Origin of the sequence: Streptomyces sp. NPDC127108 (genome assembly GCF_042677545.1) — a bacterium.
Classification (GTDB): domain Bacteria; phylum Actinomycetota; class Actinomycetes; order Streptomycetales; family Streptomycetaceae; genus Streptomyces.
In genome coordinates this window covers 1-57,008 of record NZ_JBHXTE010000050.1, presented here as the reverse complement: position 1 = coordinate 57,008, position 57,008 = coordinate 1, and the positions used below count along the sequence as shown (strand labels likewise).

The 57,008-nt window shown below is 72.7% G+C and carries 46 protein-coding genes, 1 tRNA gene and 1 riboswitch (1 of these 48 running past the window's edge); of the genes, 20 read left to right on the top strand and 27 right to left on the bottom strand.

The features are described from left to right. The 14 genes from ACFVHO_RS33330 to ACFVHO_RS33265 all read right to left on the bottom strand — a co-directional run. On the bottom strand, window positions 1-209 hold the 5' portion of the coding sequence (locus ACFVHO_RS33330; protein WP_385722961.1) for an NAD(P)/FAD-dependent oxidoreductase. 1,189 nt of this gene lie to the left of the window's left edge; the window shows 209 of its 1,398 coding nt (coding positions 1-209); its start codon is at window positions 207-209; the stop codon falls past the left edge of the window. A gap of 466 nt (window positions 210-675) precedes the next feature. Beyond that, complete coding sequence (locus tag ACFVHO_RS33325; protein ID WP_385722958.1) at window positions 676-1,620, bottom strand: exopolyphosphatase; 945 nt, start codon at window positions 1,618-1,620, stop codon at window positions 676-678. A 273-nt stretch (window positions 1,621-1,893) separates the two neighbouring features. Further along, window positions 1,894-2,415: a DUF501 domain-containing protein gene (locus ACFVHO_RS33320; RefSeq protein ID WP_385722955.1), complete on the bottom strand. Its 522-nt coding sequence runs from the start codon at window positions 2,413-2,415 to the stop codon at window positions 1,894-1,896. 33 nt (window positions 2,416-2,448) lie between these two features. Continuing rightward, window positions 2,449-2,952 carry a septum formation initiator family protein gene (locus ACFVHO_RS33315; RefSeq protein ID WP_385722951.1) on the bottom strand — a complete coding sequence of 168 codons (504 nt, stop codon included), beginning with the start codon at window positions 2,950-2,952 and terminating at the stop codon, window positions 2,449-2,451. Between the two features lie 101 nt (window positions 2,953-3,053). Beyond that, entirely contained in the window at window positions 3,054-4,340 is a 1,287-nt protein-coding gene (gene eno, locus ACFVHO_RS33310; protein WP_190116369.1) for a phosphopyruvate hydratase, read from the bottom strand. A 387-nt stretch (window positions 4,341-4,727) separates the two neighbouring features. Then, the gene (locus ACFVHO_RS33305) at window positions 4,728-5,447 is read right to left on the bottom strand and encodes a transglycosylase family protein (protein WP_385722948.1); all 720 of its coding nucleotides are present in this window, start codon (window positions 5,445-5,447) and stop codon (window positions 4,728-4,730) included. A 4-nt stretch (window positions 5,448-5,451) separates the two neighbouring features. Next, window positions 5,452-5,635: riboswitch (cyclic di-AMP (ydaO/yuaA leader) on the bottom strand. 203 nt (window positions 5,636-5,838) lie between these two features. Further along, window positions 5,839-6,924, bottom strand: a complete 1,086-nt coding sequence (locus tag ACFVHO_RS33300; protein WP_385722946.1) for a transglycosylase family protein — start codon at window positions 6,922-6,924, stop codon at window positions 5,839-5,841. 167 nt (window positions 6,925-7,091) lie between these two features. Then, a complete protein-coding gene (locus tag ACFVHO_RS33295) occupies window positions 7,092-8,378 on the bottom strand; it encodes a cytochrome P450 (protein ID WP_385722943.1) in 1,287 nt (428 codons plus the stop codon). Between the two features lie 31 nt (window positions 8,379-8,409). Next, complete coding sequence (locus ACFVHO_RS33290) at window positions 8,410-10,434, bottom strand: sel1 repeat family protein (protein ID WP_385722941.1); 2,025 nt, start codon at window positions 10,432-10,434, stop codon at window positions 8,410-8,412. Between the two features lie 91 nt (window positions 10,435-10,525). Continuing rightward, complete coding sequence (locus ACFVHO_RS33285; protein WP_385722938.1) at window positions 10,526-11,497, bottom strand: nucleoside triphosphate pyrophosphohydrolase; 972 nt, start codon at window positions 11,495-11,497, stop codon at window positions 10,526-10,528. Window positions 11,498-11,592: 95 nt separating this feature from the next. Beyond that, window positions 11,593-12,264 carry a SurA N-terminal domain-containing protein gene (locus tag ACFVHO_RS33280; RefSeq protein WP_385722936.1) on the bottom strand — a complete coding sequence of 224 codons (672 nt, stop codon included), beginning with the start codon at window positions 12,262-12,264 and terminating at the stop codon, window positions 11,593-11,595. A 167-nt stretch (window positions 12,265-12,431) separates the two neighbouring features. Further along, entirely contained in the window at window positions 12,432-13,970 is a 1,539-nt protein-coding gene (locus ACFVHO_RS33275) for a protein kinase (protein ID WP_385723003.1), read from the bottom strand. After that, complete coding sequence (locus ACFVHO_RS33270; RefSeq protein WP_385722934.1) at window positions 13,967-14,563, bottom strand: hypothetical protein; 597 nt, start codon at window positions 14,561-14,563, stop codon at window positions 13,967-13,969. Before ACFVHO_RS33270 ends, ACFVHO_RS33275 begins: the two co-directional genes overlap by 4 nt. Before the next feature lie 222 nt (window positions 14,564-14,785). Beyond that, complete coding sequence (locus tag ACFVHO_RS33265; protein ID WP_385723000.1) at window positions 14,786-16,969, bottom strand: class I SAM-dependent DNA methyltransferase; 2,184 nt, start codon at window positions 16,967-16,969, stop codon at window positions 14,786-14,788. Between the two features lie 237 nt (window positions 16,970-17,206). Between ACFVHO_RS33265 and ACFVHO_RS33260 the strand changes: the two genes are divergently transcribed. Beyond that, window positions 17,207-18,070 carry a hypothetical protein gene (locus ACFVHO_RS33260; protein ID WP_385722933.1) on the top strand — a complete coding sequence of 288 codons (864 nt, stop codon included), beginning with the start codon at window positions 17,207-17,209 and terminating at the stop codon, window positions 18,068-18,070. A gap of 37 nt (window positions 18,071-18,107) precedes the next feature. Here ACFVHO_RS33260 and ACFVHO_RS33255 read toward each other — a convergent pair whose 3' ends face one another. Next, window positions 18,108-18,851 (bottom strand): N-acetyltransferase, encoded by a 744-nt coding sequence (locus ACFVHO_RS33255; protein WP_385722930.1) that lies wholly within the window; start codon window positions 18,849-18,851, stop codon window positions 18,108-18,110. A gap of 143 nt (window positions 18,852-18,994) precedes the next feature. Then, the gene (locus ACFVHO_RS33250; protein ID WP_385722927.1) at window positions 18,995-19,783 is read right to left on the bottom strand and encodes an HNH endonuclease family protein; all 789 of its coding nucleotides are present in this window, start codon (window positions 19,781-19,783) and stop codon (window positions 18,995-18,997) included. Between the two features lie 293 nt (window positions 19,784-20,076). Here ACFVHO_RS33250 and ACFVHO_RS33245 point away from each other — a divergent pair, with 293 nt between their 5' ends. Then, entirely contained in the window at window positions 20,077-20,529 is a 453-nt protein-coding gene (locus ACFVHO_RS33245) for a nuclear transport factor 2 family protein (protein ID WP_385722924.1), read from the top strand. A 107-nt stretch (window positions 20,530-20,636) separates the two neighbouring features. Next, on the top strand, window positions 20,637-21,986 hold the full coding sequence (locus ACFVHO_RS33240; protein WP_385722921.1) for an SGNH/GDSL hydrolase family protein: 1,350 nt from the start codon (window positions 20,637-20,639) through the stop codon (window positions 21,984-21,986). Window positions 21,987-22,072: 86 nt separating this feature from the next. On the opposite strand, the gene mfd is transcribed toward ACFVHO_RS33240, so the two are convergent. Then, window positions 22,073-25,636, bottom strand: coding sequence for a transcription-repair coupling factor (gene mfd / locus ACFVHO_RS33235; protein ID WP_385722918.1), 3,564 nt, complete (start codon window positions 25,634-25,636; stop codon window positions 22,073-22,075). Between the two features lie 155 nt (window positions 25,637-25,791). Between mfd and ACFVHO_RS33230 the strand changes: the two genes are divergently transcribed. Both ACFVHO_RS33230 and ACFVHO_RS33225 read left to right on the top strand, forming a co-directional pair. Continuing rightward, window positions 25,792-26,067 (top strand): type II toxin-antitoxin system Phd/YefM family antitoxin, encoded by a 276-nt coding sequence (locus ACFVHO_RS33230; RefSeq protein WP_385722915.1) that lies wholly within the window; start codon window positions 25,792-25,794, stop codon window positions 26,065-26,067. Beyond that, complete coding sequence (locus ACFVHO_RS33225; RefSeq protein ID WP_385722913.1) at window positions 26,064-26,315, top strand: type II toxin-antitoxin system RelE/ParE family toxin; 252 nt, start codon at window positions 26,064-26,066, stop codon at window positions 26,313-26,315. Before ACFVHO_RS33230 ends, ACFVHO_RS33225 begins: the two co-directional genes overlap by 4 nt. 77 nt (window positions 26,316-26,392) lie before the next feature. Here ACFVHO_RS33225 and ACFVHO_RS33220 read toward each other — a convergent pair whose 3' ends face one another. Together ACFVHO_RS33220 and ACFVHO_RS33215 are read right to left on the bottom strand one after the other, a co-directional pair. Further along, window positions 26,393-28,978: an ABC transporter permease gene (locus tag ACFVHO_RS33220; RefSeq protein ID WP_385722910.1), complete on the bottom strand. Its 2,586-nt coding sequence runs from the start codon at window positions 28,976-28,978 to the stop codon at window positions 26,393-26,395. Continuing rightward, window positions 28,975-29,763, bottom strand: coding sequence for an ABC transporter ATP-binding protein (locus ACFVHO_RS33215; protein WP_030360651.1), 789 nt, complete (start codon window positions 29,761-29,763; stop codon window positions 28,975-28,977). The genes ACFVHO_RS33220 and ACFVHO_RS33215 overlap by 4 nt, the downstream gene beginning before the upstream one ends. A 492-nt stretch (window positions 29,764-30,255) precedes the next feature. Here ACFVHO_RS33215 and ACFVHO_RS33210 point away from each other — a divergent pair, with 492 nt between their 5' ends. From ACFVHO_RS33210 to ACFVHO_RS33200, 3 genes are all read left to right on the top strand, one after another. After that, window positions 30,256-31,848, top strand: coding sequence for an MFS transporter (locus ACFVHO_RS33210; RefSeq protein WP_385722907.1), 1,593 nt, complete (start codon window positions 30,256-30,258; stop codon window positions 31,846-31,848). A 110-nt stretch (window positions 31,849-31,958) separates the two neighbouring features. After that, window positions 31,959-32,453: a DUF485 domain-containing protein gene (locus tag ACFVHO_RS33205; protein ID WP_385722905.1), complete on the top strand. Its 495-nt coding sequence runs from the start codon at window positions 31,959-31,961 to the stop codon at window positions 32,451-32,453. A gap of 13 nt (window positions 32,454-32,466) precedes the next feature. Continuing rightward, on the top strand, window positions 32,467-34,050 hold the full coding sequence (locus tag ACFVHO_RS33200; RefSeq protein ID WP_385722997.1) for a cation acetate symporter: 1,584 nt from the start codon (window positions 32,467-32,469) through the stop codon (window positions 34,048-34,050). 602 nt (window positions 34,051-34,652) lie between these two features. Here the strand turns inward: ACFVHO_RS33200 and ACFVHO_RS33195 are convergent. The 3 genes from ACFVHO_RS33195 to ACFVHO_RS33185 form a co-directional block, all read right to left on the bottom strand. Next, window positions 34,653-35,606, bottom strand: a complete 954-nt coding sequence (locus ACFVHO_RS33195; RefSeq protein WP_385722902.1) for a cellulose-binding protein — start codon at window positions 35,604-35,606, stop codon at window positions 34,653-34,655. A gap of 305 nt (window positions 35,607-35,911) precedes the next feature. Further along, complete coding sequence (locus tag ACFVHO_RS33190; protein ID WP_385722899.1) at window positions 35,912-39,055, bottom strand: SUKH-4 family immunity protein; 3,144 nt, start codon at window positions 39,053-39,055, stop codon at window positions 35,912-35,914. Between the two features lie 8 nt (window positions 39,056-39,063). After that, window positions 39,064-40,053, bottom strand: coding sequence for an SMI1/KNR4 family protein (locus tag ACFVHO_RS33185; protein WP_385722897.1), 990 nt, complete (start codon window positions 40,051-40,053; stop codon window positions 39,064-39,066). A 266-nt stretch (window positions 40,054-40,319) separates the two neighbouring features. Here ACFVHO_RS33185 and ACFVHO_RS33180 point away from each other — a divergent pair, with 266 nt between their 5' ends. Next, window positions 40,320-40,886 (top strand): YwqJ-related putative deaminase, encoded by a 567-nt coding sequence (locus ACFVHO_RS33180; RefSeq protein ID WP_385722994.1) that lies wholly within the window; start codon window positions 40,320-40,322, stop codon window positions 40,884-40,886. A gap of 83 nt (window positions 40,887-40,969) precedes the next feature. After that, on the top strand, window positions 40,970-41,458 hold the full coding sequence (locus tag ACFVHO_RS33175; protein ID WP_385722991.1) for an SUKH-3 domain-containing protein: 489 nt from the start codon (window positions 40,970-40,972) through the stop codon (window positions 41,456-41,458). Between the two features lie 48 nt (window positions 41,459-41,506). Here ACFVHO_RS33175 and ACFVHO_RS33170 read toward each other — a convergent pair whose 3' ends face one another. Further along, window positions 41,507-42,856, bottom strand: coding sequence for a sensor histidine kinase (locus ACFVHO_RS33170; protein ID WP_385722895.1), 1,350 nt, complete (start codon window positions 42,854-42,856; stop codon window positions 41,507-41,509). A 232-nt stretch (window positions 42,857-43,088) separates the two neighbouring features. Between ACFVHO_RS33170 and ACFVHO_RS33165 the strand changes: the two genes are divergently transcribed. The 6 genes from ACFVHO_RS33165 to ACFVHO_RS33140 all read left to right on the top strand — a co-directional run bounded on the left by ACFVHO_RS33165 (window position 43,089) and on the right by ACFVHO_RS33140 (window position 47,938). Beyond that, a tRNA-Gln gene (locus tag ACFVHO_RS33165) sits at window positions 43,089-43,159 on the top strand. Window positions 43,160-43,360: 201 nt separating this feature from the next. Continuing rightward, entirely contained in the window at window positions 43,361-44,818 is a 1,458-nt protein-coding gene (glmU, locus tag ACFVHO_RS33160; RefSeq protein ID WP_385722892.1) for a bifunctional UDP-N-acetylglucosamine diphosphorylase/glucosamine-1-phosphate N-acetyltransferase GlmU, read from the top strand. Between the two features lie 124 nt (window positions 44,819-44,942). Then, the gene (locus tag ACFVHO_RS33155) at window positions 44,943-45,929 is read left to right on the top strand and encodes a ribose-phosphate diphosphokinase (RefSeq protein WP_380845403.1); all 987 of its coding nucleotides are present in this window, start codon (window positions 44,943-44,945) and stop codon (window positions 45,927-45,929) included. A 191-nt stretch (window positions 45,930-46,120) separates the two neighbouring features. Further along, window positions 46,121-46,711 carry a 50S ribosomal protein L25/general stress protein Ctc gene (locus ACFVHO_RS33150; protein ID WP_385722889.1) on the top strand — a complete coding sequence of 197 codons (591 nt, stop codon included), beginning with the start codon at window positions 46,121-46,123 and terminating at the stop codon, window positions 46,709-46,711. Window positions 46,712-46,799: 88 nt separating this feature from the next. Then, on the top strand, window positions 46,800-47,396 hold the full coding sequence (pth, locus tag ACFVHO_RS33145) for an aminoacyl-tRNA hydrolase (protein WP_385722886.1): 597 nt from the start codon (window positions 46,800-46,802) through the stop codon (window positions 47,394-47,396). Between the two features lie 86 nt (window positions 47,397-47,482). Then, window positions 47,483-47,938 (top strand): hypothetical protein, encoded by a 456-nt coding sequence (locus ACFVHO_RS33140; protein ID WP_385722883.1) that lies wholly within the window; start codon window positions 47,483-47,485, stop codon window positions 47,936-47,938. A 92-nt stretch (window positions 47,939-48,030) separates the two neighbouring features. On the opposite strand, the gene ppc is transcribed toward ACFVHO_RS33140, so the two are convergent. Next, window positions 48,031-50,817 carry a phosphoenolpyruvate carboxylase gene (gene ppc / locus ACFVHO_RS33135; RefSeq protein ID WP_385722880.1) on the bottom strand — a complete coding sequence of 929 codons (2,787 nt, stop codon included), beginning with the start codon at window positions 50,815-50,817 and terminating at the stop codon, window positions 48,031-48,033. A gap of 354 nt (window positions 50,818-51,171) precedes the next feature. Between ppc and ACFVHO_RS33130 the strand changes: the two genes are divergently transcribed. Continuing rightward, a complete protein-coding gene (locus ACFVHO_RS33130; protein WP_385722877.1) occupies window positions 51,172-52,203 on the top strand; it encodes an acyl-CoA desaturase in 1,032 nt (343 codons plus the stop codon). Beyond that, on the top strand, window positions 52,203-52,919 hold the full coding sequence (locus tag ACFVHO_RS33125; RefSeq protein ID WP_385722988.1) for a TetR/AcrR family transcriptional regulator: 717 nt from the start codon (window positions 52,203-52,205) through the stop codon (window positions 52,917-52,919). Before ACFVHO_RS33130 ends, ACFVHO_RS33125 begins: the two co-directional genes overlap by 1 nt. A gap of 638 nt (window positions 52,920-53,557) precedes the next feature. On the opposite strand, the gene ACFVHO_RS33120 is transcribed toward ACFVHO_RS33125, so the two are convergent. Beyond that, on the bottom strand, window positions 53,558-53,935 hold the full coding sequence (locus ACFVHO_RS33120; protein WP_385722875.1) for a VOC family protein: 378 nt from the start codon (window positions 53,933-53,935) through the stop codon (window positions 53,558-53,560). Beyond that, window positions 53,935-54,774 carry a trans-aconitate 2-methyltransferase gene (locus tag ACFVHO_RS33115; RefSeq protein WP_385722873.1) on the bottom strand — a complete coding sequence of 280 codons (840 nt, stop codon included), beginning with the start codon at window positions 54,772-54,774 and terminating at the stop codon, window positions 53,935-53,937. The genes ACFVHO_RS33120 and ACFVHO_RS33115 overlap by 1 nt, the downstream gene beginning before the upstream one ends. 180 nt (window positions 54,775-54,954) lie before the next feature. Between ACFVHO_RS33115 and tamR the strand changes: the two genes are divergently transcribed. Next, a complete protein-coding gene (gene tamR / locus ACFVHO_RS33110; protein ID WP_385722871.1) occupies window positions 54,955-55,452 on the top strand; it encodes a MarR family transcriptional regulator TamR in 498 nt (165 codons plus the stop codon). On the opposite strand, the gene ACFVHO_RS33105 is transcribed toward tamR, so the two are convergent. Then, window positions 55,411-56,187, bottom strand: coding sequence for a response regulator transcription factor (locus ACFVHO_RS33105; RefSeq protein ID WP_289949842.1), 777 nt, complete (start codon window positions 56,185-56,187; stop codon window positions 55,411-55,413). The genes tamR and ACFVHO_RS33105 overlap by 42 nt on opposite strands. 244 nt (window positions 56,188-56,431) lie before the next feature. Here ACFVHO_RS33105 and ACFVHO_RS33100 point away from each other — a divergent pair, with 244 nt between their 5' ends. Continuing rightward, complete coding sequence (locus tag ACFVHO_RS33100; protein WP_385722868.1) at window positions 56,432-56,875, top strand: GNAT family N-acetyltransferase; 444 nt, start codon at window positions 56,432-56,434, stop codon at window positions 56,873-56,875. Window positions 56,876-57,008 lie beyond the last annotated feature (133 nt).

Below are 57,008 nucleotides of genomic sequence, written 5' to 3'. Positions count from 1 at the left end.
CGTCGCAGCGGGACGACGACGTGCCGAGGCGAAATGCTGCCGGCCGCGGCTTCGGGGAGGAAGGGCTGGTACGTCATGTACGAGCGCGGGTCGACGACCGTGACGGTCGCCTCTCCGTAGCGCATCTTCTTCAGAATGCGTCGAGCTGCGTACAGGCCTACGTACCCACCGCCTACTACGAGGATCCTGGGACGCTCCGTGGTGCTCATGCCATCGAGTATCCACCCCCTCCCCGGGGGTCGCTCGTGCGCCCCTTCACAAGCATGGGTGGGGCCTCTGCTACACTTCGCCGCCCACGTGACGGAGGTCATGACCTCACGGGGGAACCACCGCCCCACGCGAGTCGTTGTCAACCCCTCGTGAGCTGCCGCTCCTGGCTCCGGCGCCCGGTGGACCACACGCCGGTTCACACCCCGGCAACACACCGGAAGCACTCCCGGCGCCCGCCTTCGGGGCCGTACCCCGCCCGTTCCCGGGCCGAACTCCTCAAAACCTCGCCCAACAGGGCCGATTTCCTTGTGAAGAACTTCACGAACTTTCTCGGCGGGGCCCCGGAAGGAGGTATTCCAACCCCCCTCCGGGCCGCTCAGAAGTCGTCCGGCACGCTCAGCCGATCACGGTACGGCAGGGTCTGTCGGATCCGTGTCAGGCACCTTCGGGCCAGGCACCTTCGGGTCAGGCGATCGACCAGGCGATGCCGTCGAGGATGTCGTGCTCGCTCACGACCAGTTCGGCGGCCCCCGACCGCTCCATGATCGCGAGCAGGACGAGGACGCCCGCGGCGATCACGTCCACGCGGCCCGGGTGCATCACGGGGATCGCCGCGCGCTCGGCGTGCGTGGAGCGCACCAGCATGTCGGCGATCTCCGCCACGCGGGCGTACGGGAAGCGGGAGTGGTGGATCGCGGCGGAGTCGTACGCGTCCAGGCCGAGCGCGATGCCGGCGACCGTGGTGACCGAGCCCGCGAGGCCCACGAGGGTGTGGGCCTCGCGCAGCGGGACCGTCTCCTCCGCGAGGTCGAGGGCCGCCTCGACGTCCGCGCGGATCGCGGCCAGTTGGGCCTCGGTGGGCGGGTCGGCGGAGACCACGCCGTCCCGGACGAGGTGGCGCTCCGTCATCCGTACGCAGCCGACGTCCACGGAGCGGGCCGCGCGGACCCGGTCGTCGCCGACGACGAACTCCGTGGAGCCGCCGCCGATGTCGACGACGAGGTAGGGGCCCCGCATGTCCGGGTGGCCCTTGAGCTCCCTGGTCGCGCCCGTGAAGGAGAACTCGGCCTCCTGGTCGCCGCTGATCACCTCCGGTTCGACGCCGAGGATGTCGAGGACGCCGCGCACGAAGTCGTCGCGGTTCTCGGCGTCGCGGCTGGCGGAGGTGGCGACGAAGCGGAGGCGCTCCGCGCCGTGTTCCTTGATGACCTCGGCGTACTCGCGGCAGGCCGCGAACGTCCGCTCCAGCGCCTCCGGGGCGAGCCGTCCCGTCCGGTCCACGCCCTGCCCCAGCCGGACGATCTCCATCCGGCGGTCCAGGTCGACGAGTTGCCCCGTCCCGGGGTCGGCGTCGGCCACGAGCAGGCGGATCGAGTTCGTACCGCAGTCGATGGCTGCCACGCGGGTCATTCGAGGTTCTCCTTGTCGTTTGGGGCACCGCCCGCCGTGGGCTGTGCCCACCCGTGCCGCCCCTGGCGGCCCAGTTGCCCACAGCGGGGGGGGACGACAGCAGCGGGTCGCCCCGTGGACGCGGCGCCGGGAGCGCCCGCCCAGCCGCCCAGCCGCCCAGCCGCCCAGCCGCCCACGGTGAAGATACGGCCCACCGCAGGTAGTAAGGGCGGGCGGGTGGGGAATGCCCGTCGCGGAGCGGCGGGCCAGGGTCACCCCGGTGCCGGGTGCGGATCAGTCCTGGGACGCGCCCACGCACGGGCCCTTGCGCCACCACTCCGGCAGCATCGCGATGGCTTCGTCGCCCAGAGGATTAACCCCGGGGCCCGCGGCCAACGAGTGGGCCACGAGGACGTGCAGGCACTTCACGCGGTCCGGCATGCCCCCGGCCGAGGGGAAGCCCTCGAGGACCTCGATGGAGTCGCGCCGCGCGATGTAGTCCTCGTGGGCGGCCCGGTACGCGGCGGCAAGATCGGGGGCGGTCGCGAGCCGCTCCGTCATCTCCTTCATGACGCCGTTGGCTTCGAGCGTCCCGATCGCGGACGCGGCCCGCGGGCACGTGAGGTAGTACGTCGTGGGGAACGGCGTGCCGTCGGGCAGCCGCGGCGCCGTCTCGACCACGTCCGGGTTGCCGCAGGGGCAGCGGTGGGCGATCGCGCGCAGACCGCGCGGCGGGCGCCCGAGCTGCTCCTGGAACGCGGTGATGTCGGCGTCCGTGGGCGCGGTGGGCTCGGTCTGGGGCGGGGGCGTCTGCATGCCTGTCTTTCGGTTCGTACTGAACTGGCTGTGTCAATTGTCGTCGGCGCGACCGGCGGCGCCGACCCTGTCGGCCTCGTCCACGCCGTCCCAGACGTTCGCGTACCAGGGCCGGTCCGCGGCCCCCTCGTCGCCGCGGTGGTCCGCCGCGGCCGCGGGGTCGATGACGGTGAACCCGGTCTCGCCCGGCATCACGTAGTGCAGCCGGTCCCGGACGCGCTGCTCGGCGTACGCGTCGTCCTGCCAGCGGGCCTTCTCGTCGCGCAGCCGCTCCACGTTCTCGCGGTGCTCGGACTGCTTCTGCCGCTGCTCGGCGATCTCGGCGCGCTGCGAGACGTACTGCCTCATCGGGTAGGCGAGCGCCACGACCAGCGAGCAGACGACGAGCACGAGGAGCGCGGCGCGGCCGGTGAGCCGGGAGCGGCGGGCCTGGCGCTTGGTCTGCGAGCGGTAGACGCGCTCGGCGGTCTGCTCGCCGAGCAGCCGCAGCCGGGTCGCCGTGGAGAACCGGTCCTTGTCCCGGACTTTCCCGGCCATGTGTCTCGCCTCCCCAGTACGCGCGTACGTCCCCGCACACGGTACGGGACCGAGTACGGGGACGTACGTACGACTGGCTAGGGCTTAGCCCGCCTAGAGCCTCAGCCCTTGAAGCGCGGGAACGCCGAGCGGCCCGCGTACACCGCCGCGTCGTCGAGGATCTCCTCGATGCGAAGGAGCTGGTTGTACTTGGCGACGCGGTCCGAGCGGGCCGGGGCGCCGGTCTTGATCTGGCCGCAGTTCACGGCGACGGCGAGGTCGGCGATGGTGACGTCCTCGGTCTCGCCGGAGCGGTGCGACATCATGCACTTGAAGCCGTTGCGCTGGGCCAGCTCGACGGCGTCCAGGGTCTCGGTCAGCGAACCGATCTGGTTGACCTTCACCAGGAGGGCGTTGGCGGAGCCCTCCTCGATGCCGCGGGCCAGGCGCTCGGGGTTGGTGACGAAGAGGTCGTCGCCGACGATCTGGACCTTGTCGCCCAGCTTGTCGGTGATGACCTTCCAGCCCGCCCAGTCGTCCTCGAACAGCGGGTCCTCGATGGACACGAGCGGGTACGCGGCGACGAGCTCGGCGTAGTACTCGGTCATCTCGGCGGCCGAGCGGGACTTGCCCTCGAACTCGTACTTGCCGTCCTTGTAGAACTCGGACGCGGCGACGTCGAGCGCGAGCGCGATCTGCTCGCCGGGGACGTAACCGGCCTGCTTGATGGCCTCGACGATGAGGTCGAGGGCGGCGCGGTTCGACTCCAGGTTCGGCGCGAAGCCGCCCTCGTCGCCGAGGCCGGTGGACAGGCCCTTGGTCTTCAGGACCTTCTTCAGCGTGTGGTAGACCTCGGCGCCCCAGCGCAGCGCCTCGGAGAAGGACTCCGCGCCGATCGGGGCGATCATGAACTCCTGGATGTCGACGTTGGAGTCCGCGTGGGACCCGCCGTTCAGGATGTTCATCATCGGAACGGGCAGCAGGTGCGCGTTCGGGCCGCCCAGGTAACGGAACAGCGGCAGGTCGGAGGCCTCGGACGCGGCGTGGGCGACGGCGAGGGAGACGCCGAGGATGGCGTTGGCGCCGAGCGAGCCCTTGTTGTCGGTGGCGTCGAGGTCGAACATCGCCTGGTCGATCAGGCGCTGCTCGGTGGCGTCGTAGCCGACGAGCTCCGGGCCGATCTGCTCGATGACGGCGAGGACGGCCTTCTCGACGCCCTTGCCGCCGTAGCGGTTGGCGTCTCCGTCACGCAGTTCGATGGCCTCGAAGGCACCGGTGGAGGCGCCGGACGGGACCGCGGCGCGGCCGGTGGACCCGTCGTCGAGGCCGACCTCGACCTCGACCGTGGGGTTGCCTCGGGAGTCCAGGATTTCCCGGGCTACGACGACGTCGATGGACGGCACGAGCATCTCCTTCTGGGATGTGACGCTAGGGGCGCATGGCGTGCACCACTGGGGGCGCGGGCTTGCGCATGGCTTGCATGGTCTTCATCGGCCCTGCGTCTCCTGAGCCTAACGGGCCCGGGAGCTTCGGCCAGCCGACCGCCCGCCCCGTGGGACGGCCATCGGGCCAATTCCCTGGGAATCCGGACGGAACCACAGGTTCTTACCGGCCGGTAGCTTCGCCCTGGGCGTACTCCGGGACCGGCGGGACCGCCCCGGACAGCACCTCGCCCCGGTGCGTACGGGGGATACGCGCACCGGGGCGAGGGAGACCCGTGGGGACGGGGGCGCTCCGCGGGGCGGAGCGGGGGCCCTGTCCGGACGGGCCGGACAGGGCGCGGGTCGGGCTCAGGCTCAGCTGAGGTGCAGCTGCTGGCCCGGGTAGATCATGTCGGCGTCGGAGATGATGTCGCCGTTGAGCTTGTACACCTTGTGCCAGCCGCCCTTGACGTCGTGCTCGTCGGCGATCTTGGACAGGGTGTCGCCCGTCTTGACCTTGTACTCGCCGTCGCCCTTCTTCACGACCTTGCCGGTCGGGGTCTGGACGGTCTTCTTCGACTCGGTCTGCGGGGCGGCCTGCTGCGGCTTCGGCTGCGGCTTGGCCTGCTGCTGCGGCTGAGCCTGCTGCTGCGGCTGCTGCTGGGGCTTGGCCTGCTGCTGGGGCTGCTGCTGCGGCTTCTCGGCACCGCCGCCGTTGTACGGGGCGCTGGTGAGGCCCACGCCACAGCTCGGCCAGGCACCCTTGCCCTGGCCCGCGAGGACCTTCTCGGCGATCTCGATCTGCTGGGCCTTGGAGGCCTTGTCGGCGGTGGCCGCGTACTTCGTACCGCCGTAGGCGGCCCAGGTGGAGGCGGAGAACTGCACGCCGCCGTAGTAGCCGTTGCCGGTGTTGATGGACCAGTCGCCGCCGGACTCGCACTGGGCGACCCGGTCCCACTGGTCGACGGTGGCGGCGTTCGCGGTGCCCGCGGCCATCAGCGGGGCGGCGACGGCGGCGCCGGTGACACCGACGACGGCGGCCGCACGGGTGGCCTTGGACGGACGACGGTGCTTGCCCTTGCCGGAAAGCAGCATGGAGTGATCCCCTCACCGACGCCTGCGAGGTGAGCTGTCGGGTTCGGGCGGGTGAGTGCCCGGCCGTACGGCTTCCGTACGACTTCACCCCTAGCCGGTCCTGCGCGTCGCGCGGCCGCTGGCCGCTCAACGCGTGGGCCCGGCGCTTACCTTGGGTCCCCCGCTCCTGCCTTCGGCGCTCGAAGCGACGACTGTTCCCGTCCGGCCGTTGGCAGGATTCGGCGTACCGACCGGCGGGGCCCGCTGTGGCGAGCGGTCACGACCGTAGACAGGCAATCACCGGAATTTCAAAGACGATCAGGGCTTCTGAGACCCATCTCTCACTTGCCTCTCACCGTCTTTAAACCGGACATTCACCCCGAACCGCCGGCCAACTTCCGCCCCGGTATGCCTACTTCCGGTCCGCTTCGGCGGCCTGGCGCTCCCTCAGGTCAAGTCGCTGACCGGGGAGGATGAGATCCGGGTCACCGCCAACGGTCCGCTTGTTCTCGGCGTAGAGAGTGGACCAGCCGCCGTCAAGGTCGTGCCGGTCGGCGATCTGCGAGAGGTTGTCGCCGGAGCGGACCGTGTAGGTGTCCGCGGGGTCGGCGGCGTCACGCGAGTCGCGCCCTTCACCACGCGACGCGTGGCGGCCCGCGGAGCCCGCGCCACCCTGCTGTGCCCCGTCGGCCTCGTCGGCGCTGGAGCCGCGGTGGCGGCCGGACGGAGACTCGGACGAGGAGTCCTCGGAGCCGTCCGCGGAGTCGTCGGCGCCGGACGGCTCGCGGCCCGCCTCGGACCCGGCGTCGGGCGAAGTGGTGTCGCGGTCGCCGGACTTGCCGTCCTCGCCCGCACCCTTCTCGCCCTTCTGCCCGCCCTTGTCGCGTTCGTCACGCTCGTCGGCCGAGTCGCTATTGTCGGGCTTGCGGTGTTTGCCGGTTTCCTTGCCCGTGGCGCCCTCGTCGCTCGCGTCGGCGGAGTCCTCGGCGTCCTTGCCGCCCTTCTCGCCGCTCTTCCCGTCGTCCTTGGAGTCCTTGGAGTCCCGCGAGTCCTTGGAGCCGTCGGACGGCTCCGAGGGCTCGGACGGCGTGACCGGGAGGCCCGGGTCGACGTCGGCGGCCTCGCCGCCCTTGCTGAGGCCCGCGGCCGGGCCGCAGTTCGGCCACGCGGCGGGGCCCTGGTCGGCCAGGATCTTGTCGGCGACGGCGATCTGCTGGGAGCGGCTCGCCTGGTCGGCGCTCGGCGCGTAGGCGAGGCCGCCGTAGCTCTCCCAGGTCTCCTGCGTCAGCTGCAGACCGCCGTAGTACCCGTCGCCCTTGGCGCTCCACGCGCCGCCGCTCTCGCACTCCGCGACCTTGTCCCACGTCGTGGCGTCGGCGGCGTGCGCGCCCGTGGCGCCGAGCAGCGGGATGGCGATGGCGGATCCGGTGACGCCCGCCGCGACGACGATCGCCGGGGCCTGGCGGGGACGGCGGTGACGGCCTTGGCCGGAGAGCATGCACGTGCCTTTCGAGCGACGACAAGAACAGCTGCGACACGTGGTGCCGAGGGGTGCCGAGCCGTCGTGAACGTAGCCGCAGTCGAACGTCAGTCACAAGTCGATGCAGCGCAGATCACGTGAAAGTCACAGTCTTGACGGTACGTCAGGCACGCGCCGCTCCCCCGTCAGCGGCCGGGCGGCGTGAACGTCACCGGCAAGGTCCGCAGGCCACGCATGATGAGCCCGCCGCGCCACCTCAACTCCTCGGGATCGACGGCGAGTTGCAGGTCGGGCAGCCTGCGGAGCAGCGTCGCGAGCGCCGTCTGGCCCTCCAGGCGGGCCAGCGGGGCGCCGAGGCAGTAGTGGATGCCGTGGCCGTATCCGAGGTGCTGGTTGTCGGCCCGGGACAGGTCGAGGAGGTCGGGGTCGGGGAAGCGGGCCGGGTCGCGGTCGGCGGCGGCGAGGACGACGAGGACGGGGTCGCCCGCGGCGATGTCCTGGCCGCCGATCCGCAGCGGCTCGGTGGCGAAGCGCCAGGTGGCCAGTTCCACGGGCCCGTCGAAGCGGAGCAGCTCCTCGACGCCGGTCTCCAGGAGCGCGGTCTCCCCCGCGGCGAGGGACCGTTGCAGCCGCTCGCGCTGCTCGGGGTGGGTCAGCAGCGCGTACGTGCCGTTCCCGATGAGGTTGACGGTCGTCTCGAACCCGGCGAAGAGAAGGATGAACGCCATCGCGGCGGCCTCGTTCTCGGTGAGGTGCTCGCCGTGGTCGGAGGCGCGGATGAGGCCGGAGATCAGGTCGTCGCCCGGCTCGGCCCGCTTGCGGTGGATGAGGTCCGCGAGATAGCCGCGCATCTTCTTCACCGACCGCGCGACCCCGCCCCGGGGCCCTCCCCCGTGCCGGATCATCATGCCCGCCCAGTCCCGGAAGTCGTCCTGGTCCTCGCGGGGCACGCCGAGCAGGTCGCAAATGGCATAGATGGGGAGCGGGAAGGCGAACTCGTGGATGAGGTCGGCGGTGCCTTCCTGGGCGAACCGATCGATGAGCTGGTCCGTCAGCTCCTGCACGCGGGGCGCGAACTCGGCCACCCGGCGCGGGGTGAACGCCTTCGACACCAGGCGGCGCAGGCGGGTGTGGTCCGGCGGGTCGATGTTGAGCAGATGCGTCATCAGCTCGGCCTTGCGCTCGCCCGGGATGCCCGTCTTGCCCTTCGCGTGCGCGGGCTCGTCGTGGTGCGCCGGGTTCTTGCTGAGGCGCTGGTCGGCGAGCGCCTGCCGGGCGTCCGCGTAGCGGGTGACCAGCCAGGCCTCCACTCCGCTGGGGAGTTCCGTCCGGTGCACGGGGGCGTGCTCGCGGAGCCAGGCGTACGCGGGGTAGGGGTTGCTCGCGAACTCCCAGGTGAAGAGGTCCGGGGCGGGGGTCCCCGGCGGGGCCGGGGTGCCGTGGGGGCAGGCGGACGGGGCCTTGTCGTGCATGGGTCGACCGTATACGGGGGGCGGGGGCGGGTCAGGGGGAGGCGGGCGGGGTGGGGCGGCGTCCGGGCGGAGGGGCGGGAGGGGCGGGAGGGGCGGGAGGGGCGGGAAGGCCGAACCGCCGGAGGGGCGGCGGGACCTTCCTGCGTGGCCTCTCGGGCACGGGCCGGGCTTGGGCCGTGGGCTCCGCGGGCTCGTCGGTCTCGGCCGGGTCCTCGGTCCCGGAGGGCTGCTCGGTCCCGGAAGGCTGCCCGGTCCCGGAGGGCTGCACGGCCTCGGGGGGCAGCGTGATCCCGACCCGCAGGACGTTCAGGGCGAAGGCCGCGTCGCGGTCCCCTGCCTCGGCCGCCGCGCGGTACCAGCGGACGGACCGCTCCACCCGGCCCGGCCGCAGTATCAGCTCGGCCAGATGGAACGCCGCCTGCGGGTCACCGGCCTCGGCCCCCTCGGTGAGCCAGTGCCGGGCGCGGTCGCGGTGCAGCTTGCCGAGCGTGATGTACGCGTCCTGGCGGCCGTCCGCCGCGGCCTGTTCCAGGTAGTGGATCGCCTCGACGGCGGCGCCCCGGCCCGCGAGGATGTGGCCCAGCTGGTTGCAGGCTCCGGTGTGCCCCCGGTCGGCGGCCTTGCGGTACCAGCCTTCCGCCTCCGACACGTCGCCCGAGTACTCGGTGGCGATGCCGAGGACGACGTACGCGGCGATGTCGCCCTCGGCCGCGCGGGGCGCCAGGGCGGCGCGGCACGCCTCGGCCAACGGCGCGACATCGAGGCCCTGCCCGGCCGCCATCGTGCACGCCTGGGCCCACACCTCGTCCAGCACCGCCCCGAGCGCGCCCGAGCGGACGGCGTCCGCGACGAGGGAGCCGTACGCCCGGTACGTGCCCTCCGCCGCCCCGGGGACGAGCAGGCCCGTCGCCTCGTACCGGGGCCGGGTGGCCCAGGCCAGGGCGTCCTCCAGCGACTCGGTCTCCACGACGGACGTGGTGTACGGGTGGTCGGCCTCGTACTCCGGGTACAGCGTGTGCACCGCCCGCAGCAGCGCCATCGGGACGTCCTGCCGCAGCCCGCACCGGGCCAGATCCACGGCAGCCCGCACCAGCAGATGCCCGCGCGGATGCGCCTGCGGCCGCCGCGCCCTGCGCCACTCGTCCCACAGCTCCGGACCCAGGGCGAGGTATTCGGTGACCCCCCGGCCGCCGCGCCACTTCGCGGCGTCGGTGAGGCGCGGGTCGTCGGCCTGTGCGAGCCGTGTCAGTTCCGCGTCGCTCCAGCGGCGGCTCAGCTCGACGGTGTGGGCGCCGCTCAGGACGCGGGCCGCGGGGCCGCCGCCGAAGCGGTGCTCGTCGTACGCCGTGTCGGTCATGGTGGCGAGGACGAGCACGCGTTCGTGGGTGAGCCGGGAGAGCAGTGCCGTGGTGAGGCCGTGGGGGCCCAGGTGGCCCTCCAACTCGTCGAGCCAGAGGATGTGGTGGTCGGTGTCGCCGTGCCGCCCGGACGTGATGTCCCGCAGGTCCGCGCCGGGGTGCGGGGCGTGCACACGCGGCTCGGAGTCGGTGCCCGTGTTCAGCGCCGCCCAGGCCGCCGTCATCGTCTTGCCGGACAGCGGGCCGCCCGTGACGACGACCAGGCCGCCCTCCCGCAGGCCCCGCGTGACGAGGGCGCGGAGCTGTGCGTCGCAGTCCCGCCGCACGTACGGCGTCAGGCTCTCCTCGTCCCCGAAGCGGCTCGTGGGCCGCACGCCGAACCAGAGGCGCCGCAGTTGGCCGGCGCGGGGCCAGTCGTCGGCCGCGGCCGGTCCGCGGGCGACGGTGGTGTGGACGGTGACGTCGCCCGCGATGGTGCCTGCCTGGATCACCGAGCCCGCCGAGCCGCCGGTGACGCTGTTCCGCGTCAGGGCCACCTGGATCACCGGCGGCACGACGGGCGGCGGCCGGTCCGGGGGCGGCCCGACCGGCAGCGGGGTACACACCGGCACGCTGGTGTCGTACCCGCACACGGAGCAGAACTGGTCGCTTCTCGCCTTCAGCAGGGAATCGCACTTCGGGCACTGCACCAACGCCACACCATCGCCTCCTCGGGCCGCAACTCCCGTTCGGTCGCGTCGAGTTCAGCGACGCCGAGTGAGCCCCGAACGCTCCCAGGAAGCAACCGTACTAAGCGCCGGGCGCCTCGGCGTCGCGTACGGCGTCGCGGTAGGCGCGGGCCGCCGCCCGCAGTGCCGCCTCCGGGTCCGTGCCCTCGGCCTCCGCGCGGACGGCCATCGCGAGCAGTTCGTAGCCGATGCCCTCCCCCGTCGGGAGCGGGACCTCCAGGCCTGCCGTGCGGGCTCGGGAGGACAGCTTCGCGGCAAGGGCCAGGCCGGGCTGGCCGAGGGGGATGCCGTCGGTGACGGAGTCGCGCTGCTTCTCCACCGCCTTGGTGCGCAGCCAGTGCGCCTTGACCTCTTCCGGCGTGGCCGCCGTGTCCTCGCCGAAGACGTGCGGGTGGCGGTGGATGAGCTTCTCGACGATGCCGGCGGCCACGTCGTCGACGGAGAAGCGCTCCTCGTCGTCGGCCGCCTCCTCGGCGATGCGCGCGTGGAAGACGACCTGGAGCAGGACGTCGCCCAGTTCCTCGCGGAGTTCGTCCGCGTCGCCGTCCTCGATGGCCTCGACCAGTTCGTACGCCTCCTCGATGCCGTACTTCGCGAGGCTCCGGTGGGTCTGGCGGGACGACCAGGGGCATTCGGCGCGGATGCGGTCCATGACCTGGACGAGGTCGAGGAGGCGGGCGCCCGGCAGGTCGTACGAACCGGGGAGCAGCTCCAGGTCCGGCATCGCGACCCGGCCCGAGCCCGCGAGCCGCGCCAGGCCGTCGGTGAGGGGGCGGTCGCCCTCGGCCGTGGCGATCACCAGGACCGTGCGGCCGCCGGAGCACGCGCGCACCAGCTCCTCGGCGGTCGGCGAGGCCTGCTTGACCTCGACGCCCGCCTCGCGGAGATACGGCAGTTGCGGGTGGGCGGCGTCGGCGCACAAAACCTCGTCGGCGTCGTGCAGCAGCCGCCAGGCCGTCCAGGACAGCAGGCCGGGGGCGACGCGGTGGCTGGTGGTGAGCAGCACGACTCGGCCGGTCTCGATCTCGTTCACGCCTCGAACGTAACCCACGCCACTGACAATGCCGCCATCGGCGACAGGAGCGTTGGGGCCCCTGGTCACCGCCCCGGCCGGGCCCGGCCCGGCCGCTAGACCTCGGTCCGCGCCGAGCCGCCGCCCGACACCTCGCGCACCCACGGCGTGCGCAGGTCGGCGCGCTTGCTGGTCTTGACGTCCCAGGTGCCGTACCTCGGGTTGAGGTCGACGTCGAGCTTCTTGGAGGTCTTGGACAGCGTGGCCCAGAAGGTGTTCTGGCCGTCCTGGGCGTTCATGTCGGCGCCGAGTTCGCGGGCGAGCTTCTGCGCCTCGATCTCCGTGCGGATGCTGTCGTCGAGGTGTTCGGGCGCGACGCTGTACTGCTGGAGCCAGCCCGCCTCGAGGGCCTTCTTGCCGCCCGCCTGCTTCTCCAGCTGGCCGCGCATGGTCTGGATCTCCTTGCGCGTGACGCTCACTCCGGCGTCCCGCGCGGCCCGGTGCAGGACCTTGTCGAGGACCATGGTGTGCAGCGTGCTGCGGGTCAGACCGCCGGTCTTGGCGATGACCTGCTCGTACTGCCGGTCGTCCGGGAGGGCGGCCCGCTGCGCGGAGCGCACCTCGTTCACCCTGTTCTCCAGTTGCGCGACCGTGATGCGCTGGTCGCCGACGACGGCGGCGGCACCGGGGTGCGCGTCGTTGCCGCAGGCGGTCAGGAGCGGAGCCGCGACGAGGGCGGCGGCGGTGAGGACGAGCGCGGAGCGACGGCGGCTGCTGCGGCGGTGCAAGTGGGCCTCCCGGTGGAGAGATTGTGCTTCGCTGCACAAAGTCTTGCGGTGATCGATGGTAGGCAGTGGTGGTCGGCTCGGCCACCCTTCCCCACGAACTTCGTTCAGGGGATTCCCCGAAACCAACGATCAGCCGCGAGTTGGGGCACCCCCCGCCACCCGCGCGGCTACCCGCGCACCTGCCCCAGCCACTGCAGGGTCCGCCGGATCTCCGCCGGGAACGGGTGGCCGATGCCGTGCACCCGCTCGGCGTCGAGCACGAGGCGGCCCAGCGTGTCGTGCGCGGCGGAGCGGTCGCCGAGGGCGAGCAGGAGCTGGCCGATGCGGCGGCGGATCTCCAGGGACTGACGGATGTCGTCGGTGGCGTACTGGTTCTCGTAGTAGGGGAGCAGCGTGCGGTACTCGGCGAGGGCCGCCGCCGGTTCGCCGAGCTGTTCCAGGCACTGGGCGGCCTCGTAGCGGAACTGGAGGGACTGCGGGTCGGCGTGTCCCGACTCGGCGGCGCGCTGGTCGGCGAGGCGGCGCAGCTCGGGCAGGGCGCGGCGGTACTGGCCGTCGTCCATGAGCGTGGCCGCGTACTGCTTGCGCAGGGTGCGGACGACGGGTGAGTGCTCGCCGTGCTGGGCGGCGGCGGCCGGCAGGATCGCGCCGAGGGTGTCCACGGCCTGGGTGATGCGGCCCTCGCCGAGGAGGCGCTTGACCTCGTCGACGGCGGCGGCGACGTCCTGGCCGTGGGCCGGGCGGGGCTGCTGGGCCTGCGGGGCCGGTGCCGGGGTCGTGGCGCGGTCGGGCCAGGGGGCGTGCGGGCGCAGGAACGGGCGGGTCGGGTCGAGGGGGCGGCCGGTCGGCACGGAGCGGCCCGGGAGGAGCGGCGCCAGTTCCTCGTAGACGTCCTGGGCGCTGGCGGGGCGGTGCTGCGGGTCCTTGGCGAGCATCCGCAGGACGAGGGCTTCGAGGGCTTCGGGGACCTCGGGGCGCAGTCTGCGCACCGGCAGGGGCGGCTCGTACAGATGGCGGTGGAGCACGCCGAGGGCGGTGGAGCCGGAGAACGGCACGTCGCCGCTGAGGAGTTCGTGCAGGAGCACACCAAGGGCGTACAGGTCGGTGTAGGGGCCGACGGCGCCGCCCATGGCCTGCTCCGGCGCCATGTACGAGGGGCTGCCGATCGGGGAGCCGGTGTGGGTGAGGCGGGTGGTGTCGGTGTCGAGGACGGCGGCGATGCCGAGGTCGAGGATGGTGAGGGTGCCGTCCTGGCGGACCATCACGTTCCGCGGCTTCAGGTCGCGGTGCACGATCGGCACGGCGTGCACCGCGGAGAGCACGGCGCACAGTTGGGCGGCGACGGCGACGGCCCACTGCCAGGGGTAGGGCGTGTGCTCGGCGAGGTGGTCGCCGAGGTCCGCGCCGTCGACGTACTGCATGACCAGGTACAGGTCCTCGTCCTCGGTGCCCGCGTCGTGCACGGTGACCAGGCCGGGGTGGTCGACCTGGGCGGTGACGCGGCACTCGCGCAGGAAGCGGCGGCGCAGCTCGTCGGCCTCGGCGCCAGCGACCTTGTCGGGGCGCAGCAGCTTGACCGCGACCCGGCGGTCGAGGCGCTGGTCGTACGCCGTCCACACCTGGCCCATGCCGCCCTGGCCGATGAGCGTGGAGAGTTCGTAGCGCCCCGCGATCAGACGGTGGTCCGTCCCGCCTGCCACGGTCAGTTGCCGCCTTCCTGCTTGCGCAGATAGTCACTGAGCTCGTCCAGCTCGGCGCGGACCTGGTGGATGCGGGCGGGGGCGGGGCGCGTGGGCGGCGGGGGCGTCGGGGGCGTCGGGGTGGCCGCGGACGGCGGGGGGCCGGGGGCGGGGTGCGGGGCGGGGCCGGTCTGCTGCGGGTAGCCGTACGCCTGCTGGGGGCCGGTGGCGTAGCCCATGGCCTGCGTCTGGTGGTAGAGCAGGCGGGCCTGTGCGTCGGCCTGCTGGAAGTGGCGGATCTCCAGGATCAGGTAGTACGTCACGGCGGCCACGAGTGTGCCGAGGAGCAGGCCCACGCCCAGCTCGCCGCGCCAGGTGGTGATCTCCTCGCCCGGGTCCTTGGCGACGAGGACGACGGCCGCGACGTCGAGCGTGACGACGGCCCCGAACGCCGCCCAGTCCCGCGTCCTGCGCGTCACGAGCGCGAGCCGCAGGATCGGCGCCGCCGCGAGGAAGCCGCAGGTCACGACGGCGAGCACCACGAACATGACGCGCAGCGTCACCGTCGGTCCGCCGGAGGGGGCCGGGGGGTGCTGCGGCCCGTAGCCGTGGCCGTGCATGGCTGCTCCTGATACCTGACGCGGCCGTACGCGTCCGCCGGGGCGGCGCTTTGCGCGCCCCGGTGGCGTACGGCCGACGAACGAACGAATGCTGAATCGAGCGTATAGGCCGACTCGGACAACCGGTCCCGGGTTGTACCGAACCGTTGCCGTACTGGTCATGTCGCTGCGGCGACACCCTTCCTTCGGCTCTGTTCCCTCGGCACGGCGGCTCCTTCGGTGCTACGGCGACACACTGCCGTCGGTCAGTCCGTCGTGCATCCCGCGCACCAGCCGCTCCCCCAGACGGCCCGCGAGGCGCAGCGCGTCCTCGAAGGCGGCGAGCGCCCGGAACCGCTCGCCGTAGCCGCGCTGTTGGGCGGGCGGGAGGCGGGGCAGTTGCAGTCGGCGCACGTCGAGCCGGGCGGAGGTGGAGGCGTAGCTGCTGGCCTGGCGGTTGTTGGCGGTTCCGCGCAGGAATCCGGCGAGGAACCAGGGGTCGAGGGCGTCCTGGTCGGGGCGCAGCAGCACCAGGCCGCGGCCGGGCACGGCGCCCGCGGTGGTCTCGTCGATGACGCGGGCGGCGGCGGTGCCGCCGAGCACGGGCACGACGACGTCGCCGGGCGCGGTGAGGACGGGGGTGTCGGGCGCCTGGGCTGGGGCGTCCTGGAGGGGGGCGGAGGGCGCGGTCGCGGAGGGCGCGGAGGCGGACGACGCGAGGGCGGAGGGCACGGTTCCGGCGAGGACGTCGTGTTCGGTGAGGACGGGGACGTCGGCGAGGGTCCCGGCGGTCGCCGACTGGCCGGGGTGGATCGACAGGGCGCCCGCGCGGGCGAGTTCGCCGATGGTGGTGAGCGGCCAGCGGGCCGTGTCCGGCTGCCCGGGGGCGGCCTCCGGCGGGGTGAGGCCGACGGTCAGGCGCAAGGTGTCGTCGAGCCGCGCGCGTACGTCGCGCAGCTCTTCGGCGCCGCCCTCCGCGGCCCGGGGCGGCAGGCGGCGGGCGGGCGCCAGGTCGACCTCGTCGTCGAGGAGTTCGAGCACCGGCACGGACAGCGCGAAGCCCGGCTCCTCCGCGAGCGCGCCGTCCCGCTCGAAGCGGCGGTACGCGCCGAGCACGGCGTCCCGCACCGGCGTCCAGGCCTGCCGGTCCCGCCCGTCGGTGTGCTTGCCGTCGGCCGCGGCGGCGCCGCCCCCGGCCTCGACGAGCAGCACCTCGGGGGCGCTCGGCGCGTCCGGGCCGGGCCTGCGGAGGACCCAGACGTGCAGCGGCAGGTGGTACGGGGGCGCGGCACCGGCGGGCAGCGCGATCACGGCGCGCAGCGCGCCGCGGCGCAGCAGGTCGGCGCGGACGCGGCGGCCCGAGCGGCGGGACGCGGCGGCGGGCGGCATCAGGACCACGGCGCTGCCGCCGTCGCGAAGGCGTGCCAACGCGTGCTGCACCCAGGCGAGTTCGGACTCGGTGCGGGCCGGGAAGCCGTACTCCCAGCGCGGGTCGTAGGCCAGCTCGTCGTGGCCCCAGTTGCGGTCGTTGAACGGCGGGTGGCACAGCACGACGTCGGCCACGCGGTCGGCGAACGCGTCGGCGCGCAGGGTGTCGGCGGCGGCGGTGCGCACGGTCGCGGCGGAGCCGAGGGCGAGCCGCAGGGCCGTGAGGGCGGCGAGGTCGGGGGCGCTGTCCTGGCCGTACAGGCGGCAGTCGGCGCCGTCCCGGCCGGGTCCGGGGGTGGTGGCGGTGGCGGCGGCGCGCAGCAGGGCGCCGGTGCCGCAGGCCGGATCGAGTACGGTCCGCCCGGCGCGGCCGGGGCCCGCGAGGGCGGCCATCAGGTCGGCGGGGCCCTGCGGGGTGAGGGTGTACTGGCGGGGGTTGGCGTCCAGGTGGCGGCCGAGCAGGAACTCGTACGCGGTGGGGGCGCCGAGTTCGGCGGCGAGTTCGGCGACGGAGCGCAGCAGGGGGGCGGACAGCAGGAGTTCGGGGGGCGCGGGGGCGGGCACGGCGCGGGTGGCGGACGGCGGGCCGAAGCGCGGGGTAAGCACGCCCTCGATGAGGTCGGGGAGCAGCCGGGCCATCCGCTCGTCGGAGACGGCGCTCGCCGTGAGCCAGTCGGGGTGGCGGTCGTGCACGAGGAGCAGGGCGCAGCCCGCGTGCAGCAGGGCGGGGACGGGGCCCGCCGGGTGTCCGGCGAGCTGCTGCCAGACGCGTTCGCGCAGCGGTACTTCGGAGAGCTTGCCCTGGCCGCGCAGCCAGTCCTCGACCTCGCCGAGCGCGAAGGACGGGCTGGTGTCGGTGCCGCCCACGGGTTTGGGGAAGTCGGCGTGGCGGCGGCGCCAGTTGCTGACGGCGGCGCGGCCGACGCCTGCGAGACGGGCGATGCCGGCGGCGGTGACTTCGGTGGCCTCTCCCTCGGCCGCGCCCCGCGCGCGCGGCACCCCGTTCCCCTGCCGCGTCGGCCCGCTGGTCGTCACTGGCCCACCCCTCGTCGTCCGGTCCCGCTCGTTCCCCGTACGCCGCCTTCCCCGACGGCGCGCGAACCGAGCTTACCCAGCAGAGCGGGACGAACCCCTTTCACATGCATTAACGCTTCCTTCGCCGTGAACCGTGTTGACTCGGTTCACAGTCAACTGCTCTCATAGGTACTCCGAACGAATCCCTGGGGGGGATCTCTCATGCAGCACCGTTCGCGCGCCCGTCGCGCCACTCTCGCCGCGCTCTGTCTCACCGCGACGGCGGCCGTCACCCTGACGGCCTGCGGCAGCGACAAGGACGGCTCCTCCCCCTGGGACGCCGTGAAGGAGTCCGCCGACTCGTCGTCGGACAAGGACGGCAAGGGCGGCGGGGGCGGCAAGGACGGCGGGGACGCCGGGCAGAAGTCCGGCGGCGGGCCGAAGGGCCCCTTCCCCGGTCTTTCGGGTCCTGACATCGTCGACAAGTCCGTGGCGGCGACGACCGGCGCGAAGTCGCTCACCCTCAAGGGCAGCGCGCCCGACGACGAGGGCGGCGCCATCGACATGGACATCGCGCTCAACACCCGCGGCGAGTGCGCCGGTTCGATGAGCATGAAGGACCAGGGCTCGGTCGACCTGATCGTGAACCGCAGCACCGTGTACATGCGGCCCGACGCGGAGTTCATCCGCTCGGAGACCAAGGACCAGCCGGAGGACGAGACCGCCGCGGCCGTCCAGCTGATGGCCGACCGCTGGTCGAAGTCCGGCGCGACCTCGTCCGACGCCAAGGGCATGGCCACGTTCTGCGACCTCGACCTCATCCTGGCCGAGTTCAAGGACGTCGACTCGGCCGCGCGGCGCGGCGCGCAGACGTCCGTCGACGGCACCCCGGCCCTCGCCCTGCACGAGACCGAGGGCAAGGACAAGTACACGATCTACGTCGCCACCGAGGGCAAGCCGTATCTGCTGAAGATCGTCAACAACACCGCGAAGCGGTCCGAGTCGCTGACGTTCGGCGACTACGACAAGCCGGTGGACACGACGGCCCCGAGCGGCGACGTCCTCGACCTGGACAAGATGAAGTGACCTCGACGGGGTGAACCGATGGGCGGTGCGCCGCGCCTCACAGGGCGTGCCGCACCCACACGTTCGGCTCCACGTACACCGCGTACCCGCGCCCGGGCTCGCAGTGCACCGGCACCAGGGCCCCCGGCACCTCGACGAGCCCCTCCTCGTCGAGCGGCAGGCCCGTCCACGCCCGCCACCGCTCCAGCGTGCCCGACACCGTCATCGACGCCGGGGCGACCTTCTCGATGACGCCGCCCGCGCGGACGTGGACGCGCAGCCACGGGTCGTGCGGCAGGCCGTCCGCCCGCGTGCGCCGCGCGTACTCCTCGATCGGCGTCGCGGGCTCCAGGTGCTTGGCGTTGGGCCGCACCGGCGCGACGACCTCGGTGAAGCCGCGCCCGCGCGCGTTCTCCCGCAGGGCCGCGAGCACCTGCCCCGAGACGCCGTGCCCCTGTGCGTCCGGGGCGACGGTGATCTCGATGGCGCTGACGGTGTCCGGCTCCCGGCCCCGCTTGAGGTCGGAGAACGCCCACAGCATGACCGCGTCCCAGCCGCCGCCGGGCAGCTCCCCGCGCCCGTCGGCCCCCAGCGCGAACGGCACGCTGAACGCCCGCGCCACGACCTCGCCCCCGGCGTCGGTGGCGACCAGGACGTGCTCCGGCCACTCCACCGGGATCCGCGTCATCAGCGACCAGGCGACGGGGTCGTACTGCACGAACTCGGCCCAGGTGTCGTCCATCGCCCACATCGCGTCGGCGAGTTCGGGCCGCTCGGCGAGCGAGGTGATCTTCAGGTCCATGCCCGCACGCTAACGGCCGGGGCGCGGCCCGGAAACCGAATTAGCGCGTGGCCGCGCGCGGGTCCGCCGGGCGTGCAGCCACGCGGGCGAAGCCGCAGGTCGCGGCGGTCGGGGCCACAGACCACGGCGGGCCGGGCCGGGCCTCACCGGGCCCGGAACCGCTCCGGTGCCGCCGTCGGGTTCCCGCCGCCCGGGAGCTTCTCCTGCGGGCAGCTCGCGAGCACCTTCCGCATGGCGTCGCGCTCGGCCGCGGTCACCCACAGGCCGTACTTCTTCTTCACGGCGACCTGCCGCGCCACGTACGCGCAGCGGTAGGACTTGTTCGCGGGCAGCCACGTCGCCGTATCGCCGTCGCCCTTGCCGCGGTTGGGGCCCGCGTCGACGGCGAGGAGGTTCAGGGGGTCGTTGGCCAGGGCGATGCGCTTGCTCGCCTGCCAGCGGTTCGCGCCCTTCTGCCAGGCGTCGGAGAGGGCGACGACGTGGTCGATGTCGACGCGGCTGCGGCCGCGCGTGAACGTCACGTCCTTGCCCGTGTACGGGTCCGGGGCGAGGCTGCCGGACACCACCGTGCAGTCGCCGCCGCGGAACTTCACGGCGTCCAGGTCCCGCTTGAGTATGTCGTCGCGGGTCCCGCAGCCGTTGGAGTCGGTGTCGGCCCAGGGGCTGCCGAACCGCGCGCGGTCGTAACCGGTCTTCGGGGCACGGCCCTTGACGGTGAGCGAGTCCACGGCGGCGAGCGCGGGGCCGCCCCGGGTGCCGGAGCCGGGCGCTCCGCCCGTGTCCCCCGCCTTGTCGTCGTCGCTCTTGCAGGCGGAGAGCGCGCCGCCGAGCACGAGCAGGGCGACCGCGGCGCCCGCGCCCGCCCGTCGCCGTCCGCGCCGGTTCCCCGCCGGGCCGCCGAACGTCACGGTGTCCCCGAGCCTCACAGTCATGTCCTCCCCTGAAGTGGCCCCACGGTAGCGGCCAAGTGGTCCAGACCATACCGCCCTTCAGTACCCAACTCGCACATTCCCGGCAGGGCGGTGAAGCCATCACCGCCGTGGCAGAGGCCATCACCGCCGTGGCAGAGGCCGTCACCACCGTGACGCCGGAGCCATGCCCCGCGGCGCACCCCGCCATTACCCGGAAAGTAATCGACGCCCCCACCGCTCCCCCGGCATCCTCAGGAACGTCAACAGGCCCCGCACACCAGCAGGTCCGGCCGTACGCAACGAGGGAGTCGACCATGTCCACGGAGTCCACAGTGTCCACGGAGACCGCAGCGTCCACCGCCGTCGAGGACGCCACCCGGGCGACCGCCGACGCCTTCCTCGCCGCGACCGCCGCACGCGACACCGCCCGCCTCGCGGAGCTGTTCGCCGACGACGTCGACTGGCTGCTCGCCGAGAACGCGGCGGTCCCGTGGATACGCCCGCGGAGCACCGGCGCCGAGTGCTCCACGCAGGCCGAGGACTTGGCGCGGTACACCGTCGCGGAGGACGCCCGCGCCAGCGTGGACACGTACCTCGTGACCGGACAGGAGGCCGTCATCATGGGGCACCTGTCCGGGACCGTGCGCGCCACGGGGAAGTCCTTCGGGGGCCCGTTCGCGCTGCGGCTGACCGTCGAGGACGGGCGGATCACACGGCACCACCTCTACGAGAACAGCCTCTCCATCGCGGCGGCCTGCACCCCCTGACGTACCGCACGCCCCGCCCCGGGAATAGCCGGAGCCCCACTCCGCTTGAGTGCAGTGACCTCGCCGGAAGACACCGGACGGGACCACTCAAACTGGGGGCGGGACACATGAAGGCGCACAAGACATCCCAGCGTTCGGCACGCCGCACGGGCGCCGCGCTGCTCGCCACGGCCACACTGGCCGCACTGCCCGTCGTCGGCGCGCAGGGGCTGACCGGCCCCTCCGGCGCCGCGGCGGCCGGGCACGACTCCACCGCGTACGAGAACGCCGCGCACAAGAGCAGACACGGCACGCCCAAGAGCGGCGCCTGGCAGGGCGGTTGGGCCGCCTCGCCGCAGGCGCCGACCGAGGTCTTCACGCCGAACTGGTCCAAGCAGGGCTTCGCGCAGCACAGCGTCCGGCAGGTCGTCCGCGTCAGCAAGGGCGGCACGAAGGCCCGCATCGAGCTGTCCAACCGGTACGGAAAAACGCCGCTGCGGATCACCGGCGCGACGATCGCCCGCACCGCCGAGGGGGCGGCGGTCGAGGGCGGTTCGGTGCGGAAGCTGGCCTTCGGCAAGCAGGCGTCACTGACGATCCCGGCGGGCGGCACCGCGTACAGCGACAGCGTGCCGTTCCCGGTGCGGGCCCTCGAATCGCTGACCGTCACGCTGTACCTGGCGGAGCCGACCGGGCCCACCACCTTCCACATGACCTCCTCCGCCACGAGCTACCGCGCCAAGGGCGACCACACGGCCGACCGCGACGGCGCCGCGTTCACGGAGACCAGCGACTCCTGGTACTACCTCTCCGGCGTCGAGGTCAGCGGCCGGGCCACCGCGCGCCGGGACTCCGTGGTGACCTTCGGCGACTCCATCACCGACGGCACCGGCTCCAGCCTGAACACGAACAACCGCTACCCCGACGAGCTGGCCGAGCGCTTCGCCGCCGCCGGGAAGCCGCGCAGCGTCCTCAACCACGGCATCTCCGGCAACCAGGTCACCAACGACACCTCCTGGGCCGGCGAGAAGGGCCTCGTCCGCTTCAAGAAGGACGTCCTGAGCGAGCCGAACGTCGGCACCGTCATCGTCCTCGAAGGCATCAACGACATCGGCGGCAGCGGACCCACCTACCCCGGCGGACCCACCCCCGAGGTGTCGGTGAAGAAGCTCATCGAAGGACACCGCTCCCTGATCCGCCAGGCCCACGCCCGCGGCGTCAAGGTGGTCGGCGCCACGCTGACGCCCGTCAAGGGCTCCTTCTACGACACCCCGGCCAACGAGGCCAAGCGCGACGCGGTCAACGACTGGATCCGTGACTCGGGCGCGTACGACGAGGTGGTCGACCTCGACCGCGCCCTCGCCGACCCGGCCGACCCGGACCGCATCCGGCCCGTCTACGACTCCGGCGACGCCCTGCACCCGAACGACGCCGGTTACCGGGCCATGGCCGCCGCCCTGGACCTGCGCACCCTCTGAGTCCTCAAGCCCGACCGAAGCCCGGCGGCGCCCTCCTGGGCACCGCCGGGCTTCCCGGGCCTCGGGCCCCGCCGGGCCGCCGCTCCCTACCCGAGCACGGACGTCAGGAACTCCCCGACCCAGCCGAGCAGTTCGCGCCCGACCAGCGGCTTGCCGCCGACCTTCGCGGTCTTCGGGCGCGGCACCAGGACCTGGTGCGTGGCCGCCTTGATGACCGAGCCCGGGTAGAGCCGCTTGAGCCGCAGCTCCTGGGACTCGCGCAACTCCACCGGCGCGAAGCGGATGTTGGTGCCCTGCAGGACGATCTCGCCGACCCCGCACGCCCGCGCCAGCATGCGCAGGCCCGCCACCAGGAGCAGGTTCTCCACCGGCTCCGGCAACTTGCCGTAGCGGTCGGTGAGTTCCTCGCGCACCGCCTTGATGTCGGCCTCCGTGTTGGCGGAGGCGATCGAGCGGTACGCCTGCAGGCGCAGGCGCTCGCCGGGGGCGTAGTCGTGCGGGACGTGCGCGTCGACCGGCAGCTCGATCTTGACCTCGAGCGGCGGCTCCTCCTCCACCCCGCCCTCCAGGGAGGCGCGGTAGTCGGCGACGGCCTCGCCGACCATGCGGACGTAGAGGTCGAAGCCGACGCCCGCGATGTGACCGGACTGCTCGCCGCCGAGGAGGTTTCCGGCGCCGCGGATCTCCAGGTCCTTCATCGCCACGTACATGCCCGCGCCCATCTCCGTGTGCTGGGCGATCGTCGCGAGCCGCTCGTGCGCGGTCTCGGTCAGCGGCTTCTCCGGCGGGTACAGGAAGTAGGCGTAGCCGCGCTCGCGGCCACGGCCGACCCGGCCGCGCAGCTGGTGCAGCTGGCTCAGGCCGAAGTTGTCGCCGCGCTCCACGATGAGGGTGTTGGCGTTGGAGATGTCGATGCCGGACTCGACGATCGTCGTCGAGACGAGCACGTCGAACTTCTTCTCCCAGAAGTCCACGACGACCTGCTCCAGGGCCTGTTCGGACATCTGGCCGTGGGCGGTCGCGATGCGCGCCTCGGGCACGATGTCGCGGAGGCGGGCCGCCGCCCGGTCGATGGACTCGACGCGGTTGTGGATGTAGAAGACCTGGCCCTCGCGCAGCAGTTCACGGCGGATGGCCGCGCCGATCTGCTTCTCCTCGTACGGCCCCACGAAGGTGAGCACCGGGTGGCGCTCCTCCGGCGGCGTCGTGATCGTCGACATCTCGCGGATGCCGGTCACGGCCATTTCGAGCGTACGGGGGATGGGCGTCGCCGACATCGTGAGGACGTCGACGTTCGCGCGCAGCTTCTTCAGCTGCTCCTTGTGCTCGACGCCGAACCGCTGCTCCTCGTCGACGATGACCAGGCCCAGGTCCTTGAACTTGGTCTCGGAGGAGAACAGGCGGTGGGTGCCGATGACGATGTCGACGGAGCCGTCCTTGAGGCCCTCCAGGGTCGCCTTGGACTCGGTGTCCGTCTGGAAGCGGCTGAGCGCCCGCACGTTCACGGGGAACTGGGAGTAGCGCTCGGAGAACGTGCCGAAGTGCTGCTGGACCAGGAGCGTGGTGGGCACGAGGACGGCGACCTGCTTGCCGTCCTGGACCGCCTTGAAGGCCGCGCGGACCGCGATCTCCGTCTTGCCGTAGCCCACGTCGCCGCAGATGAGCCGGTCCATGGGGACCGACTTCTCCATGTCCTCCTTGACCTCGGCGATGGTGGTGAGCTGGTCGGGCGTCTCCGCGTACGGGAAGGCGTCCTCCAGCTCGCGCTGCCAGGGCGTGTCCGGGCCGAAGGTGTGGCCCGGCGCCGCCATCCGCGCCGAGTACAGCTTGATCAGGTCGGCGGCGATCTCCTTGACCGCCTTCTTCGCGCGCGCCTTGGTCTTCGTCCAGTCGGCGCCGCCGAGCCGGTGCAGGGTCGGGGCCTCGCCGCCCACGTACTTGGTGATCTGCTCCAGCTGGTCCGTCGGGATGTAGAGACGGTCGCCGGGCTGGCCGCGCTTGGCGGGGGCGTACTCCACGACCAGGTACTCCCGGGTCGCGCCCTGGACCGTGCGCTGCACCATCTCGATGTACCGGCCGACGCCGTGCTGCTCGTGGACGATGTAGTCGCCCGGTTCGAGGGTCAGCGGGTCGATGGTCTTGCGGCGCCGGGCGGGCATGCGCTGCCCGTCCTTGCCCGCCGCCTTCTGGCCGGTGAGGTCGGTCTCCGTGAGGACGGCGAGCTTCAGCGCCGGGTCGACGAAGCCGTAGTCGATGGAGCCGCACGCCACGTGCACCACGGCCGGGGTCAGCTCGGCCAGGTCGGCGTCCAGGCGGGCCGCGATGCCCTCGCCGCCCAGGACCTCGGCGGTGCGGGCGGCCGGGCCGTGGCCCTCCGTGACGTACACCGTGCGCCAGCCGTCGGCGAGCCAGCCCTTGGTGTCGGCGAGGGCCTTCGCGGTGTCCCCGCGGTAGGTCTCCGGGGCGTGCATGCCGAGCTTGAGGGTGTCGGCGTCCGCCAGGTCCGTGATGTCGGAGGGGTCCGGCGTCTCGTCGGCGGCGAACGGACTCACCGACCACCACATCATGCCCAGCTCACGGGCCCGGTCCCGGACGTCCGCGATGCCCCACAGCGAGGCCGCGCCCACGTCGATCGGGGCCTCCCCGCCGCCGGCCGTCGCCGCCCAGCTGGCCTGCAGGAACTCCTGGCTCGTCGCCACCAGGTCCGCGGCCCTGGTCCGGACCCGCTCCGGGTCGCAGACCAGCGCCATCGACCCCTTCGGCAGCACGTCGAGCAGCAGCTCCATGTCGTCCACCAGGACCGGGGCCAGGGACTCCATGCCCTCGACCGCGATGCCCTCGGCGATCTTGCCGAGCAGCTCGCCGAGCTCCGGGTGCCGCTCGGCCAGGGCCGCGGCCCTCCCCCTCACCTCCTCGGTGAGCAGCAGCTCGCGGCACGGCGGCGCCCACAGGCCGTGCTCGGCGATCTCCAGGGAGCGCTGGTCGGCGACCTTGAAGTAGCGGATCTCCTCGACGTCGTCGCCCCAGAACTCCACCCGCAGGGGGTGCTCCTCGGTGGGCGGGAAGACGTCGAGGATGCCTCCTCGTACGGCGAACTCGCCGCGCTTCTCCACCAGCTCCACGCGCGCGTACGCCGCCGCGGCCAGGGCCTCCACGGTCTCGTTCAGGTCGGCCGACTCGCCCGTGCGCAGCGACACCGGCTCCAGGTCGCCGAGGCCCTTCACCTGCGGCTGCAGCACGGAGCGCACCGGGGCCACGACCACCGACACCGGGCCCGTCTCCGGGTCCGCCGTGTCCTCAAGGCGCGGGTGCGCCAGGCGGCGCAGGACGGCGAGGCGGCGGCCGACGGTGTCCGAGCGCGGGGAGAGCCGCTCGTGCGGCAGCGTCTCCCACGACGGGTACTCCACGACCCCCTCCGGCGGCAGCACCGTCCGCAGCGCCGCGGCCAGGTCCTCGGCCTCGCGGCCCGTGGCCGTCACCGCGAGGACCGTGCGGCGTGCCTCCCGCGCGAGGGCCGCCACGGCGAAGGGGCGGGCGGCCGGGGGGCCGACGAGGTCGATGTGATGCCGGTTGCCGTCGGCCGCGGCCTTCACCGCTTCGGTGAGGGCCGCGTCCTCGACGACGACGTCCAGCAGTCCGTGCAGGCTCATGAGAGGGGCATCCAGTCCGGGGCAGAGAACGATGCGGACAACGCGAACAGCCCGACTAGTCGCACGGGCCGGGGGTGTCCAGGGTACGTCGGCGGTGTGACAGTCGCCCGATCGAGGGACTGTACAGAAGGCGCAAGAACCGTACGCTTTCTTACATGAGCGAGACACTGTCCATCACCGAGGCGCGGGCCCGGTTCGGCACCCTGGTGCGCCGGACCGCGCATGCTCGCGAGCGCATCACGATCACAGACCATGGCCAGGCCGCTGCCGTGTTCATAAACCCGAACGAATTGGTCGAGCTGGAGAAACGGCTGGCGGACCTCGAAGACGACCTCGCGCTGGAGCGCTACCGCGCCCGTCAGGCGGAGGGCACCGTCGTCGCCGTCCCCCAGGACGAAGCCCGTGCGCGCCTGGGCCTGGACCGCCCTTGAGCTACCAGGTCCTCTGGGAAGAGCCCGCACTCAACATCGCGGCCAAGTTCATGGGCGACGACCCGGATGGTGTGCGGCAAGTGTTCGCCGCGACCGACCTACTCGCCTCGGAACCACGGCCCGCAGGATCAGCTGAGTACGGTTCGACCAACCTCCGCCGCATGCACGTAGGCCGGTACCGCGTCCTGTACGAGATCACACAGAGCACCGTCACTGTCATGGTGTTGCATCTCGGGCGCACGGTCTGAACGCCAAGGGCCGGGGTCAGGGGAACATTCCCCTGACCCCGGCCCTCCCCCGTTCCCCCGTTCCCCCGTCGCGGTGGCTAATCCGTGGCGATCGCGTTCAGCACGTTCATCCGGCCCGCCCGGAACGCGGGGACCAGCGCGGCGAACAGACCCACGAAGGCCGAGCCGATGAAGACCGTGATGATCGTCGGCCAGGGGATCTCCAGGACCTTCAGGCCCTCCAGGGCGAGGAGCTTCTGGGCCGTGGCGCCCCAGCCCATGCCCAGGCCGAGGCCGAGGAGGGCACCGAAGAGGGCGATGACCACCGACTCCAGGCGGATCATGCGGCGCAGCTGGCGGCGGGAGAGGCCGATGGCCCGCATGAGGCCGATCTCCCGGGTCCGCTCGACCACCGAGAGGGCGAGGGTGTTCACGACGCCCAGGATGGCGACGATGATCGCGAGGCCGAGGAGGCCGTAGACCATGTTCAGCATCTGGCCGACCTGGTCCTTCAGGCTCTGCTTGAAGTCGGTCTGGTCCTGGACCTTGTACTGCGGGTAGGTCGCCAGGGTGTCCTTGAGCGCCTTGTACGCCTCGTCCTGCTTGCCGTCGACCGCCTTGGCGAAGGCGATCCCGGTCAGCGGCATCCGGTCGGCGGGCACATAGCGCTCGACCGTGGCGATGTTCACGTACATCGCGCCCTTGTCGAACGACCCGTCCTCGGACGTGATCGCGGCGAGCTTCAGCTCGGCGGTGCGGCCGTGGTCGAAGGCGACCTTCAGCTCGTCGCCGACCTTCAGGTGGTGCTTCTTGGCGAAGTTCTCGCCCACCGACATCGCGTTCTTGCCGTAGGCGGCGGACTGCTCACCGGCGACGGTGTCGCGGCGCAGGTCCTTGGCGTACGTCGGGTCGGCGGCGCTGAGGCTCGCGCCCTTGGCGGTCTTGCCGTCGGGCAGGGTGAGGTCGGCGTCGATCTCCTTGTTGCGGGTGAAGTGCGAGATGTACGGAGTCTTCGCCAGCTTCTTCTCGGCCTTGGCCGTGATGTTCTGCGAATCGGCCTGGATGATGAAGTCCGCGCCCACCGACTTGTCCAGCTCGTCCGTGGCCGAGGCGACCATCGAGGAGCCGACCACGGAGAGGCAGGCCACCAGGGCGAGGCCGATCATGAGGGCGGCGCCCGTGGCACCGGTGCGGCGCGGGTTGCGCAGGGCGTTCCGCTCGGCCATGCGGCCGACGGGGCCGAACATCCGCAGGATCACGGCGCTGATGACGCGGACCATGAAGCGGGCGAGGACCGGGCCGATGACCACGAAGCCGATGAGGGTGAGGACGACGCCGCCCCCGAGGAACAGGGAGCCCTCGCTGGCCTTGTCGGCCTGCCCCGCGGTGTAGAGACCGAAGCCTCCGGCGCCGGTGAGGACCAGGCCGATCAGGGCGCGCAGGGCGCTGGACTTGCCGTCGGAGGGCGTACCCACCTCGCGGAGCGCGGCCATCGGGGAGACCTTGCCTGCCCGGCGTGCCGGGAGGTACGCGGCGAGGACGGTGACGATGATGCCGAGCGCCATGCCGACCACGGGGGTCGTCCAGGCGATGGTGAGGTCCTTCGTGGACAGCTCCATGCCCACGCCGGACATCAGCTTCATCAGGCCGACCGCGAGGCCGATGCCCGCGCCGACGCCGAGGATCGAGCCGATGACGCCGAGGAGCAGCGCCTCGACCAGGACCGAGCGGTTGACCTGCTTGCGGCTGGAGCCGATGGCCCGCATCAGGCCGATCTCGCGGGTGCGCTGGGCCACCAGCATCGAGAAGGTGTTGATGATCAGGAAGATGCCGACGAGGAAGGCGATCCCGGCGAAGCCGAGCATCGCGTACTTCATGACGTCCAGGAAGCTGCCGACGGACTTGCGGCTCTCGTCCGCGCTCTCCTTCTGCGTCTTGACCTTGTACGCGGCGGCGTCCCCGGCCAGCGTCCTGGTGACGCTGTCCTTGACCTGCTGGTCGCTGAAGCCGTTCGCGGCGGTGACGCTGAGGTGGGTGAACCGGCCGGTGGCGCCGAGCAGTTCGCGCTGGGCGGTCTCGGTGTCGAAGTAGAAGACGGCCGCGCCGGGGTTGGTCACCTTGAAGGTGGCGATGCCGACGATCTTCGCCTTGAAGTCACCGGCGGCGGTGATGGTGCGCAGTTCCTCGCCCATCTTGAGGTTGTGCTTGTCGACGGTGTCGGCGTCGACCATCACCTCGGTGGGTCCGCGCGGGGCGTGCCCGGAGGTGATCTCCATGGAACGCAGGTCGTTCTTCGTCCAGTTGCCCGCGAGGGTGGGGGCGCCGCTGGACGGGCCCATGTTCTTGTTGTCGGAGTCGGCGACCGTGACGCTGTCGCTGGTGATGGCGCCCTCGACCGACTTCACGCCGTCGGCCTTCTTGACCTGGGCGATCGCGGATGCGGGCAGCGTCTCGGGCTTGCCGGTCTTCGGTCCCTCGTCGCCTTCGTCCGCGGCGTCCTTGGGCTTGACGGTGACGTCGGACGACGTGGCCGCGAAGAGCTTGTCGAAGGTGGTGCTCATCGTGTCCGAGAAGACGAGCGTGCCGCACACGAAGGCCACCGACAGGACCACGGCGACCGCGGAGAGCGCCATGCGTCCCTTGTGCGCGAGGAAGTTGCGCATCGAGGTCTTGAGGACGGTCATGACGTGCGCCCCCGGGCGTCGAAGTGCTTCATGCGGTCCAGGACCTGGTCCGCGGTGGGGTTGTACATCTCGTCGACGATGCGGCCGTCGGCCAGGTACAGCACGCGGTCGGCGTACGACGCGGCGACCGGGTCGTGCGTGACCATCACGATGGTCTGGCCGAGCTCGGTGACCGAGCGGCGCAGGAAGCCGAGGACCTCGGCGCCGGCGCGGGAGTCCAGGTTCCCGGTCGGCTCGTCGCCGAAGATGATCTCCGGTCGGGAGGCGAGGGCGCGGGCCACGGCGACGCGCTGCTGCTGGCCGCCGGACAGCTCGGTCGGGCGGTGCTTGAGGCGCCCGGCGAGGCCGACGGTCTCGACGACCTGGTCCAGCCAGCCGCGGTCGGGCTTGCGGCCCGCTATGTCCATGGGGAGCGTGATGTTCTCGATGGCGTTGAGCGTCGGCAGCAGGTTGAACGCCTGGAAGATGAAGCCGATCCGGTCCCGGCGCAGCTGCGTGAGCTTCTTGTCCTTCAGGCCGGTGATCTCGGTCTCGTCCAGATAGATCTGCCCGGAGGAGACGGTGTCGAGGCCCGCGAGGCAGTGCATGAGCGTGGACTTGCCGGACCCGGACGGGCCCATGATCGCGGTGAACTGCCCGCGGGCGATGTCCACGTCGATGTGGTCCAGGGCGACGACCCGGGTCTCGCCGGTGCCATACGCCTTGACGACCTGGCGTGCCCGAGCCGCCACGGCCGTACGCCCTCCAGTACCCCCGTGCCTGGGAGTGGTCACAGCCGTTGTCACGGTAAGTCTCCTATGTCGGTGATGAGATGAGCCCGTTGCCGCACTGCTTGCTGCCGCACTGCTTGTTCCGCCTGCCCGGCCGCCCTCCGGGCCGCCGGTCGCACCGCTTGCTCACATGGATCAGTCTGGTCCGCGAGGGCACCCCGACGCCCTGGTGCGGAGCGCAGTCTTTTCCTGGGGAAAACCCCACCCCCCAGGCTGAGGTTCGTCTCAGTGCTGTGGACCCGTGCTCCGGGCCCCGCGGCATAAAGCCAATCTAAGGACCAGGTCAGGAGCCTTCGTCCTCCGTCGGTACCAACGTTTCCCTGTCCGTAGTACGGAGGTCCCCCTAGGGGTTCTCCACCCGGCGGTGGAGCGGTTCTCAGGGTCGCTCCACCCTCCTGCCGAGCGAGATCCGCTCTACCAGCCGAGAGGCCCTCCACCCTCCCCCGAAGGCCGCACCCGGTGAGAAAGTGACCCGAGGCAATAGGTGCAGGGGGAAGGGACCTTGGGATGCCGAGTACCGACAGGCGCGGGGCCGTCGTCGCCGCGCTCATGCTCGTCATGGCGCTCGCCGCGCTGGACGCCACCATCGTCTCCACGGCCGTCCCGCAGATCGTCGGCACCCTCGGCGGCTTCTCCGTCTTCTCCTGGCTGTTCTCCGGCTATCTGCTGGCCGCCACGGTCACCCTGCCGGTGTACGGCAAGCTCTCCGACACCTTCGGCCGCAAGCCCGTCCTGATCGCCGGCTGCGTCCTGTTCCTGCTCGGCTCGGCGCTGTGCGCGCTCGCCTGGAACATGGGCGCCCTGATCGCCTTCCGCGTCGTCCAGGGCCTCGGCGGCGGCGCCCTCCAGGGCACCGTCCAGACCCTCGCCGCCGACCTGTACCCGCTCAAGGAGCGCCCGAAGATACAGGCCAAGCTGTCGACGGTGTGGGCCACTTCGGCGGTCGCGGGCCCCGCGGTCGGCGGGCTCATCACGGCGTACACGGACTGGCGCTGGATCTTCCTGATCAACCTGCCGATCGGCGCGGTCGCGCTCTGGCTGATCGTCCGCCACCTGCACGAGCCCGCCCGTACGGCCGCGGCGGCCGGGGCGCGCGGCGAGGTGTGGAGACGCATCGACTGGCCCGGGGCGCTCGCCGTCTTCGCCGCCGGGGGCGTGCTGCTCACCGCGCTCGTGCAGGGCGGGGTCGCCTGGGCCTGGCTGTCGGCGCCGTCGCTCGCGCTGTTCGCGGGCGGCCTGCTGTGCGTCGCGGCGGTCGTGGTGATCGAGCGGCGCGCGGCCGACCCGATCATCCCCGGCTGGGTGTGGCGGCGCCGCCCCATCGCCGCCGTGAACCTGGCGCTCGGCTCCCTCGGCCTGGTGATGGTGGCGCCCACGGTCTTCCTGCCGACGTACGCCCAGTCGGTGCTCCAACTCGCGCCCGTGGCCGCCGGGTTCGTGCTCTCCGTGATGACCCTGAGCTGGCCGGTGTCGGCGGCGCTCAGCCAGCACGTCTACCGGCGCATCGGCTTCCGCAACACGGCGATGCTCGGCATCGGCGCCGCGGCCTGCGTCCTGTTCGCCTTCCCGCTGCTGCCCTACCCCGGCTCGGCCTGGCAGCCCGCCCTGCTCATGCTGCTGCTCGGCGCGGCGCTCGGCCTCTTCCAGCTCCCGCTGATCGTCGGCGTCCAGTCGACCGTCGGCTGGGCCGAGCGGGGCACGACCACCGCCTCGGTCCTGTTCTGCCGCCAGATCGGCCAGACCGTCGGTGCCGCGCTGTTCGGCGCGGTCGCCAACGGGGTGCTCAGCGCCAAGCTCGGCGGCGCGGGCTCGCTGGACTCGGTGGCGAAGTCCCTGGACGACCCGGACTCGGTGGCGGACGCGGACCGGCTGCGGCGTGCGGTGGACGCGGCCGTCGACTCCGTGTACGTGGGCGCGGCGTGCGCGGCCGTGGTGTGTCTGCTCGTGCTGCTCTTCGTGGCGCCGCGCCGGTTCCCCCTCATCCAGGAGGCCCCCGCGGAGCCCGGCACGCCCGACGAACCGCGTGCCCCTGACACTCAACTGCCGCCCCAAAAGACCCGGTTGACCCGTTCGCCGCGCGACGAGACCCATACCGACTGACCAGTATGACGAAAACCCCGCGCGCCCCCACTACCAGCAAGTAGCCTCTCGGCCCTCGCTCCCTCGCGGTCCGCACCGGACCGAAGCCGCGCTTGGAGAGGAGAACCGGGATGACCCACCCTCCGCACAACCCGTCCCCCCACCAACCTCACCGCCCCCACGAACCCCATCTCACCCATCTCCCCCACCTCCCCCCGCACCCCCACACCTCGTCCCCGTCCTACGCCACCTACCCCTGGCAGCCCGTCCCCCCGCCGCCCGCGCCACCACCACCCCGCGCGGCACCCCGCCACCCCGCCCTCGGCAACCACCGCGACCTGCGGGTCCTGCGCACCGCCTACCGCCGGCAGCGCCGCGTCGCCACCCTCACCGCGCTCGGCTACTTCACGCTCTTCCTCGTCCTGTCCGGCTGCGCGCCGTCACTGATGAACAGCGAGGTCTCCGGCGGCCTGACGACGGGCCTGCTCCTCGGCCTCGTACAACTGCCGGTGATGTGCGTCGCCATAGCGCTGTACGAGTTCACGGCGCGGCGACGGCTCGACCAGCTCGCCGCGCGCCTGCGCAAGCTGGCGGAACTGGAGGCGAACCGTGACCACCGCCGCTGACACGACGCAGAGCATGACCCTGGTGGCGTTCACGGCCGTCGTCACGCTGACGCTGCTGCTGTGCGTGATGACGGGCCCGGACCGCGACGGGCTCGGCGAGTTCTACACCGGCTACGGCGGCCTCACACCGCTGCGCAACGGCCTGGCCATCGCGGGCGACTACATCTCCGCCGCGTCCGTGCTCGGCACGACCGGCGTCATCGCGCTGCTCGGCTACGACGGCGTGGTCCTCGCCCTCAGTACGTCGCTCTCGCTGATGCTGCTGATGTTCCTGCTGGCCGAACCCCTCAGGAACGCGGGCAAGTTCACGATGGGGGACGTGCTCGCGCGCCGGATGCCGGGGCGGGTGGTGCGCGTGACCGCGTGCGCGGCGACGCTGGCCGCGCTGCTGCCCCTCATGCTGGTCCAACTGGCGGGCGCGGGCGACCTGCTGGCGTTCGTCCTGGGGTTCTCAAGCCCCGGCCTGAAGACCGGATGCGTGATCGCGCTCGGGGCGCTGATGATCAGCTACGCGGCGATCGGGGGCATGAAGGGCACCGCCCTCATCCAGATCCTCAAGATCGTGATCCTGCTCGGGTCCGGGACGGTGGTCGCCGTACTGATCCTGCGGCGCTTCGACTGGGACCCCGGGACGCTCCTCGCCGCCGCGCGGGACGGCAGCGAGCTGGGCCCCGCGTACCTCCGGTCGGGGCTGCAGTTCGACGGCGGCCCGGCGCCGCGCCTGGACATGATCAGCTCCGAGCTGACGGTGGTCCTGGGCGGTGCGTGCCTGCCGCACATCACCATGCGCATGTACACGGCACGCAGCGCCCCCGAGATAAGACGTTCCCTGTCCTGGGCGGTCTCGTCGGTCGCCCTCTTCGTCCTCATCATCACCGTCATCGGATTCGGTACGACGGCGATGCTCGGGCGGGCCGCGGTGTCGGCGCACGACGCGCAGGGCAACACGGCGTATCTCCTGGGTACGCGGGCGGTGTTCGGCGCGGACGCGTCCGGCGCCGAGACGCTCCTCTTCACCACGGTCGCCACCGCCATCTTCCTGACCCTGCTCGCCTCCGTGGCCGGGATGATCCTGGCCTGCGCCAACTCCCTTGCGCACGACGTGTTCGCGGCCTGCCGCCGCGATCTGCCGCCCCGCAAGGAGATGACGCTCGCCCGCGGCTGCGCGCTCGCCGTGGGCGCCCTCGCGATCACCCTCGCCGTCCTCGTCCAGGACCGCAGCCTCCAGCCCCTGGTGTCCCTGTCCTTCTGCCTCGGCGCGTCCGTGCTCGCCCCCGCACTGATCTACACCCTGTTCTGGCGCCGCTTCACCCGCGCGGGTCTCCTGTGGACCCTCATCGGCGGCACACTCGGCTGCGCCGTCCTCATGACCGGCACCAACCTCGTCTCCGGCTCCCCCAACGCCGCCTTCCCCACCCACGACTTCAACTGGTTCCCCTTCACCACCCCCGGCATCGCCTCCATCCCCCTCGGCTTCCTCCTCGGCTGGCTGGGCACGATCACGTCCCGCCCGTCCGTCCAACGCGAACAACGGGGCCGGTACGAGGCGGTGGAACCGTTCATCCTGGCGGGGGCTCGCGGGGCGCGCGGGCGGTGAGTCCGGTGACTGTCGGCCCGGACGGGGGGGTTGCATCCCACCCACCCGCCCCGGCTGGGGGGGGGACGGGGGGGAAGTGGGGCCCGTGGTGCTCCCGCCCCGGGGGGAGGGATTCGGCGGCCCGGAGGTGTGGACTGCTTGGGGGCGGTCCTGCGGAGGTCTGGTGGGGGGCGGCCCTGCGGGTTCCGGTGGGGGTTCAACCTTGCGGGGCTCCGGTGAGTGGGCGCAGCCCTGCAGAGCTCCCGTGGGGCTCAACCCTGCGGGGTTCCGGTGGAGGCGGAGCCCTACGGGGTTCCGGTGGAGGCGGAGCCCCCCGGGGTTCCGGTGAGTGGGTGTGGGGTTGCCGGGCGGTGACTGTCCGGTCGGCGGTGAACGGGTGGGCGGGTGGGGCGGATCCGCCGCGCAGCGGCGGGAGCGTGGGATCCGAGCCGCAGACGGGCGACAGCAGGGAACGACACGGCGGCGAGCCCGGGACCGGACTCAGAAGTCCGGGCTCGGGCCCGGGCCCGGCGTCAGGAGTCCGTGCCGGGGACCGGCGTCAGGAGTCCGTGCCCGAGGTCGGGCCCGGGCCCGGCGTCAGGAGTCCGTGCCGGGGACCGGCGTCAGGAGTCCGTGCCCGAGGTCGGGCCCGGGACCGTGCCGGGGTCGCCGGGGCGGGGGACGTCCTCCTGGGCGCCCCGCCCGGTGAGCGCCGAGAGGCTGCTGCGGACGTGGTCCATGTGCGCCCGCACCTCGTCCCACCGCTCCCCGTGCTCCCGCAGGACCCGCTCCGTCTCCCGCCCGAGCCGCTCCTCCCGCATCCGCGCCCGCGCGAGCACATCCGCGGCGCGCGCCTCCGCGTCCTCCTGCCCGTGCCGCGCGGCCTCGTCGGCCTGGGCCCTGGCCCGCTCGGCCTCGGCGAGGCGAGCCTCGGCGGCGGCGACGAGGGACGCCTCGTGCGCCTCGGCCTCGGCCTCCCGCTCGGCGATCTCCCGCTCGGCGGCCTCCCAGCGTTCGGCGTGCTCCTTCTCCAGGTCGGCGAGGAGCCCACTGGTGCGCTGCCGCATGTCGCGCAGGGCGGCCAGCGCCTCGCCGCGCCACTGCTTCACATCCGTACGGGCGGCGACCCGCACCTCGTCGGCGGTGGCGCCGTCCGCGAGCAGCCGCCGCCTGGCCCGTTCCTCCGCCTCGCCGCACACCGAGTCGGCGTACGCCCGCGCGGCCCCGGCGAGCGCCGCCGCGCCCGCGGCGGTGGCCTCCGCGGTCGCGCGCGCCGCGGCCGCCGCCGCGTCCCGCACGGCCGCGGCCTCCTCCACGGTCAGCGCCAGCAGGTACTGCGCGCGCTGCCCCAGCGCCTCGTACGTCTGCGGAGCGAGCCGCGCGACGACCTCGCGCATCCGCGCGGCCTCCGCGCCCATGTCCTTCGCGAGGACGGTGAGGCGGGCGGCCCGCTCCCACGCCGCGTCGCGGTCCTGGGACAGGGCGTCGGCGTAGACCTCCACCTGCCCGGGACGGTAGCCGCGCCCGCGCACGGCGACGAAGCCATGAGGTGATACCGACACACCGCTGCCGCTCATCCTTGATCCCCTCTCTCGCCCACACAGACTCTCGCCGTCGCGCCGACCGCGTACAACGCGATTGGCGCACATCTTGATGGATCAAGCGGAAGTGGTCATAACGCGACACTCCGCCCACGCCATCCGGTCAAGGATGCGTCAATTGGGGTCAGAAGTCGGAATCGAGTTGTCGTTCCGGAGTACGACGAAGCCCTGATCGAGCCGGTCCGAGCCACCCGCGTACGCGAGCGCGCACGAGCGAGGCGTCCGACCTGATGCCCAGGTCGGACGCCTCGTTCAGCTGTTTTCTCGCTGCCTCGTACGGGTTACAGGAGTCCGTCCCACATCTGCTCGAGGAGCACCGACCACCAGCTCTCCGGCGAGGCGAGCGCGGCCGGGTCGAGCGCGGCGAGCTGCGTCTGGAAGTCGACGGTCCAGCGGCCCGCCTGCTCCTGGTTGAGCCCGTAGCGCAGCCGCCACATGCGGCCGAGGAGCCCGAGGCAGCGGGTGAACTCGGGCAGACCCGTGTTCACGAACTGCGGCGGCACGGGCGCGCCGCCGGGACCGGCCTCGACCGGCACGGCCACGATGTTCGCGGTGCCGTACTGGACGCAGATCGCCCGCCCGAAGTCACTGCCCATGACCAGGTACGAACCGGCGTCCGACGCGGGCTGCACGCCCCGCTCCTGCGCCATCTCGGCCAGCGTGGGCACCGGCCGCCCCGGCTGGGCCTGCGCCCAGAAGAACGGCCCGAAGTCGACCGGGAGCCCGGCCACGACGAGCGTGTGCGCCACCACGTCCGGCACGCCCTGGCGGGACACCGCCCGCTGGTCGAACCGGAACACGCCGGGACCGAACGCCCCGGCCAGCTCCTGGGCCACGGCCTCCGGCGGCACCGCGGGCGCGGGCGGCACCTGCGGAAGCGGCGCGCGCACCGGCGCGGGGCGCGCCGGGCCGTCCGCGACCTGGTGCAGCTCGCCCTGGTGCGCGAGCAGTTGGTGCATGCCCTGCTGCCGCGAGGCGTGGTCCTTGCCGTACGACGCGATCGAGGTGATGCGCGCCTGCGGCCAGGTCTCCCGGATCATGCGCGCGCAGTACGCGCCCGGCAGGTCGCAGGACTCCAGCTCCGTGTGGAGTTCGAGGACCTGGTCCGGCGGGATGTTCATGGAGCGCAGCTCGTGGAAGATCTGCCACTCCGGGTGCGGCGTCCCCGGCGCCGAGCGCCGGATGACCTGCTGCTCGGACCCGTCGGGCGCGCGGTAGCGCAGCACGGCCTGGTAGCCGGGGCCGACGGTGGGCTGGCCGGTCGGCGGCTGGGGGTAGCCGTAGGGCTGGCCGGGGCCCATGCCCTGGGCGGGCGGGGGCATGCCGGGGGCGCCCGGGCCGCCGGGTACGCCGGGAGGCAGGGGCGCACCGGGGGCGCCGGGCATGCCGGGTGCGCCGGGCGCACCGGGAGCGCCGGGCGGCATGGGCGCGCCGGGGCCGCCGACGGCCGGGCCCGCGAGCATGGTGGCGGCGTGGTGGACGCCGCCACCCGGAGCACCCGGGGCACCGGGGGCGCCAGGCGCACCGGGGGCTTGCGGCGCACCGGGAGCACCGGGCGGCTGCGGAGCGCCGGGCGCACCAGGAGCGCCCGGAGGCTTCAGGCCGCCGCCGAGGCTCGGGTCGGCCAGCATCGTCGCGGCGTGGTGCACCCCGCCGGGAGGCGTACCCGGAGCACCCGGAGCACCGGGCGGCTGCGGAGCCCCAGGCGCACCGGGCGCACCCGGAGCTCCAGGCGGACCGGGAGGCTGCGGAGCCCCAGGCGCACCAGCGCCCGGAGGCTTCAGGCCGCCACCCAGGCTCGGGTCGGCCAGCATCGTCGCCGCGTGATGCACCCCACCGGGAGGCGTACCCGGAGCACCCGGAGCACCGGGCGGCTGCGGAGCACCAGGCGCACCGGGAGCACCAGGAGCCGCAGGCGCCCCAGGAGCCTGCCCGTCCGGCCCGAGCGGCGACATCAGCTGCGTCGGTACGTATCCACCCGCGGGCGCACCCGGAGCACCGGCCCCGGGCGGCGGCGTGGCCCCCGGAGCGGGAGTGCCAGGAGCGGGCTGCGCACCCGGAGGCTGCGCACCCGGAGGCGGCGTACTCCCGGCGGGAACGCCAGGAGCAGCAGGAGCACCCGCGGCACCCGGCGCACCCGGCGCACCCGGCGCACCCGCACCGGACGCGTCCGGCCCCTGCGGATACCCGTACGGGGACGGCGCACCCGCTCCCGAACCACCGGGCGGAGGCGGCATGTTGGGGCCACCCACCGCGGACCCGGCGGGAGGCGGCGGCATGTTCGGACCACTCACCGCCGAACCGGCCGGGGGCGGCGGCATGTTCGGACCACCGGCCGACGGACCGACGGGCGGCGGCGTCTGACCGGCGGGCGCGTACCCCGCGGGCGGCGGCGGCAGGTCGGGGCCCGTCACCGCGGCACCGGCGGGCGGCGGCAGGTTCGGTCCCGCGCCCGGAGCGCCCGGCGCGGGCTCGTCCAAGGCGGGCGCGATGGCCGTCCTCGGGAGTTGGCTGCCGCCGGACATCAGCGCGGTCTTGGCCTCGGGGGACGCCGCGGGCGGCTGCTCCTCCTCGTTGTCGCCGCCGTCGAACGTCAGCGGCGGCGAGAACACCGTGGCGGGCAGCGGCACCGCCACGTCGTCGGCGTCGGTGTTCGTGTCCGTACCGGCCCACGGCGTCGCCGACGCGGGCACACCCGGCGCCGCCCCGCCGCCACCGGCCCCGGCACCCTGCTCGCCACCCGGCGTCCCGGCCGCGGGCCACGGCGTACCGCCGTCGGGCACGCCAGGAGCGGGCTGCGGGGCCGGAGCCGCGGGCGCGGCCGCCGGACCGGGCCCGGCCATGGTCGGCAGCGGCTCACCGTCGGACTGCCCGGAAGCACCGGAGGCACCCGCCGCGGCGGCACCGGCCCCCGCGCCGACACCGGCGCCGACCCCGAATCCCGTACCGGCACCGGCGCCAAGTCCCGTACCAGCACCAGCACCAGCACCAGCAGCGGAACCGCCCTGGGCGCCCCCGCCAGCATCCCCTCCGGAGCCGCGCCGGTCCGGGATCCCCAGCTTGTCCGCCGCCTCCTGGAGCCACTCCGGCGGGCTCAACAGGAACGACGTCTGGTTCAGGTCCATGCGCTGGGGGGGCTCGGGGGCCGGTTCGGGCGCCGCCTCCGGCACGCCGTACTCCTCTTCGTAACGGCGGATCACCTCACCCACCGGCAGGGCGGGCCACAGGGTCGCCTCGCCGCTGTCCCGGGCGATGACGAGCCGCTGGTGGCCGCCGTCCGAGCGGGGGCCGCCCTCGCGGTCCTCCGCCCACACCACGAAGCCGAGCTCGAACTCCCGCACCCGCACCTCGCGGTGGCCGGGCCCGGGCACATCACCGTTGATCCATTCCTCGGCGCGCTCCTGCGCCTGTGCGAAGGTCACCATCGGATCGCTCACTCCCCCACCGGGACGGCGCGCGCGAAGCCGCCGTCCACCATCAGGTTCGCCACGGTCTCCAGCTCGGGCGGACTGCCCGCGAGCCGGGAGAGAAAGGCGTCGAAGTCGTCGCCGCACGGCAGCAGCAGGCGCTGCACGCGCTCGGCCGGCGCCCAGGAAGGGTCCACGTCCCGCACGTCGTCGTACGCGCAGAACCACACCGAGCCGATCCGGTCGCCCTTGACCTTCACGGCCAGCAGACCGCCCTGCACGAAGCCCACGCCCAGGTAGTCCTTGGTGAGGTGGTCGCGCAGGCACTTGTTGACGTACAGGATGTCGTTGATCGCGGCCTCGTCGCGGACCGTGAAGAACGGCTGGTCGATGAGGAGCCCCAGCTCCGCGTCGAGGGCCGTGCCGACCGGGGCGCAGCCGCCTGCCGCCTTCAGGAAGGAGCGGTACGCGCCGGGCAGGCGGTAGCCGAGGTCCTCCTCGACGCCCGTGATCTGGCCCTCGGTGACGGCGACGGCCGCCTTCGGCAGGGCCAGGTGCGCGGGGCGGGTCTCCTGGAGCGGGCGGGTGCCGCGCTTGTTCTGGTCGACGGGCGCCGTGGAGATGCCGCCGTGGTGCCGGAGCAGGGCCTTGACCTCGACGGGGACCAGCTCCAGACGGCGGCCGTGCGGCGCGTGGTGCCAGGTCCAGCCGTGCGGGGTCGCGACCGCGGGGATCGTGTCCCACAGCTCGTGGCCGGACGCGGCGAGCGCCGCGTTCGCCGAGACGTAGTCCGTGAGGCGCAGCTCGTCCACGCCGAAGCCCTCGGGCGGCTCGGCGATCTCGGCGGCGGCACGCGCGTACGGCGAGAAGTCCGGGTAGCCGTCACCGTCGACCCGCACCCCTCTGGGGTGGCGGGCGGCGCGGACCGGGTCCGGGAAGTGGACCACCTGCCCGGCGTAGGCCGCGTTCGGCGGCGCGGCTTGCTGCCCGAGCCGACCTGGCCCACCTTGCGTCATGGCGGATGCCCTCCTGCGGCACTGTGAGGTTCACGGACGCCGACAGCCTATGCGCAAGCACGACACGGGTCACCGGGCCCCGAAACCGTGACCACCCGCCACGAGCCGGTCACCCAGAGGCGAAACCCAGGCGTGTCGTACAGCCCCAGCTTCCGCACCACACACCCCATTTGGCAGTCTGTTCCCGCAACGCGGGGGCGTGGCACCAGCGGCTGACACCGCGGGCACGGGGAGGGAAACACCACATGCACACGGCACCAAGCGGCATGTCCAACGCGCACGGCACACCTGTCACCGGCTCCGGAACCACCCGCACGGCACCCGGCCCGACCACCGGGGCGACCGCGACCGCCGAGCCCGGGGACCCGCGCGTCGGCTGGAGCAGCGAGCCCGTCGGGGCCCCGGTCCTGCACCACCGCCGCGACGGCATCCTGCCCACCGTGGCCGCCGCGCTCTCGGTCCGCGGCACCACCCTCACCAGCACCCCGAGGCGCGGCGAGGACCCCCCGGACCTGCACCCGCTCGTCCAGGACTTCCTCGACACCCTCACCAGCGGCCAGCGCGAACGCTTCACCGGCCGCTGCGCGGAGGCCGTCCTCATCTCCCGGCACCTGGCCACGGCCGACGCCGGCCGCTCCAAACGGGCCTCGCGCAAGCCGATGACCAACGGCGAGGCGCGCAAGGCACTCAAACACGCCAAACTCACCACCCGCCGCATCCGCGAGGACGGCGACCCCCTGCACGGCGCCTTCGCCCGCCCGTGCCGCTCCTGCACCGCCCTCACCGCGCACTTCGGCGTCCGCGTCGTCGACCCGACCGCGTCCGACGCGTGACGCGGGGCGCCCACCAGCTGACGACCCCCGGTGCCGCGCGCACCGGCCGCCGCCATCCGCACCCGCACCACGAGGGCCATGCCATGCACACCGACAACTCCACCCGCTTCCCCGTGCCCGTCGACGCCGCCCTGCGCACCGCCGGCTGGGCGCCGGGCCGCTGGGACATCAAGCAGGCCGAGATCTGGGCCGACGTCCTGCGCCGCCACACCTCACCGGCGGGCCATCAGCACGCGGTGTTCCCGGCGGCCGTGGAGGCCTGGGCGGAGTTCGGCGGACTGCACATCACCCCGCAGGGTCCCGGCCGTCAGATAGCCCCGGCGACCCTCCACCTCGACCCGATGTACGGCCTGCACATGGCCCGCACCCTCGGTGACCTGGGACGGGCCCTCGGCACGGAGGTCTGCCCGATCGGCGAGGAGACGCAGACACAGGCGCTGCTCGCGATGGACGCGGAAGGCCGGGTCTACAGCCTCGACCACAGCGGCGACTGGTTCCTCGGCCGCCATCTCGACCAGGCCCTCACCACGCTCGTCGCGGGCACGCAGCCCGTCCGGCTCACGACGGGCTGAGCCCCGCCCGCGTACCCGCGCCCGCCCCCCGCCCTCGTATGAGGAAGATCACCGACCGGCCGACGCCGGGAGCACCGCGGACACCTTGAAGCCGCCCGCGTCCGTCGGCCCGGACACGAAGACCCCGCCGAGCGCGGTCACCCGCTCCTTCATGCCGACCAGGCCGTTGCCGCCGCTGGGCAGCAGCACCTCGGCCGGACCGGCCTCCGGGGGCGGGCCGTTCTCGACCTGCATGGCGATCTCGGCGGCGCGGTGCGCGAGCCGTACGTAGGTCTTCGCGCCCGCCGCGTGCTTGTGCACGTTGGTGAGGGCTTCCTGGACGACGCGGTACGCGGTCTCCTCCACGTCGGACGCGTACGCCCGGGTGTCGCCCTCCACGGACAGGTCCACGGCCATGCCCGCGGCCCGCGACTGGTCCACGAGCTCGTCCAGCTCGGCCAGGCACGGACCTTCGGGGACGTCGGGGGCCGAGGGCCCCGGACCCGCGGCGGGCTCGGCGCGGGACGCCGCCCGGTCCGCGGCCTCGCCGACGGCGGCCAGCGGGACGGGGGCGGGCGCGGGCGCCGGTTTCGGCGGGGCGTCGCCCGCCCGCAGCACGCCGAGCATCTGACGCAGCTCGGTCAGGGCCTGGCGGCCCATGTCACCGACCAGAGCGGCGTTCTTCACGGCCTTCTCGGGATCCTTGCGGGCGACGGCCTGCAGCGCCGCCGCGTGCACGACCATCAGGCTCACGCGGTGCGCGACCACGTCGTGCATGTCGCGGGCGATGCGGGTGCGCTCCTCGCCGCGGGCCCACTCCGCGCGCTCCTCGGCGCGCTCCGCGAGCAGTTGCAGCTCCCGCTCCAGGCTGTCGGCGCGCTCGCGCAGGGACTCCATGAGGCGGCGGCGCGCGCCCACGTACAGACCGAGGAGGACCGGCGGGGCGGTGACGCCGAGGGAGGTGCTGATGGCGATGAACGGTATGAAGCCCTTGCCGATGGTCAGGTCGCCGTTGGCCATGTCCTGGTTGGTGCGGACGAACGTGACGATCAGGGTGCCGGCCAGGGACATGCCCGCGAGGGCGCCGATGATGCGGCGCGGCAGCTCGGAGGCGGCGAGGGTGTAGAGGCCGACGATCGCCATCAGGATGCCCATGCGGGCGGGCGTGATCGCGACGGAGATCAGCACGACCGCGATCGGCCAGCGGCGCCGCAGCACGAGGGCGGACCCGGCGACCACCCCGAAGCCCACGCCGACCGCGACCGGGATGCCCGCGTCGTCGGCGAACTGCACGCCCTCGACACCGCACTCGGCCGCGGACGCGAGGCCGAGGCCGACGTCCAGGACGGCACTGCGCCGCCGCTCCCACCACCACGGCCCGGTCCTGGCCGCGGTGTCGCTTTCCCCCGTCGTGGTCATGCCTTCCAGCGTAAGGGCGCCGGCGTCGCGTTATCCGGTGACTTTCGGTGCCGGAGATGTCGGGTGGTGCGGGCAGGCGCCGGACGCCGCGGGGATGCACCGGCGTGCGCGACGACTGGTGCACCGGGGTCAGGACCACCGCCTCGTACCGTCGCATCGGAGGCAGGCCGTACGGCATAGTGTTAGCCGCACGCCGAGCCGGTGATCCCACCGGGCGCGGCGCGTGGCCCATTCCCGGGTCGTCTAATGGCAGGACAAATGGTTTTGGTCCATTGAATGAGGGTTCGATTCCTTCCCCGGGAGCAGTACGCCGAGCGGGTCCCCACCATCACGGTGGGGACCCGCTTCGTGTGCCCGGGACTTCCCCGGTGTCTTCCCCAGCGCGTGGTCACGGCCCTGCCGGTGCGCGGGGCGGGCTTGCCCCGGTGCATGCGGCCGCCCCACTACGCCCCGGTATCCTGCGGATGTCCACTCCCCAAGCATCCGAAGCCGAAGGGCACCCCTGTGAGCGCCAATCGCCCGGCAGCCGTCGTCGTCCTCGCAGCGGGTGAGGGCACCCGTATGAAGTCGGCCACGCCGAAGGTCCTGCACGAGATCTGCGGCCGTTCCCTCGTCGGGCACGTTCTCGCCGCCGCCCGCGAGCTGTCCCCCGAGCGTCTGGTCGCCGTCGTCGGACACGAGAGCGAGCGCGTGATCGCGCACCTGGCCGCGATCGACCCCGAGGTGCGCACCGCCTTCCAGGCCCAGCAGAACGGCACGGGCCACGCCGTGCGGATGGGCCTGGACGAGTTGGGCGGCAGCGTCGACGGCACGGTCGTCGTGGTCTGCGGCGACACCCCGCTGCTCACCGGCGCGACGCTCACGAGCCTGGCCGCCACGCACTCCGCCGACGGCAACGCGGTGACCGTCCTGACCGCCGAGGTGCCCGACGCGACGGGCTACGGCCGCATCGTGCGCGACGGTGCGTCCGGCGCCGTGACCGCGATCGTCGAGCACAAGGACGCGAGCGACTCGCAGCGCGCCATCCGCGAGATCAACTCGGGTGTCTTCGCCTTCGACGGGCAGCTCCTCGCGGACGCCCTCGGCAAGGTCCGCACGGACAACAGCCAGGGCGAGGAGTACCTGACGGACGTCCTCGGCATCCTGCGCGAGGCCGGGCATCGCGTCGGTGCCTGTGTCGCCGGGGACCACCGCGAGATCGCGGGCATCAACAACCGTGTCCAACTCGCGGACGCCCGCCGGGTCCTGAACGACCGGCTGCTCACGGCGGCGATGCTCGCGGGCGTCACCGTCGTCGACCCGGCGTCGACGTGGATCGACGCGGGCGTCACGGTCGAGCGCGACGCCCTGGTGCACCCTGGCACCCAGCTGCAGGGCGCGACGCACCTGGGCGAGGGCTGCGAGGTCGGCCCCAACACCCGTCTGAAGGACACCACGGTGGGCGCGGGTGCCCGTGTCGACAACACGGTCGCGGACGGCGCCGAGGTGGGAGAGCGGGCGAACGTCGGTCCGTTCGCGTATCTGCGGCCCGGCACCCGGCTCGGGGTGAAGGCCAAGGCGGGTACGTACGTGGAGATGAAGAACGCCACGATCGGCGAGGGCACCAAGGTCCCGCACCTGAGCTATGTGGGCGACGCGACGATCGGCGAGTACTCCAACATCGGTGCCGCGAGCGTGTTCGTGAACTACGACGGTGAGGCCAAGCACCACACGACGGTGGGGTCGCACTGCAAGACAGGTTCGGACAACATGTTTGTGGCTCCTGTCACGATTGGCGACGGTGCCTACACCGCCGCGGGTTCCGTGATCACGAAGGACGTACCGGCCGGTTCGCTGGCCGTCGCCCGTGGCCAGCAACGGAATATCGAGGGCTGGGTGGCCCGCAAGCGTCCGGGAAGCGCGGCGGCGCGGGCCGCCGAGGCCGCCACCCGGACCTCCGAGACCCCGGCCGGCGAAAGCTGACCGGAAACAGGTGCGCCTGACACCGCGTACCGTGATAGGTGCACAAAGCTGATAGGTGCATGAAATCGGCTGGTTGGCGCGAGGACACCTCGCGGCCAGGGAACACGTCTGAGGAGACTGTGCTGTGAGCGGGATCAAGACGACCGGCGAGAAGAAGATGATGTTCTTCTCCGGCCGCGCCCACCCCGAACTGGCCGAGGAGGTCGCGCATCAGCTGGGTATCGGCGTCGTGCCGACCAAGGCCTTCGACTTCGCCAACGGTGAGATCTATGTGCGCTACCAGGAGTCGGCGCGTGGCGCGGACTGCTTCCTGATCCAGAGCCACACGGCTCCGATCAACAAGTGGATCATGGAACAGCTGATCATGATCGATGCTCTGAAGCGCGCCTCCGCGCGGAGCATCACCGTGATCGTGCCGTTCTACGGCTACGCCCGCCAGGACAAGAAGCACCGCGGCCGCGAGCCCATCTCGGCCCGCCTGGTCGCGGACCTGCTGCAGGCCGCGGGTGCCGACCGGATCGTCTCGGTCGACCTGCACACCGACCAGATCGTCGGCTTCTTCGACGGCCCCGTCGACCACCTCTTCGCGCTGCCGATCCTCGCGGACTACGTGGGCGCGAAGGTCGACAAGGACAAGCTCACGGTCGTCTCCCCCGACGCCGGCCGGGTGCGCGTCGCCGACCGCTGGTGCGACCGTCTGGGCGCCCCCCTGGCGATCGTGCACAAGCGCCGCGACAAGGACGTGGCCAACCAGGTCACCGTGCACGAGGTCGTCGGCAACGTCGAGGGCCGCGTCTGTGTCCTGGTGGACGACATGATCGACACGGGTGGCACGATCTGCGCCGCCGCCGACGCGCTGTTCGCGCACGGTGCCGAGGACGTCATCGTGACGGCCACGCACGGTGTGCTCTCCGGCCCGGCCGCGGACCGTCTGAAGAATTCGAAGGTCAGCGAGTTCGTGTTCACCAACACGCTGCCGACGCCGAACGAGCTGGAGCTCGACAAGATCACGGTGCTCTCGATCGCCCCGACGATCGCGAACGCGGTTCGGGAGATCTTCGAGGACGGCTCCGTGACCAGCCTCTTCGAGGAGCAGAGCGGCCCCGCGTAAGCACGGCTCGCAAGATCCTTTTGGTGCGGCCTCCGTCGCCGAGTAGACTGTCGAAGTTGCTCGGCGAGGGAGGCCGCATTCGTGTCCGCAGGGACGCGGTGTGTGGCGGTCCGTTATCGACGCGCTCTTCGTAGCAGGCCAGTCGTGGCCGGGTGACCACTTCAGTTCACCTTTTCTACGAGGAGTGCACCATGTCTGAGGTCAAGCTCAGCGCCGAGGTCCGTACCGAGTTCGGCAAGGGCGCCGCCCGCCGCATCCGCCGCGAGGACAAGGTTCCCGCGGTCCTGTACGGCCACGGCACCGACCCGGTCCACATCACCCTGCCCGGCCACGACCTGCTCCTGGCCCTGCGTACCTCCAACGTCCTGATCTCCCTGGACATCGAGGGCAAGTCCGAGCTGGCCATCCCGAAGGCGGTGCAGCGCGACGCCCTCCGTCAGGGCATCCTCAAGCACGTCGACCTGCTCCTCGTGAAGCGCGGCGAGAAGGTCAACGTCGAGGTCCCCGTCGTCGCCGAGGGCGAGCTGGCCCCGGGCGCCAACCTCCTGGAGCACGTCCTCAACGCGCTTCCGGTCGAGGCCGAGGCCACCCACATCCCCGAGTCCCTCAGCGTCTCCATCGCGGGCCTGGAGGCCGGTGCCTCCGTCCTCGCCAAGGACATCACGCTGCCCTCGGGCGTCTCCCTGGCCGTCGAGGGCGACACCGTCGTCCTGCAGGTCCTGGCCGCGCAGGCCGAGGAGGCCCCGGCCGAGGCCGCGGGCGACGAGGCCGCCGAGGCCTGATCCTCGACGCAGCCGTACCGACCGCCGCTCAGCGCCCTGGCGCTGGGCGGCGGTTGCGCTATGAAGGTGCCATGAAGGAGACACACAGATGACGACGGACCCCAGCGCCCCCTGGCTGATCGTGGGTCTCGGCAACCCCGGCCCCGGCTACGCCATGAACCGGCACAACGTCGGCTTCATGGTCGCCGATCTGCTCGCCGACCGGATCGGCGGCAGCTTCAAGCGGGCCGCCAAGGCGCAGGCGCACGTCCTGGAGGGCCGGATCGGCCCGATGGGCCCCGGCAGCCGCCGGGTCGTCCTCGCCAAGCCCGGTTCGTACATGAACCTGTCGGGCGGTCCCGTCACCGCCCTGCGCGACTTCTACAAGGTCCCGACGGCGAACGTCGTCGCCGTCCACGACGAGCTCGACATCGACTACGGCGTGCTGCGCCTGAAGCTGGGCGGCGGCGACAACGGCCACAACGGTCTGAAGTCGATGACGAAGGCGATGGGCGCCGACTACCACCGGGTCCGCTTCGGCATCGGCCGCCCGCCGGGCCGCATGCAGGTCGCGGACTTCGTCCTCAAGGACTTCTCCGGCACGGAGCGCAAGGAGCTCGACTACTTCGTGGACCGGGCCGCGGACGCCGTGGAGTGCCTGGTGGCCGAGGGTCTGGAGCGGGCGCAGAGCACGTACAACTCCTGACGTACAGCTGTGTAAGCGGGCGAATCAACAGGCCGTGTTCCGGCCGGTGTTGACTGAGAGCAGCCCTTTCCCCAAGGATCGCCGCCATGCCCGCATACCTAGTGCGGGGCGCGGCGACGCTCCTCGCGGCCCTGATCCTGACCGCCGGCGTCTGGGCGTCGTGGGGGACGGCGCGGCACGTGATGGTTCCCGACGACGGGCGGGAGCGGGGCATGCTCTCGCTCGCGCGCTGCGGCGGTGACGAGTGCACGGGGCCGTACGCCCCCGCCTCCGGCAGCGAGCCCCGGGAGCGCGTCGTCATCGACAAGTCGGTCGCGGCCAGGAAGGGCGAGCGCATCCCGGTCGTGGTCAAGCCCGACTCCGACGAGGCCGTGCGCAGCGGCGGCCCCGGTTTCCTGCACGCCTGGCTGCCGCTGGGCGGCGCGCTGCTGCTCGCGGCGGTGGTCGTGGCCGGGGGGCTGCGGCTGAACAAGGTCGCGGCGATCCTGGCCCTCGCGGGCGGGATCCAGCTGACGGCGGCCTTCGCGGCACTCGCGCTCTGAACCGCCGGAGCCACCCGGTCCTCCGGAACGGGCCCGGGGCCCCCCCCCCACCTTCGTCAGGTGCGGGGCCCCGGGCCTGAGGCGTGCGGCGGTCAGCCGGTGTTGCGCAGCCCCGCCGCGACGCCGTTGACCGTGAGGAGCAGCGCCCGCGCGAGCAGCGGGTCGGCCTCGTCGCCCGCGGCCACCGCGTCCCGCTGCCGCTTGAGCAGCGCGACCTGGAGGTAGGAGATCGGGTCCAGGTAGGCGTCACGGATCGAGAAGGTCTGCTGGAGCACCGGGTTGGAGTCGAGCAGGCGCTCGCCGCCGGTGACGCGCAGGACCTCGGCGACTGTGAGGGCGTGCTCGGCCTCGATGGTCTCGAAGATGTGCTTCAGCTCGCCCGGCACCAGCGTGTCCACGTAGTGGCGGGCGATGCGCAGGTCGGTCTTGGCGAGCGTCATCTCGACGTTGGAGAGGAAGTTCCGGAAGAAGTGCCAGTGCTCGTGCATCTCGTCGAGGACACCGTCTCCTCCCAGGGTCGCGGTCTGGCCCGCCTCGCGCAGTGCCTTGAGGCCGGAGCCCACGCCGAACCAGCCGGGCACGATCTGCCGCGACTGGGTCCAGCCGAACACCCAGGGGATGGCGCGCAGGCCGTCGAGGGAGACGCCCGAGCCGGGGCGGCGGGATGGCCGGGAGCCCAGGTGCAGGTCGGCGAGCTGGTCGACCGGTGTGGAGGCGAGGAAGTAGGTCGGCAGGTCCGGGTCCTCGACCAGCTTGCGGTACGCGGCGTGGGCGGCGTCGGACACGACGTCCATCGCGGCGTCCCAGCGGGCCAGGGCCTCGTCGGACTGGCGGGGCGCGGTGTGCAGGGCGGAGGCCTGGAGGGTGGCGGCGACCGTCAGTTCCAGGTTCTCCCTGGCCAGGGACGGCACCAGGTACTTGTCGGAGATGACCTCGCCCTGCTCGGTCACCTTGATCTCGCCCTCCAGGGTGCCCCAGGGCTGGGCGAGGATCGCGTCGTGCGAGGGGCCGCCGCCGCGGCCGACGGTGCCGCCGCGGCCGTGGAAGAGCCGGAGCCGGACGCCGTACCGGTGCGCGACGTCGCGCAGGCGCCGCTGGGCGCGGTGGATCTCCCACTGGGAGGTGGTGATGCCGCCGAACTTGGAGGAGTCCGAGTAGCCGAGCATGACCTCCTGGACGTCGCCACGCAGCGCGACCAGCCTGCGGTACGACGGGTCGGCCAGCATCTCGTCCAGGATGACGTCGGCGGCGCGCAGCTCGTCCGTGGTCTCCAGGAGCGGCACGATGCCGATCTTCGCCCAGCCCGCGTGCAGGTCGATCAGGCCGGCCTCGCGGGCGAGGACGGCGGCGGCGAACACGTCGTCGGCGCCCTGGCACATGGAGATGATGTACGACTCGATGACCTCGGGCCCGAACACGTCCAGGGCCTTCTTGACCGTGCCGAACACGCCGAGCGTCTTCTCCCCGGCCGCGTCGAGGGGCGCGGGCGAGGGCGCGAGGGGACGGCGTGAGCGCAGCTCCTTGGCGAGCAGCTTCTGCCGGTACTCGCGCGGCATGTCGGCGTACCGCCAGGACTCCTCGCCGAGCCGGTCGAAGAGCTGGCCGAGGGCGTGGTGGTGGGCGTCGGCGTGCTCGCGCACGTCCATCGTGGCGAGCTGCAGGCCGAAGGCGGCGAGCGTACGGATCGTGCGGTTCATGCGGCCGTCGGAGAACAGGCCGCCCTTGTGGGCGCGCAGCGACGTCTGGATGAGCGTGAGGTCGTGCAGGAGCTCGGCGGTGCCCAGGTAGTCGCGGCCGGGCTCGTGCGTGGTGCCCTTGGCGAGGCGCTGCTTGGTGTTCTCCAGCTTCTGCCGGACGCAGGTGGCCTTGAGGCGGTAGGGCTCCTCGGCGTTGAGGCGCTTGTAGCGGGGGCTGATCTCCGGCAGCCGCTCCAGGTCGCACTGGAGGGAGTCGAGGAGCTCCTCGGTGGCGCCGGTGTAGCGGATGGAGTTGGAGAGGAAGCCGCGCAGCTCGTCGATCAGCTCCAGGGCGTCGTTGATGCCGTGCTCGTGCTGGAGGATCAGGACTTCCCAGGTGACGTCGGGCGTCACGTTCGGGTTGCCGTCGCGGTCGCCGCCGATCCAGGTGCCGAAGGTCAGCGGGCGGGTCTCGCTGGGCAGGCGCACGCCGACGCGCTCCAGCTCCGCGGTCAGGTCCTCCAGGACGTCACCGACGGCGCCCGCGTGCAGCTCGTCCAGGTAGTAGATGGCGTTGCGGGCCTCGTCGGCGGGCTCGGGACGGACCACGCGCAGCTCGTCGGTCTGCCAGACGAGGTCGATGTTCTCGGCCAGACGGGTGTCGTGGCGGCGCCGGTCGGACTCGATGACCGGGGTCTCCAGGAGCTCGGCGACCCGGCGCAGCTTGTTGAGCACGGAGCGGCGGGCGGCCTCCGTGGGGTGCGCGGTGAAGACCGGGCGCACGTTGAGGTGCTCCACGGTCTGGCGCAGGTGCTCGGGGTCGGCGTCCTTGAGGCGGTCCGCGGTGCGGGCGAGCAGGCCGCCCTCGGCGGCGCGGCGGGCGCGCAGCTCACGGCCGCGGTGCACCTGCTCGGTGACGTTCGCGAGGTGGAAGTAGGTGGAGAAGGCGCGCACCAGCTTCGCGGCGGTCTCCAGCTCGGTGCCGCCGAGGAGCTTGGCGGCGGCCTCGCCGTCCTCGCGGGTCAGACGGCGGACCTTCTCCACCAGGTCCAGGAGCTCGGGGCCCTCCTGGCGTACGAGGGTCTCGCCGAGGAGGTCGCCGAGGCGACGGATGTCGGCGCGCAGCTCGCTGTTCGCCCCGGCCGAGGTGGACGTGGTGCTGGCGGTGGCCGTGGTGGCGGTCTGGTCGTCGGCACTGCTCACAGGTGCGGCTCCTTGCGGTGAAGCCCGCCGTTTCCGAGGCGGAGAACGGGGGTGGGCACGTCTGGGAGGGGTCCCGGCCGTGGAACCGGGGGAGATACAGAGCGGACCGCGCTGTCCGACCGATCCAAGGATAGGTGTCGATGGGTCTTGGCAGACTCGCGGCCTCTTGCCGCGATGCCGCGCACCGCGATACGTACGAGGCCGTAACCTACGGTCCCGTAGCCACGCGTATGAGCGGCCCTTTCCATGGGCACCCGCCCGTCCGGTGCCTTCCCGCCCGGCACGTGTCGACACCTCGATTTTCCCTAGTCCCGAATTCCCGCAGTCACCCTCGACCCCCCAGGGGAAGCCCCTATGACCACGAGCCCCGACGTCATCGACGAACCAAAGGGGGCGCCGTCGGGCGCCCCGCTCCCCTCCGCGACCCTGGGCGGTGAACAGAAGCGCTCCGTGGAACAGCTCGCGCTGCTCCTCTTCATCACCGTCCCGTTCCTGGCCCTGGTGGCGGCGGTGCCGCTGGCCTGGGGCTGGGGGGTGAGCTGGCTGGACCTCGGCCTGCTCGTGTTCATGTACTACCTGGGCTGCCACGGCATCACCATCGGCTTCCACCGCTACTTCACGCACGGCTCCTTCAAGGCCAAGCGGCCGCTGAGGATCGCGCTCGCGGTGGCCGGATCGATGGCGGTGGAGGGCCCCCTCGTCCGCTGGGTGGCCGACCACCGCAAGCACCACAAGTTCTCCGACGCGGAGGGCGACCCGCACTCGCCGTGGCGCTTCGGCGAGACGGTCCCCGCCCTGATGAAGGGCCTGTGGTGGGCGCACATCGGCTGGCTGTTCGACGAGGAGCAGACCCCGCAGGAGAAGTACGCGCCCGACCTGATCAAGGACCCGGCGATCCGGGCCGTCTCGCGCCAGTTCGTCCTGTGGACCGTGGTGTCGCTCGCGGTGCCGCCGCTGGTGGGCGGCCTGGTCACGATGTCCTGGTGGGGCGCGTTCACGGCCTTCTTCTGGGGCTCACTCGTCCGGGTGGCGCTGCTTCACCACGTGACGTGGTCGATCAACTCGATCTGCCACGCGGTGGGCAAGCGCCCCTTCAAGTCCCGCGACCGCTCCGGCAACGTGTGGTGGCTCGCGGTCCTGTCCTGCGGCGAGTCCTGGCACAACCTGCACCACGCCGACCCGACGAGCGCGCGCCACGGTGTGATGCGCGGCCAGCTCGACTCGTCGGCACGGCTCATCCGCTGGTTCGAACAGCTCGGTTGGGCGTACGACGTGCGGTGGCCCACGAAGACCCGGATCGACGCCCGCCGCAAGGGGCCCGAGGGCGCGGACGGGAACCCTGCGATTCCCGCCCCTGGCAAGCCCCGGGCCGTAGACGCGGCATGATGGAGCACGTGGCGACCGACCCCAGCAATCCGAGCACGACGCGCTCCGCGCGGGCCCCGCAGGGCTCCGCGAGTTCGAACAACGACAAGCCCCGGCGGGCCCGCCGGACCCGGATGACCGGCGCCGAGCGCCGTGAGCAGCTGCTGGACATCGGCCGCACCCTGTTCGCCGCCAAGGGCTTCGAAGGCACGTCGGTCGAGGAGATCGCGGCGAAGGCCGGTGTCTCCAAGCCCGTCGTGTACGAACACTTCGGCGGCAAGGAGGGTCTCTACGCGGTCGTGGTGGACCGCGAGATGCGCCAGCTCCTCGGCATGGTGACCGGCTCCCTCACCGCCGGGCACCCCCGCGAGCTCTGCGAACAGGCCGCCTTCGCCCTCCTCGACTACATCGAGGAGTACACCGACGGCTTCCGCATCCTGGTCCGGGACTCCCCCATCCCCCAGTCGACGGGCTCCTTCGCCTCCCTCATCTCCGACATCGCCACCCAGGTCGAGGACATCCTCGGCCAGGAGTTCAAGACCCGCGGCTTCGACCCCAAACTGGCCCCCCTCTACGCCCAGGCCCTGGTCGGCAGCGTCGCCCTCACGGGCCAGTGGTGGCTGGACGTCCGCAAGCCCAAGAAGGCAGAGGTGGCCGCCCACCTGGTCAACCTGGCCTGGCACGGCTTGGACGGCCTGGAACCGAAGCCGCGCCTGATAGGCCATCGCAAGTCCTGACGTCACACCGTCGGGGGCGGTGCCCCGTGCACGGGTGCCCCGGGTGCGGGGGGGGCCGCCCGCCCGACGGTCTCGTACCCGCGCGCGGCCCGGTGGACGCTTGCCACCGCGCTGCGCGTGGCGGCTGGCGATGCCAGGGGCGTGCTGTGGTCCCCGGCGGACCCGAGAGGCGGCCCGTGGCCCGGTCGGCCCGCGCCGGCCGTGCGCGGCAGCCGTCCGTCCCCGCTGCGCGGGGACCTTTCCCACCCGCCCGCCCATTTTGTTGGCCCCGGCGCACCGAAAGGCAGGCCGTGCCTCCGTCGGCCACGCCTGAACGCCCCTCGCCAACGGACGGACGGCTGCCGCACACGGCCAGGTGCCCCGGGGACCACAGCAACGGACGCACCGCTGGTGCCCACACCGCACGCGTTCAGCGCGGACCGGCAGCGCCACAGGCCGACGCCCGGGGTGCCCCGGGGACAAGAGCAACGGGTGGGTGGGTGGGAGGCGGCCCCGCGCAGCGGGGGCGGGGGTTGCCGCAGGCGGTCAGTGGTGGTCTGCGGTACCCCGGGCCACCCCCGGGCGCGCCGGGGACCACGGCAACGGGTGGGTGGGTGGGAGACGCCCCCGCGCAGCGGGGGCGGGGGTTGCCGGGTGGGTCAGGCCGCGGGCACCGCCACGTGCGGCTCCAGGAACTCCAGGCGGTTGCCCACCGGATCCTCGGAGTAGAAGCGCCGGTGACCGGGGAGGAGGTCGTCCCAGGTGACGGCCGCGCCGAGGGCGGCAAGCCGGTCCGCGTAGGCCTCGATACCGGTGACGAGGAGGCCGGGGTGCGCCTTGCGGGCGGGCCGGAAGTCGGCCTCGACCCCGAGGTGCAGCCGCACGGCTCCCGCCTCGAACCAGCACCCGCCACGCCCCGCGAGCCCGTCCGGCTTGGCCACCTCGACCATGCCGAGCACGTCCACGTAGAAGGCGCGCAGCGCACCCTCACTGCCGGGCGGAGCGGCCAACTGCACATGGTCGACGGCGGCGAGCATCAGACCGCACCGCCCGCGCGGGCGACCGCGAAGAGCCGCCGGAAGGGGAACACGGTCCCGTGCGCCCCGGCCGGATAGGCCACGCGCAGCAGATCGCGGTACTCGCCGAGGAACGCGTCCCGGGCCACCGGGTCGTCGGCGAGGGCGGTGAGGACGGGCCGGAGGCCGGTCCCCTTGACCCAGTCGAGGACGGGGTCGTCGCCACCGAGCAGATGCTGGTACGTGCTCTCCCAGACGTCGGCCGCGCAGCCGAGCCCGGTGAGGAGCTCCAGGTAGGCGGTGGGTTCGAGGACGGCGTCGGCGTGCCGGAGGACCCCGCCGAGCCGTTCCCGCCACCGCCCGCTCGCGCAGAGCTCCCGCATCAGGGTGTGGCTGGGCGCCCCGAAGTTGGCGGGCATCTGGACGGCGAGCACCCCGCCGGGCCGAAGGGCCGCGACCCAGTCGGGGAAGCGGTCGGCGTGCCCGGGCACCCACTGGAGTGTCGCGTTCGACAGGATCAGGTCGTACGTCCCCGGGGCGGGCGTCCACGCCCCGGCGTCGGCGTGCGCGAACTCCAGGCGGCCGCCGCCCGCCGTGGGCCCGGCGAGGGCCTCGGCCTGCCGCAGCATCTGCGGGGAGTTGTCGAAGCCGGTGATGTGGGCGTCGGGCCAGCGCTCGGCGAGCAGGACGGTGACGTTGCCGGGCCCGCAGCCGAGGTCGGCGATGCGGGGCGGGCGGCCGTCGGGGTCGGCGGGGAGCGGGGGCACCCGGGCGAGGAGGTCACGGAAGGGGCGGGCGCGGTGGCCGGAGTGACGCAGGTACTGGTCCGGGTCCCAGGTGGGCGACGCGGTGGGCGGCATGGGGTGCTCCTCTGCGACGAAGACGACGGAGGCGACAGACGCGACAGACGCGACGACGGCGAGATGGCCCACGGCCGACGTCGCCGTGAACGCGTACCGGATCGGTCCCCCTCATCCTCGGCCCCGAAATATCTTGATGTCAAGAGACTTCATGTCGAGGGACCCCCTACACTGATCGTCATGGAGGACGAGGTCGACCGGCTGGTCGCTGCATGGCGCCGGGAGCGCCCTGACCTCGACGTGGAACCGCTCGAGGTGCTGAGCCGCGTGAGCAGGCTGGCGCGCCACCTCGATCGCGCACGTCGACTGGCGTTCTCCGAGCACGAGCTGGAGCCCTGGGAGTTCGACGTGCTGACGTCGCTGCGGCGCGCGGGCGCGCCGTATCAGCTCTCGCCGGGCCAGCTCCTCACCCAGACCCTGGTCACGTCCGGCACGATGACCAACCGCATCGACAGGCTCACGAAGAAGGGCCTGGTGGAGCGGCTGCCCGATCCGAGCGACCGGCGCGGCGTGCTCGTGCGGCTCACCGACGAGGGCCGCGACCGGGCCGACCAGGCCCTCGCGGGCCTGCTCGACCAGGAGCGGGCGATCCTCGGCGAGCTCTCGCGCGCCCAGCGCGGTGAACTGGCGGCGTTGCTACGCCAGTTGACCGCCCCGTTCGACAACATCCCCGGCTAGGTCGGCGGGGCCGACGCCCGCCCTGCGGGCCAGGGCGACGGCGGCGAGCGTGGAGTGCACGCCGAGCTTGCCGAGGACGTTCTGCATATGGGTGCGGACGGTGTGCGGCGACAGGAAGAGACGCTCGGCGACGGCCTTGCGGCCGAGCCCCGCGACCATGCAGCGCAGCACTTCGCGCTCACGCGGGGTGAGGGACTCCACGAGCCGCTCGCTCTCCGTACGGTGCTTGCGTGCCGCCGTCAGTTCGCGCAGGACGCCCGTGAGCAGCGCGGGCGGCAGATGTGTCTCGTCGCGCAGGACGCCCCGGATGACCGTGAGCAGCCGGGACAGCGAGCAGTCCTTCGCCACCCAGCCGGACGCCCCGGCGCCGAGGGCGAGGGCCGCGCGGCGCGGGTCGTCCTTCTCGGCGAGCACGACCGTGCGCACGGCGGGCTGTCCCGAACGCACGCCCGCCACCAGCGAGATGCCGTCCACAAGCCCGTCGGCCTGGCCGTCGTGCACCGGCACGGCGGGGCGGGCGCCCTGCAGTGCCGGGGCGGAGCTGCCCAGGTCGGCGTCCACAAGAAGCACGTCGTATCTGCGGCCTTCCGCGGCCGCACGGTCCAGGCAGCGCAGGGCCGCGGGGCCGCTGCCCGCGGCGGACACCTCCACGTCGGGCTCTGCGGCGAGCGCCGCGGCCAGCGACTCGGCGAAGATACGGTGGTCGTCGACGACCAGGACTCGGATTCGAACCACGGAAACCCCCACAGGTCGGAGTGCGACCGACGCGGGCCCGGCGCCCGGAGCGGGAACACCGCAGCCGCACGGCCGCCGCCGTGCCGTGACTGCCAAATACCCCCACGCCGGGCGTCGCACCCGACTGTCTCGCCCCCTGATCGGCGCCGGCCCCCACCGGCGCTGCCCTTCAGAGTACGGACGGGGGCTCCGAGCGGAAGTGGATTTGCAGAACTGATTGGCCGACGCGTTTATGGTGGGCCGTATGTTTCGTATTGAGACAGGAGTCGACAAAGAACGTCTTCGTCTGCTTCGGGGGCGGTTGCGGGACGCCAACAGGGACGCCTCAGCGGTCCTTCGCGCTCTTCAGGGCACGCCCGAGGAGCGGGAAGAGCCGCTCGGCGTCTGGGCGTTGGACGACCAGGGCGATCTGGTCGGGGGGCTCTCGGGGTATACGTGGGGGCGGTGGCTGCATGTGAGTCTGCTGTGGGTCGCCGAGGACGCGCGGGGGGTGGGGCTCGGGGGGCGGTTGCTCGCCGATGCGGAGCGGCTTGCCGCGGAGGAACGTGGCTGTCTCAACTCCCGCCTCGAGACCTGGGACTTCCAGGCGCCCGCCTTCTACCGCCAGCAGGGGTACGAGGTCGTCGCCGTCATCCCCGACTACCCCGAGGGCCACAAGGAGTTCACGCTGACGAAGCGGCTGGGGTGACCTGCGCGGGGCGCCCCAGTCCCACCCCTTCTCCGAAACCGGGGGCTGCGCCCCCTGGACCCCCCTTGTCGGCGCTCCGCGCCTCGTCCTCAAACGCCGGACGGGCTAGATGATGTGCGGGTGAAATTCAGCC

What these genes read in the sequence shown, in the direction of transcription:
- ACFVHO_RS33300 (WP_385722946.1), bottom strand. Translation starts at nt 6,924, where the DNA reads ATGCTCTCCGGCCAAGGCCGTCACCGCCGTCCCCGCCAGGCCCCGGCG.
- ACFVHO_RS33195 (WP_385722902.1), bottom strand. Translation starts at nt 35,606, where the DNA reads ATGAGCGGCAGCGGTGTGTCGGTATCACCTCATGGCTTCGTCGCCGTG.
- ACFVHO_RS33205 (WP_385722905.1), top strand. Translation starts at nt 31,959, where the DNA reads ATGACCCACCCTCCGCACAACCCGTCCCCCCACCAACCTCACCGCCCC.
- ACFVHO_RS33190 (WP_385722899.1), bottom strand. Translation starts at nt 39,055, where the DNA reads ATGGTGACCTTCGCACAGGCGCAGGAGCGCGCCGAGGAATGGATCAAC.
- ACFVHO_RS33325 (WP_385722958.1), bottom strand. Translation starts at nt 1,620, where the DNA reads ATGACCCGCGTGGCAGCCATCGACTGCGGTACGAACTCGATCCGCCTG.
- eno (WP_190116369.1), bottom strand. Translation starts at nt 4,340, where the DNA reads ATGCTCGTGCCGTCCATCGACGTCGTCGTAGCCCGGGAAATCCTGGAC.
- tamR (WP_385722871.1), top strand. Translation starts at nt 54,955, where the DNA reads ATGGAGGACGAGGTCGACCGGCTGGTCGCTGCATGGCGCCGGGAGCGC.
- ACFVHO_RS33100 (WP_385722868.1), top strand. Translation starts at nt 56,432, where the DNA reads ATGTTTCGTATTGAGACAGGAGTCGACAAAGAACGTCTTCGTCTGCTT.
- ACFVHO_RS33260 (WP_385722933.1), top strand. Translation starts at nt 17,207, where the DNA reads ATGCAGCACCGTTCGCGCGCCCGTCGCGCCACTCTCGCCGCGCTCTGT.
- ACFVHO_RS33170 (WP_385722895.1), bottom strand. Translation starts at nt 42,856, where the DNA reads ATGACCACGACGGGGGAAAGCGACACCGCGGCCAGGACCGGGCCGTGG.
- ACFVHO_RS33185 (WP_385722897.1), bottom strand. Translation starts at nt 40,053, where the DNA reads ATGACGCAAGGTGGGCCAGGTCGGCTCGGGCAGCAAGCCGCGCCGCCG.
- ACFVHO_RS33125 (WP_385722988.1), top strand. Translation starts at nt 52,203, where the DNA reads ATGGAGCACGTGGCGACCGACCCCAGCAATCCGAGCACGACGCGCTCC.
- ACFVHO_RS33320 (WP_385722955.1), bottom strand. Translation starts at nt 2,415, where the DNA reads ATGCAGACGCCCCCGCCCCAGACCGAGCCCACCGCGCCCACGGACGCC.
- ACFVHO_RS33120 (WP_385722875.1), bottom strand. Translation starts at nt 53,935, where the DNA reads ATGCTCGCCGCCGTCGACCATGTGCAGTTGGCCGCTCCGCCCGGCAGT.
- ACFVHO_RS33250 (WP_385722927.1), bottom strand. Translation starts at nt 19,783, where the DNA reads ATGACTGTGAGGCTCGGGGACACCGTGACGTTCGGCGGCCCGGCGGGG.
- ACFVHO_RS33255 (WP_385722930.1), bottom strand. Translation starts at nt 18,851, where the DNA reads ATGGACCTGAAGATCACCTCGCTCGCCGAGCGGCCCGAACTCGCCGAC.
- ACFVHO_RS33295 (WP_385722943.1), bottom strand. Translation starts at nt 8,378, where the DNA reads ATGCACGACAAGGCCCCGTCCGCCTGCCCCCACGGCACCCCGGCCCCG.
- ACFVHO_RS33230 (WP_385722915.1), top strand. Translation starts at nt 25,792, where the DNA reads ATGAGCGAGACACTGTCCATCACCGAGGCGCGGGCCCGGTTCGGCACC.
- ACFVHO_RS33220 (WP_385722910.1), bottom strand. Translation starts at nt 28,978, where the DNA reads ATGACCGTCCTCAAGACCTCGATGCGCAACTTCCTCGCGCACAAGGGA.
- ACFVHO_RS33210 (WP_385722907.1), top strand. Translation starts at nt 30,256, where the DNA reads ATGCCGAGTACCGACAGGCGCGGGGCCGTCGTCGCCGCGCTCATGCTC.
- ACFVHO_RS33130 (WP_385722877.1), top strand. Translation starts at nt 51,172, where the DNA reads ATGACCACGAGCCCCGACGTCATCGACGAACCAAAGGGGGCGCCGTCG.
- ACFVHO_RS33140 (WP_385722883.1), top strand. Translation starts at nt 47,483, where the DNA reads ATGCCCGCATACCTAGTGCGGGGCGCGGCGACGCTCCTCGCGGCCCTG.
- ACFVHO_RS33240 (WP_385722921.1), top strand. Translation starts at nt 20,637, where the DNA reads ATGAAGGCGCACAAGACATCCCAGCGTTCGGCACGCCGCACGGGCGCC.
- ACFVHO_RS33150 (WP_385722889.1), top strand. Translation starts at nt 46,121, where the DNA reads ATGTCTGAGGTCAAGCTCAGCGCCGAGGTCCGTACCGAGTTCGGCAAG.
- pth (WP_385722886.1), top strand. Translation starts at nt 46,800, where the DNA reads ATGACGACGGACCCCAGCGCCCCCTGGCTGATCGTGGGTCTCGGCAAC.
- ACFVHO_RS33200 (WP_385722997.1), top strand. Translation starts at nt 32,467, where the DNA reads ATGACCCTGGTGGCGTTCACGGCCGTCGTCACGCTGACGCTGCTGCTG.
- mfd (WP_385722918.1), bottom strand. Translation starts at nt 25,636, where the DNA reads ATGAGCCTGCACGGACTGCTGGACGTCGTCGTCGAGGACGCGGCCCTC.
- ACFVHO_RS33315 (WP_385722951.1), bottom strand. Translation starts at nt 2,952, where the DNA reads ATGGCCGGGAAAGTCCGGGACAAGGACCGGTTCTCCACGGCGACCCGG.
- ACFVHO_RS33180 (WP_385722994.1), top strand. Translation starts at nt 40,320, where the DNA reads ATGTCCAACGCGCACGGCACACCTGTCACCGGCTCCGGAACCACCCGC.
- ACFVHO_RS33305 (WP_385722948.1), bottom strand. Translation starts at nt 5,447, where the DNA reads ATGCTGCTTTCCGGCAAGGGCAAGCACCGTCGTCCGTCCAAGGCCACC.
- ACFVHO_RS33245 (WP_385722924.1), top strand. Translation starts at nt 20,077, where the DNA reads ATGTCCACGGAGTCCACAGTGTCCACGGAGACCGCAGCGTCCACCGCC.
- ACFVHO_RS33115 (WP_385722873.1), bottom strand. Translation starts at nt 54,774, where the DNA reads ATGCCGCCCACCGCGTCGCCCACCTGGGACCCGGACCAGTACCTGCGT.
- ACFVHO_RS33270 (WP_385722934.1), bottom strand. Translation starts at nt 14,563, where the DNA reads ATGCACGGCCACGGCTACGGGCCGCAGCACCCCCCGGCCCCCTCCGGC.
- ACFVHO_RS33175 (WP_385722991.1), top strand. Translation starts at nt 40,970, where the DNA reads ATGCACACCGACAACTCCACCCGCTTCCCCGTGCCCGTCGACGCCGCC.